Source organism: Kitasatospora sp. NPDC051164 (genome assembly GCF_044455625.1).
Classification (GTDB): domain Bacteria; phylum Actinomycetota; class Actinomycetes; order Streptomycetales; family Streptomycetaceae; genus Kitasatospora.
Map to the genome: position 1 here is coordinate 1 of NZ_JBITFB010000023.1, position 55,433 is coordinate 55,433.

Here is a 55,433-nt window from a genome sequence, read left to right on the forward strand (position 1 = left end):
GAAGGCCTCGCAGGGGCCGCCAGATGATCAGGTGTCCCTCACGTCAGACAGCTCGGAGTCCCACTCGGAATCCGACCGCCTTCACATCGGATTAGCAGATGATCACCCTCACCGTCCTCCACGGACCTACTCCCTCCGGCGGCGCCCGGTGAACCTTCGATACGTCGAGGCACCCGAGCCGGACGGCCGCCCGGCGGTGTTCCTCGCCGGGGCAACCGTTGGCTGCCCGGACTGGCAGAGCGAAGCGGTCGACCTGTTCGCGACCACGGGCTTCGACGGCACGGTGCTCAACCCCCGACCGTCGCGCAACCCGGCCACCGACCCCTACCGCGCGTGGCACCCATTCGGCTGGCAGGACCGCAACATCCGGCGCACCGACGTCGTCCTGTTCTGGAACCCGCTCGACCACGTGCGCGTGCACGACTGCTACGAGGCCGGCCTGTTCACCGCGCACGGCGGGACGGTGGTCGTCGGCTGCGACCCGGCCGACCCCGTCCAGCGCGCCAACCGCGTGCTACTCGCGAACCTCATGCCCTGGTTGCCGGTAGCCAACACGCTCGCCCACACCGTCGCCGCCGCCCTCGCCGCGCTCGCGACCCCCGCCCCCGCTCGCCGCTGACCACCACCGTCCCACCCACGTCAGGACCCCATGCGCACCCCCACCACCCCTTCCCGGATCGAGGACCACACGCTCCTCGGCAACACCGTGTCCGCCGCCCTGGTCCGCCCGGACGGCTCCATCAACTGGGCCTGCCTGCCCGGCTTCGACTCGCCGGCGGTGTTCGCCTCGCTGCTCGGCACCGCCGACCATGGCCTGTGGCGCGTCGGCCCGGCCGTCTACGACGGCGCACCGCCCCCGGCGGCCGACCGCCGCCACTACGTGGGCAACTCCCTGGTCCTGCGCCAGGAGTGGGACTGCCCCGCCGGTACGGTTGCGGTCACCGACTTCATGCCGGCGCCCACGGTCAGCGACCACGCGGAGCCCCGGATCATCCGGATCGTCGAAGGCATCAGCGGTGAGGTCCGCGTCGCCAGCGTCTTCCGGCCCCGTCCCGGCTACGGCACCACCAGACCGCACATCGAGCGGCTCTCCCGCGGAGCCCAGCGGCTGTGGGTGGTCGCCCACCCGGACTCGTACTGGCTCGATGGCCCCCAGCACACCGCGAACGGGCGGGGCGTGTGCCGGGCCGACTTCACCGTCCGCGCCGGCCAGAGCGTCGCACTTACCCTCACCTGGGTGCCCTCCCACCGCCCCGCCCCCATCCCACCCGACGCTTTCGCCGAGCTCGACGCCACCACCGAGTTCTGGGAGCAGTGGGCAGCCGGCTGCACCTATCCCGGCCCGGACCGCGAGGCCGCGGTACGCTCCGCCCTCACCCTCAAGGCACTCTGCCACCCGGGCGGCGGCGTCGTCGCCGCGCCCACCACGTCCCTGCCCGAGCGGCTCGGCGGCGAACGGAATTGGGACTACCGCTACGTCTGGCTGCGCGACAGCGCGCTGACCATCGCCGCTCTGCTGCGGCTCGGCTTCCTCGACGAGGCCCGGCAGTGGCGCAGATGGCTGGTCGACACCGTCAACCCCCAACGCCTCCAGCCGATCTACCGCGTCAACGGCGACGCCGAGCTCGACGAGGAGGTCCTGGACCACCTTCCCGGCTACGACGGCTCCCGGCCGGTGCGCATCGGCAACGGCGCTGCCGACCAGCTCCAGCTCGACGTCTACGGCGAACTCGCCGACACTCTGCTGCTCGCCGAGGACGCCGGCCTCCCCCCGTTCCCGCAGTGCGACGCCCTGCTCTTGGCGCTCGCCGAGCAGCTGGAGCAGCGCTGGCGGGAGCCTGACGAGGGCATCTGGGAAATCCGAGGCCCAGCACGGCATTTCACCCATTCCAAGGTGATGTGCTGGGTCGCCGTGGACCGGACCCTGCGGCTGCTGGAACGCCGGAGCGCCACCGACCCTGCCGTCCTCGTCCGTCTCGCCCGCCTGCGCGAGGAGATCCACACCGACGTCTGCACGCGCGGCTTCAACCCCGAGACGGGCACCTTCACCCAGTCCTACGGTGGCCGGGCCCTCGATGCCTCCCTGCTGCTCCTGTCCCTGATCGGCTTCCTGCCGTCGGACGACAAGCGCGTCATCCGCACCGTCGAAGCCGTCCAGCGCGATCTCACCGAGCACGGGCTGGTGCTGCGCTACTCAACCCGCGAGGAAGCCGGCGGCAACGTCGACGGGCTCGCCGGCCACGAGGGCGCCTTCCTGGCCTGCTCGTTCTGGCTGGCCGAGAGTCTCGCCGTCATCGGCCGCCACGCCGAAGCCCGCGCGCTGTTCGACCGGCTGCTCGCCCTGCGCAGCGATCTCGGGCTCCTCGCCGAGGAGTACGACCCCCTCGCCCGCCGCCAGCTCGGCAACTACCCGCAGGGGTTCTCCCACTGGAGCATGGCGGACGCGGCCGTCCGCCTCGCCGACTGCCCGCAGCCTCGGCTCACGGCACCGCCCGGGCCGCGTGCCGCCGCCGACCGGGCGCTTCCCGCCGCCGTGGTGGCGTAGTGGGCGGCAGCGAGGTGCGCAACACCGTCAGCCGGTCGAAGGTGCGAATCGCCGTCCAGGCCGCCAGCAGTACGGGAACCTCGGGGGCACCCGCGACACCGAGCGCCTCCAGAAGCGGATCACCGCCCTGGGAAGCGTAAACGCCCGCCTCCCGACGAGCATTACGCGACTGTCAGTACCCCGTGGCACACTGCCCTGTTCGAACCACAACGGCCGTACCGGTATGACGAGTTGAAGCTGTTCACCGGATCGTGTGGCATCTGCCGCGACACGCCGACGCGGCCCCGCCGGGCCGCCTACGGTGGGACACCTGCCAACGCACTCACGTACGACTAACGATCACCAGTTTGATCGCAGCATCGCCATGCCCTGAACCGGCGGCGCTCCGCGCTCCGGTTCCCTCCCGCCCCGGAAGGAGACGCCCCGTGCCGCACACGCTGGTTGTGGGAGTCCACCTGGTCCTGATCGAGAACGGCCGGGTACTGCTCGGACAGCGCACCAACACCACGTTCGCCGATCAGCACTGGCACGCTCCGGCCGGCCACCTCGAAGCGGAGGAGTCCGTCCTGGCCGGCATGGCCCGCGAGGCCGACGAGGAACTCGGCATTACCATCCGGGAGGAGGACCTCGACCTGGTTCACACCCTCCACCACCTCGACGCCGACGACGGTGCCGGACGCCTCCAGCTGTTCTTCGCCCCGCGCGCGTACACCGGCAAGATCACCAACCGCGAGCCGGACAAGTGCGCCGCGCTCCGCTTCTGGCCGCTGGACGGGCTTCCGGAGCCGATCGTCGGCTACACCGCCGACGCGCTCACGCACATCGCCGCCGGCCGCCCGCTGTCCGTCGTCGGATGGCCGGCGTGAGCACCGCGAGCCCCCCGGCGCTCCCGGCGGCCGGGACGCCCGTGGGAAGCGCGGAGACCCGCCTCGTGGTCGTCCGGGGCAACTCGGCATCCGGCAAGTCGTCGGTGGCGGCGGGCATCCGGGACCGGTTCGGGCGGGGCCTGGCCGTGGTCGCGCAGGATAACCTCCGCCGGATCGTGCTGCGCGAGCGGGACCGGCCCGGCGGCGCGAACATCGGCCTGATGGACACGGTGGCACGGTACGCGCTGGGCGCCGGCTACCACGTCGTCATCGAAGGCATCCTGTACGCCGATCACTACGGCGAGATGCTCCAGCGCCTGGTGGGCGACCACCGCGGCGTCACCCGCTGCTATTACCTCGACATCCCGATCGACGAGACGCTGGTCCGCCACGCTGCGAAGGCCGATCGCGACTACCTGGCTGCCGTCACCGAGCGGGAACTGCGCGACTGGTACCGCGCGCACGACGTTCTTCCCGGCGGAATCGAGACCGTCATCGGCAGCGACAGCACCCTCCAGGACACGGTCGACCGCATCATGCGCGAGACCACGCTCTCGGAGTTGCCCCCCCGCGACACCTAGAAGCACTCGCCCGACCCCCGCGTCCGCGCCATTGACCCCTCCCACTTCAACCAGGAGCACCCCTGATGCACGAGACGAGCAGGCTGTCGGTCTGCGTCATCGCCCACGACCTGAACACCGACCGGATCGCCACCGTCCACTACGCCCAGCGCAGTTGGACCCCGGGCCCCGCGTGGACGATCCCCGGCGGGAAGGTCGACCCCGGCGAGGAGATCTCCGTCGCTGCCGCCCGGGAGCTACGTGAGGAAGCCGGGCTCATCGCCCGGCCGTGCGACCTGCGCCTGGTGCACACCATCCAGGCCAAGGAGGGCTGGGACGGGCGCGGCGGGTTCGTGCTGTTCGTCTTCGCCACCAGCGAGTTCACGGGCAAGCTGGTCAACGTCGAGCCGGACAAGCACCTGGAGGTGCGCTGGCACCCCGCCGCCGCCGTCCTGCCCAGCCCGATGTTCCCGACCTCCAAGGCCGCGGTGGAGGCGTACCTGGCCGGCGGGCCCGCGTTCTCCACCCACGGATTCGACCCCGCCTCCGGCGGGCGGCAGCTCGTCGAGACGTGACCGGCGCCCGCTGGCACCGTGCCCGGCACGGTGCCAGCCGGCTCGTCCCCGCCCGGTCCGCACCGGTCGCCCCACGGCTACGCCGAACCCTGACGGCACTGGCGCCTGACCACCGCGATCCCCCTCTGCGAAAGGGAGTATGTGACCAGCGCACCCAAGACCTCGACGAACCCGGTGCCGGACAGCGAGCAGCTGTTGTTCGGCGGGCCGATGCGCTACGACTACGGCTGGGCCAAGCATGAGATGGCCAGCGGCAAGGTGACATTCTGGGCGGTGGCGCGGCAGATGCCGGGTTTCCTGCGCCTGGCCGGGCGGATGGCCTGGGACGCCGACCGTGCGGCGCTGGTGACCCTGGTCGGCGCCGAGCTGCTGCGCGGCCTGGCGGCGGCCATCGCGCTGATCGCCACCAACCACGCGCTGACCGCGCTGCTCGCTCCCGGCGAGGTCGCCGACGTGCTGCGGGCCGCGACGCCGGCGATCGTGGCGGTCGGGATGATCGCGGGCCTGTCCTCGGTGCTGTCCGCCGCCTCGGGCTGGGCCGGTGAGCGCCTCAAGCCGGCGGTCTTCCGCCGGGCCACGATCGAGTTCCTCGGCGTCGTCAGCCGCTCCGAGCTGGAGGCGATCGAGGACCCGGCGTTCCTCGCCGAGGTGGACAGCGCCCGCTGGGGCGCGATGTCGCTACAGAGCATCATCGGCCAGGCCACGTCCGTCCTCACCGCCACCTTCGGCCTCGTCTCCGCCGCCGGCGTCCTGTCCGTCCTCCACCCCGCCCTGCTGCCCATGCTGCTGCTGATCGCCGCCCCGCGAGGATGGGGCGCGGTACGCACCGCCCGCCGCCACTACGCCTCCACCAGGGCCTGGCTCCAGCACAACCGGGCCAGCACCCTGCTCGCGGACATGCTGATCCGCCCCTACTCCGCAGCCGAGCAGCGGGTGCACGCCTGCGGGCCGTTCATCCTCCACCACTACGAGCAGATGGCCCGCGCCGCCGAACAGGAACAGGCCCGCCTCGCCGGAGCGAAGGCCCGCACCGACCTGCTCTCCGCCGCCCTGGCCGGCGCCGCCACCCTCGGCGCGTTCGCCCTCCTCGGCTCGCTCGTCATGAACGGCACGATCCCGCTCGCCGCCGCCGGCACCGCCGTGGTCGCCATCCGCACCGGCTCCGCGAGCATCGGCGGCCTCGTCTCCCAGATCAACGGCCTGTACGAAGAGAGCCTGTTCGTCCGCGACCTCGACCAGCTACGACGCGAAGGCCACCGCCGGGCGATCCCCACGGGCGGCACACCGCTGCCCGAGCGCCCCGAGACGATCACCGTCGAGGACGTCTCCTTCACCTACGACGGCCGCGACACCCCCGCACTGGACAAGGTCACCCTCACGATCCCCCGGGGCAAGGTCATCGCCCTCGTGGGAGCCAACGGTTCGGGCAAGTCCACCCTGGCCAACATCCTCTGCGGGGTCTACCAGCCGCACCAGGGCCGCGTCCGGTGGGACGGCATCGACACCGCGACCGCCGACCGCGACCAGCTGTTCAGCAGCGTCGCCCTGCTCGCGCAGAACTTCCAACGCTGGTCCTTCACCCTGCGCGCCAACCTGCTCCTCGGCCGCCCCGAAGTCGCCTGCGACCAGCGGCAGCTGGAGACCGCCGCCGACTACGCCGACCTCCACCCGGTGATCGAGGAGCTGCCCCGCGGCTGGGACACCCTCGTCGCCAAGGGCTTCGAGGGCGGAGTCGGCCTCTCGGGCGGCCAGTGGCAGAAGGTCGCCCTCGCCCGCACCCACCTGCGCCTGACCACGCCCGACGCCCACGGCCGGCTTCCCGCCCTCGTCGTGGTCGACGAGCCGACGTCCGCGATGGACCCGGAAACCGAGGTCGAGGCATTCGAGCAGATCCGCCAGCTCACCGCCCTCGGCGTCACCGTCATCCTCATCACCCACCGCCTCGGCGCCACCGCCAAGGCCGACCGCATCTTCGTCCTCGACCACGGCCGCCTCGTGGAACAGGGGAGCCACTCCGATCTGATGGCCCAGGAACCGACCACGCGCTACCGCGAGTCGTATCTCCTCCAGGCCGCCCAGTACGACCTCGGCGACCGCCTGCCCCACCAGACCACCGCCAGCGCCTGACCCGCTCTTTCGGTAGTCCCCGGTCCAAGCCGATCCGACCAGTAGGGAGAAGCCAGTGAGTGCACCGAACCCATCCGGGACGCCACAACCGTCCGCCGCCACCTCGTGGGACGACCTGTTGGCCCGCGGCACCGAGCACATCCAGCGCGCCTTCCACGAACTCACCGCCGCCACCAGCGACTACGCCGGGCACAGCCCCGACCTGATCTGGGGCAACCTGCAGACCCCCGAGTACGCGCAGGAGGTCCTGCGTATGGTTGCCCAACTGCACCAGCTCCCGGACGACTCGCACGCCGGCGCGGCCGAACGCAACGCCCGCGCCCGCTACCTCGGACAGGACGGCCGCACCTACCACGTGCTGCTCGGGGAGCAGGCCCTGCTGACCGGCATCGGCGGACCGGAGGTGATGCGCGCCCAGCTGGAGCACCTGCTGGCCACCATCGACACGCCGGGCCTGCGGCTGGGGATCGTCCCGGCTCGAGCCCGGTTGCACGTCTACCCCGGCGATGGTTTCGGCATCCACGACGGCACCCGGGTGGAGGTGGAGGGCTACCGCGGGTGCGAGACCATCACCGACCCCAAGCGCGTCGGCCTCTTCCACCGGGCGTTCCGGCTCCTCCAGGAGTCCGCCGTCTACGGGCCCGGCGCCCGCGCCCTGATCACCGAGGCCCTGCACAGCTGGTAATCCCCACCTGGCCTCGACCGTCGAGGACCCGAGCTGCCAGCCCGCTGGCCCAACCGTGCCGCAGCACTGACATTCGCCCGAACCTGTCCAGATCAGAACCGGAGTTCTTCATGCAGACCAATCCCGGCGCCGTCCCTCGTACGGCCCTGGTGGGCGGCTCCACCGTCCGAATCGGTGAACTCGCCGGGCCCGGCCGCCCCAGCGAGGACCGGGTGCTCACCACCGACCGTGCCGTGATCGTCCTGGACGGCGTCTCCACCGTCACCGCCGACCATCCCCGCGGCGGCTGGTACGCCGACACCCTGGGCTCGGCCATCGCCGAACTCCTCACCCGGGAAGCCGACATGGACCTGCGCCAGGTGCTCGCCACCGCGATCGGCACCGTGGCCGACAATCATGCGCTCGTCCCCGGCTCGGCCCCGGCCTCCACCGTGGCGATCGTGCGACGGCGGGCGGAGCAGATCGAGGCGGCCGTCCTCGGCGACAGCCCCGTCATCGCCATCGGCCGCGACGGCTCGGTGCACCCGGTACGCGATGACCGGCTCGCCGTGCTCGTGGACGCTCAACCGCAGGCCCGCGAGTACCGTGAGCTTCTGCGCGCCGGCCACGGCTTCGGCGAGCGCCACCGCCACATCCTCCAGGAGCTGCGCGGCTTCCAGGGCGGCGTGGTCAACCGCCCCGGTGGGTACTGGATCGCCGAGGCCGTGCCCGAGGCGGGCCTCAACGCGGTCACCGCGTCGTGGCCGGCCGACGACCTGGCCGAGATCGTGATCGCCACGGACGGCATCTCCGCCGGCGTCGAGGAGTACGAGCTGTACTCGTGGCAGGAGCTCGCCCGGGCGTGCCGGGAGGACGGGCCGCACGCGGTCGCCGGCGCCATCGACCTTGCCGAGCGCGAGGACCCCTCCGGGCAGCTCTGGCCCCGCTACAAGGCTGGCGACGATAAGGCGCTCGTCTGGTGGCCGCTGCACCGCACCACCGGCGGTGGCCGGTAACGTCAGAGTGCCAGAAGCCAACCCTCGGAGCACGAAGATGAGTTGGACGACCGACCCGGTACGCGAGGCGGCCTGGGCTGCCTGTGTGGAGATGCGAGCCCGCCCGCCGATCGCCACCGCCCGCGTCGGCGGCGCCGACCGAATCGGCCGCGACGCGGCGGTGCTCGCCGAGCGCCTGGACGCCGTGCTCGCCGTCGGCCCCGCGCACCGGCTCGCCCGCACGGTGACGCAGGCGCTGGAGCAGCTCGCCCCGGTGCGCGCCCTGGCCGAGCAGTTCGAGCAGTGGTGTCGGCAGCTGCCCACCACGCACGCAGTCGGGCGGATCGCCGATCAATGGCCGGCGAACGCCGAACTCGCCGCCGCCTTCCGTGCCTGCACGCCCGCCCTGCTCGCGGCCTACCAGGCGCTGGACGCGGCGGCCCGCACCGCACCCGCGACCGGGTGGACCACGCTCAGCACCCAGACCCTCCACCACGGGCCGCGCCTGACGCTGCACCGCGACCAGATCCTGCGCCCGGACGGCCAACCCGACATCTACGAGCACATCGACGTACGCGACGGCGTGCGCGTCGTCGCGCTCAACGACAGCCACGAGGTCGCGCTCGTCGAAGACGCCTTCTACCTCCACGGCCGCCTCGTCCACCTGCCCGGCGGCGGCATCGAGCACGGCGAGGCCGTCGAAACCGCCGCCGGGCGCGAGCTGGAGGAGGAGACCGGCTGGCGCGCCACCGCGTTTCGGGTCATCGCCCAGATCCACCCGCTGCCCAGCTCCACCCGCGCCCGCACCCACCTCGTCCTCGCCACCGGCCTCGAACCCGGCGAACTGCGCCGCGACCCGACCGAGGCCGGGATGACCACCCACTGGGCGCCCCTGGAGCAAGCGCTCGCCATGGTCGAGCACGGCGTGATCCGCGAAGCTGGCAGCGTCGCCGCGCTCCTGCACGCCGCCCGCCTCCTCGACCACGAGCAAAACCCACAGCCGCGCACCGCCTGAGCCGCGCAGCCCGCCCATCACCCACCAACCGAGGCGACTTCCCCCCGGCCACCGACGCTCACCCTCTACCCGGCTGACTCGCCCGGCTCCGGCCTCGGCCCCGCGCCGTCGCAGGCGCTGCTACCCGTCTTCCACCCTCAAGGAGGCTCACCGTGATCCGCATCGCGAACCTCAACGCCTACAAGCTGCATCCGGACGACATCGACACGCCCGGATGGCAGGCCCGGGTCACCGCGATCCGCGAGGTCGCCCCGGACATCCTGTGCCTGCAGGAAATCCTCGTCGACGAGGACGCGCCCGAGGACGCCGACGAGGACGGCATCGTCGACGAAGCGAAGCGGCTTCGCCGCTGGGACTCACAAGCCGCTGGCGTCATCACGCGTCTGGCCCAGGACTGCGGCCTCACCGCCACCACGATCCGATCTGGCGGCAGCACCGGCCTGGTCGCGATGGCCCGAAACGCCCACCGCCCCTGGTACACGGCCATCTTGTGGAACACCGCGACGGTCACCCCGGTGCCCGGCGGGTTCCGTCCGTACGGGTCGCCCGACTACTGGCACGGCTGCACCACCATTCAGCTCGATGTCGGCGCGCAGGACCCGCTGCTCGTCGTCAGCTACCACGGCGACCCGTTCCGGCCGGACTTCCGGGCCAACGAGGCGCGGCGGCTCAAGGGCGCCTTCCGCCGTACCGGCGGTGCCAAGCCGGGCGTCGTCCTGGGCGACTTCAACTCGATCTCCGCGGCCACCATCACTGTCGACGGAGAAGAACAGCCCTACGACGAAGAGCCCTACAGCAACCAGGACCACGACGACCTCGAATATCAGTGCGTCCCCGAGACGATCGGCGACACCAACCTCGCCGACCGCCGGGCCACCGCCATGCTGCTGCGCAACGGATTCATGGTCGACGCCGCCGCGCACCTCGGCGCGCCATGGCAGCCGACGGTAGGTCACTGGGCCGACGGCCAGGGCGACCCGGACCCGTGGGGACCACGCCGGATCGACCTCACCCTCGCGACCCGCCCTGTGGCTCCGTCGCTGGTCGGCTACCGCACCCACCGAAGCCCGGCCGCCGAGGCTGCCTCCGATCACCTGCTGATCGTGGTCGACATAGACCCGTCCGAGATCCACCACGAGGCCAAGGGGGCATAGCTGTGCGCAAGTTCATGTCGCTCAGCAGGCACCGGACGAGGACTGGATCAAGCCGCACGTCCTGTGGCTGCCGCAGGACCAGCCGCAGGTCTGCGCCTACTTCGCCAGGTTGCGGGAGATCACTTCCCAGTACCCGGAAGTGATCTCCTCGATCGCCGAGGACGACCTCCACATGACCATCCAGAAGATCAACCCGCAGGCCGGCAACGGCTCGCGCGTCGACAGCGGGACGCTCAAGGCCGCCGCGGTCGCCATCCAGCGTGAACTGGACGCTCTGGAACCGTTCACCATCGAGATCGGCCCGGCGCGGGCGTCAGGCTCCGCCGGGATCTGGGCAGCCGCCCAATCACGCTACCCGCCCGCTGGACGCCCTCGTGCGCGAACTCGTGGCCACGCGCCGCAGCACCGCGCTGCTCGCCCATAACGGAATCTGGCTCTTCCCCGGCCGGCACGCCGGCCAGCCGCTGAGCGATTCCAGGCTCATCACGCGGGTACGCGCCATCGGGGTCAAGCCGAGGCAGAGCCGCAACACCGCGCTGTTCACCCTCGCCGCCGAGATCCCGTCCGCGATCCTCGCCAAGATGCTCGGCCTTCACATCGCGGTGGCCATCCAGTGGCAACGAGCAAGCGCCGGCGACTGGATGGCATACGCCGCCGACGTAGCCGGCCAGGCGGCCACAGATGGTCAGGCGGAGGCCCCGAAGACGAGTTCGACCGGGTCGTCGTCCCAGGTGTAGATGCCCTGCTGCGGGTCCTGACGCTGGGAGACCAGATGCACCCGGTCAATGGTGATCTCGACCCGCTCGGGGCGAAGCCCGCGCAGCTCGCGGTTGAGCTTCCGGTCGGTCGCGGGATCGCTGTCCGCCCGCGCGTAGCAGAGACTGGTATGCGCCCAGAACCGGGACTCCGGGGCGCGCAGGCTGATGCCCGCCACCGAGGAGGCCGCAGCGCGGACCCGCTTGTTCAGCTCAGCCATGCCGTCCTCGGGGTAGACGGCGACGGTGATCGCCGTGACCCCGGGCCAGGTGGGGCCGAGCTGGACCGTGAACGGCTGCATGGTCCTCAGCTCCTGCCGCGCGGCGTCCTCGAGCTGCTCCATCTGATCGGACGTCACGTGGTGGTGGATGCCTTGCACGGTGGAGTGGAGCCACGGCTCCGGGATGACACCCAAGTGCGGGTAACAGGCTAGGAGTTCGGCGTGGGCGCGGACGTACTCGTGGTACTCGGGGTGCTGGTCGAACAGGATCAGGAAGTGCGGGTACGGCCCTCCGTTCTTCCAGGTCCTGCTGGGGTTGAAGAAGTTCTCCACGGGTGTACTCCTGACTTCGCGAGTGTGTGAGGCGCTGTCTCTCGCCGTCGCTCGGCCGTAGCGCCGCTCGGCCGCTCGGCCGCTCGATGGTCCTTCAGCCGGCGCGGAAGCAGCGGACGTCCACGGCGCGCATGCCGGCGGCGTGCGCCGCTTGCATGCCTTCGGAAGAGTCTTCGTAGACCAGGCAGCGAGCGGGTTCGACGCCGAGGCGGTTCGCTGCCAGGAGGAACAGGCCCGGGTCGGGCTTTCCCCGCGGGGCGTCCTCGCCGGTAACGATGTCCTCGAACAGGGGCCGAAGGCCTGTGGCATCGAGGCCGGCGTGGACGGCTCGGCGGGCGCCGCCCGAGGCGATGGCCAGGGGAATTCGGCCGTGCAGGGACTCGGCGATCCGGACCACCGCCGCGTAGGTCCGCAAGCCCGCGATCTCGCCGAGGATGATCTCCAGGCAGAGGGCGACGACCTCGTCGGCTGGCACCGCGGTACCGGCGGCTGTGGCGAGTTCGTTGATCAGCTCCGCGCCGGACGTGCCTATGCGGGCCTTGTAGAACGACTCGTCCATGGTGAGATCCCAGTGGGAGCAGGCAGCTGACAGGCCCCGGAAGTTGAGCGGGTGACTGTCGACGAGTGTTCCGTCCCAGTCGAAGAGCACGGCTTCGTAGCGGTGCAGGTCTTCGGGCGGGTTCCCGTGGTCGCAGGTTCCCGGTGAGGGACAGTCGCTGTCCGGCGACGCAGTGGTGGGAGGTGCCTCGCGCGCGATGCCTCCGGTCGGCTGATGACGGTCGGTTGGTGTGCTGGTGCGTTCGCGGCGGGGATGTGCCTGCATGTGGGCCTCACTGTCGCTTTGTCAGGTGGCGTTGGTGGTCAGGTCGCGCATGTGGCGCTGGGCGGCGCCAGGATCGGGTGGGGTCGCGGTGACCGCGGACATGAGGCGACCGAGCAGATGAACGGACCGGTAGGCGGCCAGGTTCTCCTCGGAGTGCGGGATGCCGTGGTCGGCGAGGATGCGGCTCAGGTGGGCGGAACGGATGCCGAGGGCGTGGGCGGTTCGTGCGTAGTCGAGGCCGGGATCGCCGTAGATCGCGAGCTCCCAGTCGAGGCCTGCGGTGCCGGTGGTCCTGAGCAGGAAGTTGCCGGGTTCGGGATCGTTGTGCAGGAGGTGAGGTGCGGCAGGTTCGGGCAGGGGCGAGTGCGCGAGCGCCTCGGCGGCATCGGCGGCGTCGTGGAGTCCGTGGTGGGCGAGCGCGTCCTGGTAGGAGACCAGGCGCGCGCGAAGGTACTCTCCCCAACTCGCGGCGGAGGGGTCGTTGAGTCGGCCGAAGCCGGGACCGGTGATCTGGTGGACAGCCTGTAGGTAGGTGATGACGTGCCGGGCCGCCTCCTCGCCGACTCCCGCTGCCGATCCGTGCAGACGGCGCAGGACCAGGAGGCGGCGGCCTCGGATGCGGCCGGCCCCGAGAACGGTCGGGGCCGGTATCCGTGCCTCGGCGAGCCGTTGCAGCGCGGCCTTCTCCGTGTGTGCGCGCCAGGGTTCGCGGTAGATCTTGATCACCGCGCCGGGCAGTTGGAGAAGCCGGTTGGTCGGCGGGATCGCGGCGCCGCTCATGTCCGCGGCGTCCGGTCGTCGAGGGTCGCGCGCACAGCAGCGGTGACGGCGGCGTACGGGGTGCGGGTGCCGAAGCGCAGGCTCAGGGTGGGCCGGCCGGCCAGCGTGTCGAGGACGCGGGCTCCGTGGCCGACCAGGCGATCGGCGCTGCTGGTGCGAATGCCGAGCCAGTCCTGGACGTAGACGTCGTCGTCCGGCGACATGCACTGGGCTGCCAGCAGTTCCCGCGCCGGCCCGGATCGCGCCGGCTGGAGGTGGAGTTCCTCGGTGTCCTGGACGATCTGCGGGAAGACGATGAGGTCCACGGCCGCGTCCGGCGTCAGCGGGGTGCCGGTGCGCTCGTGCCACTCGGCGGGAAGGATGTGCAGCTTGCTGGCACCGTGGAAGGCCTGCCAGTCGGTGTCGGTCGCGGGCTTGGGCCGGGTGAGGTTCCACTGCCGGGCGTTCTCGAAGCCGAGGGCTTGCAGGGTGCCGCCGTTGAGCCGGATGGGGCCGGGCATCGCGACGGCCCGGGGCGCGGCGTCCGCCTCTGTGGTGACCATGGTGCGGTCGTTGGAGAGGAACGCGCCACCCTGGGCGGCGGACAGGGCGAGGGCGAGGCTGGACTTGCCGGCGCCGGAGTCGCCGACGATGAGGATGCCGCGGCCGTCGAGGGTGGCGGCCGAGGCGTGCAGGCACACCCAGCCGTCGTCTTCGGCCCGGCGGTAGCCGATCTCCCGCAGGTGCCGGGCGGCGTTCATCGTCGCGTCGGTGTCGTCGCACGTGATGACGGTGTAGCCGTCCGGGTGGCGGACGACGATCTGCGGTGCGATGTCGGCGTCCGGGTCGGTCAGCAGTGTCGGACCGGCGGGCAGTTGGTGCCAGGCCGCGGGGGCGTGGACGTGCATCAGCACGGGGCTCGGGGCGCCGGTGGCGCGGTGGCGGACGCGCTCGGCGAGTGCGGCAACCTGGGCGTGTGGCAGGGCGAGGCAGCGCATCGTCGCGGCCGGGTCGGCGGTGGTGGCGGGGTTGGGGTTCCACAGCGGGCTGGCCGGGGTGAACAGGCGGCGTACGTAGGCGGTCGCCGCGCTGGTCGATGCCAGAACGTTGACGCTCAAGGCCCCGAGCTGGACGGTGGCCTTCTCGCCGCACCACGGGTCGAGGGCGGTGCCCTGGACGGTGCCGTCGAGGAGCGCGTCGAGCGCGGGTATGGCCTGGTCAGTGGCGGGCATCGGCGTCTCCGGCTGCGAGGAAGTGCTCGATCTTGCTCTGGCCGTTGAGGGTGTGCGGGATGTGGTGGTCCGTCAATACGGCGGCGACGGTGTCGGCTGCGTCGGCCACGGCCCGCTGGATCCGGGCGGCGGAGGCCGTGGCGGTATCGGCGGTGAAGCAGGCCCCGTATTCGATCTCGACCTGCTGGAGGGTGCCGGGACAGGGGGCGAGGGTGGTGGTGTCCACGGTGACGGTGGCCCAGTGGCCATCCGGGTCGGCCGGTGTGGGGATGTCCCAGGTGGTGCGGTGGAGCCGGCCCGCGTGGACCGGCCGCGGGTGACCGAGAGCATCGGTGACCAGCGTTAGGGCCTGGTCACGGGTGGCGGCGGGTCGGACGCTCTTGTGGAGCCGGCCATCCTTGAGGACCTTGGCTTTGGCCCACCAGGTTCCATCGGGGCGAGGGGTCAGTGCGGCGTACTCGCGTCGCCTGCCGCCGGGCGGCAGGTAGATGTCCGAGCGCAGGATCCGCCGGTGGACGGTGGGGCCGAAGACCGGCACCCCGGTGGCGGGCAGGTGGTCGCGCAGGAGTCGGGCGACGGCGAGCGGGTTGACCCGGCTGGTGAGGGTGATCTTCACCTCCGCCTCCGGACCTTCGGCAGAGCGCTGGCCGGGGCGTGGGACGGGGAAATTGACCAGCGCGTTCTGCTGGACGACCTCCGCAGCCCACGAGGCGAGTTCGGCGGGATCGACGGCTGGCGGCGTGGTGCGGTCGAAGCGTGCCAGGACGGCGGCGTCCGGGCGCCACTGCACCGTGGCGAAGAAGGTGGCCTCGCCCGTCGCGTGGTCGAGGTGGCAGGCCCACAGCGGAACGCGGACCGATCCTTGCGCGGCGTTCGGCTGCGGGCTGCCGTCGGGCCGGTGCCATGCGAGGCCGCGCAGTGTGTGTTCGGCGAGGACGAGGGCCGGGCCGGGCGTCGGGTCGGCGAGCTGGGTGAACGCGACGTCCCGGTCGGTGGGAATGTCGGTGGTGGCTGCGACGAGGAGCACGGTGATTCCTTCCGCGCGGCTATGGCCGGGTGAGGGTGGCGCGCCACACGGAGCGCTGCCCGGGATCACCCGGGCGGAGGTACTGCACGGCCGGCCCACGCAGGGACAGGCCCGCAGCGTGGATCAGGGCGAGCAGGTCAGCGGGGTCGAGGAGCGTCATGTGCTGGCCGTTGGGCAGGGCGTACACGTCGTCGCCGAGCGCGCTCAGGCACGGGTCGAGGTGGGTGGCGGTGAAGGTGTTCAGCGAGAGCGTGCCGCCGGACGCGAGCACCCGGTGCAGCTCGACCAGAGCGTCGGCGAGGTCTTGGCGGTGGTGGAGGTTGTGCAGGACGCCGTGGCACAGGACGAGGTGCGCCTGCCGGTCGGCCAGCGGCATGCTGGTGACGTTCGCTTCGGCGAAGGTGATCCGGGGCCCGCTGTGCCGGCGGCGGGCCTGTTCCAGCATGCCGGGGTGCAAGTCGACGGCCAGGACCCGGTATCCGGCGGCGGTGAGAAAGGGCAGGTTGCGGCCGGCTCCGCAGCCCGCGTCCAGCGCCACTGCGCCCTTCGGGATCGGGTCTGCGAGAAGGTCGGCCAGGTAGGCGGGCGGGGTGAGGGCGGTGAACGCGGCGACGGTGGCTTCGTCGTTCCAGTAGGCGCCGGTGCGGGCCGGGCGTTCGCGCATCACCGCGCCCCCTGGCTGCTGAGGGCGTAGCCGGTGTTGTGGGGGCGGCAGCGCAGTGTGTTCAGGTCGGCGTCGGCGAACGCCTGCTCGCACGCCCCGGGGGTGCGGGTGAGGGCGGCGAAGGTGGGGCCGACCGAGGACAGTGTGAGGACGTCGGCGAGGCGGTCGGTGAAGATGTGCTCGACCTTCGCTCCGGTGGCCAGCAGGTCCGGGTGGGAGAACGCGCAGTTGGCGAGGCTTCCCATGCGGAAGCGGTAGTCGAACAGCAGGCTGCCCAGCGGTCGCAGGTCGCCGTCGGCGAGGGCGGGCCAGGCTTCGTGCAGGAGCCGGTAGGCGATCTCGGGGCCGTGGGTGCGGCCGGTCGCGGTGAAGGCGTCGAAGTGGAGGGCTTCGGCGGCGAGGCTCGCTCGCGCGTCCCAGATCACCGGGTCGTTCGGCATGCCGAGCACGATGTGGATGTCCTCGGGCAGGCCTGCTTGCAGGAGCGGTACGTGGGCTCCAGCGATGACCTGGACCGCGCCGGGTATGAGCCCGGCGGTCGCGGAGCCTCCCAGGCATTGGACCGGCAGGAGGTGGTGGTCTTCTCCGTCGATCTCCTCGCCGTGGTTGAGGGCCAGGAACTTGACGAGCCCTCGGGCCGGTACCGGGCGGCCGTAGAGCTCGTTGACGGCGGTGGCCACGGCCGCGATCTGGCCGCTGCTGGATCCCAGGCCCAGGTGGGCGGGCAGGTCGGGGGCAGTGACCCGTACGCGCAGGCGTTCGCGGATGCCCAGCGCCGAGCGCATCAGCAGGGCGGCGTGCCGGGCCAGGACCGGGTGGTCGCAGTCCGGGGCTGTCTGCACGGCGGGGCCGTCCTCGACGATGTCGATCTCGACGTCGCGCACGAGGTCGCAGGCGAAGAGGAGTTCGCCGGCGAGGTAGGCGCCCTGGCTGGGGACGATCTTGCTGGAGTCCAGGGCCATGGCGTTGATCCGGCTCGGGTAGGCCAGTCGCACCCGGGCGGTGACGGGCTCGGGCGGCGCGGTCAGGTCGTGGGCGAGTGCGGAGCGTTGAGCGCCGAGGGGAAACGGCGGGAAGTCGGTGTCGATGGTGGAGGAGGTGCTCACACGGGGCTCCCGGGTTCGAGGAGGGCGCGGGCGCTTTCGGTGACGGCCAGCAGCTGGTCGAGCGCGTCGGCCGTGTAGCCGCCGCTGCCGAGCGCGCCGTCGTCGCGAACGGCCATGTTGGCTCGGGCGAGTTGGCGATGCGGGAGGCGGAACCGCAGCAGGTCGCCGATCAATAGGGCGGCGGCGGGCCGCAGGTGCGGGTGCCGTTGGGCGAGGCGGGCGAGTCCCGGCGCGTGGCGCGCCGATTCGATGTGGGCACGGTGGTGCGGGGGCAGGTAGAGGGTGTTGTCGTCGAGGTACTGCTCGTACCAGGTGGCGAGTTCGCCGGTGGCCGCCTGGCTCAGCAGCATGACGTCGAGGACGAGCAGGGGCATCTGCGCGCCGCCGGGCGCGTAGTAGGTGTGCCCGGCGATGTTCAGCGGCGGGTAGTACGGCCGCAGTTGGCCGGTGAAGTACTGCGGCGTCAGGTTGCGTTTGACGGTCAGAAGGTGGGCGGCGAATGCCTGGAGACGCTGGTGGACGAGGTCAGCGAGGGTGTCGGCCGCGTCCTGGTCGCCGGCCTCCTCGGCCAGGTGGGAGCCGTGGAGGATCGCGGTGTCGAGAGCTTGGCTGGCGGCGGTGACCTCGTCGATGAACAGGTGCTCGCCGGGGGTGTCGGTGAAGGAGCGCCGCCGGGGCCCGCGGGGGTTGCGGGTGGCATAAGAGTAGACACTCTCGCGGGGGACCTCGTCGGCGACGGCGCCGAGATGGAGCAGGGCCGCCTCGACGGCGCGCGGCGGTACGGGTCGGCCGGTGTGGCGGGCGAGGGAGGCGGTGAGCATGCCCAGGTCCCGCAACGCCGCCCGGGCGGGGGCGGCGTCGCGGATCCGGGCGGCGTGCTGGGAGAGCCGCATCGCTCGGGTGCGGAGCCAGGTGGTGTCTGCCGCGATGTTGGCCTGGGGCAGGGCTCGCATCACCGGGTCGGCGCCGAGCGGGTCGAGCGCGGCTATGGATGAGTCGAGGTCGCGGGTGAGCGTCATGGGTTCTCCCAGCGGCCCGGGGCGAGTTGCCTCGGGCAGGTCAGTCGGCGGGCTGGTCGTCGCGGTAGGACCACACGCGGCCGGCGGCGGAGCCGTCGAGGTAGTCCAACAGCGGTTCGATCTCGGGGCGGGACGCGGTGGAGGAGACCAGGACCTTCCTGGCTTCGTCCAGGGGCAGCAGGACGGCGCCGGTGACCTTGCCGTCCGGGTCGTGGACGGCGATCTCCCCGTCCCAGTCGGTGCAGTCGAAGGTCAGGACCACCGTGGAGGGGTAGCGGGTGGTCGTGGTGTTGACGAGGTAGGCCAGCGGGCCGACCGTAGCCAGGCGCAGGCCGGTCTCTTCGAGGACCTCGCGGATGAGGGCCTCGCCGAGGAGTTCACCGCGCTCGACTCCGCCGCCGGGGATGGACCACATCTCCTGGCCGTCGCGCTGTTCCTGGACGAGGACGATCTGGTCGCCGCGTCGCAGCAGGGCTGCGACGACCTGGACGCCGGGGCCGGCGACCGGTGCGGGGGCCGGGGTGGTGGTGGGTTCGGTTGCGGTCATTGCTCACTCCAGTTCGTCGCGCAGGGCAGCTCGGCACCCGGGGATCTGGGCGGGGTCGCGGCCGTGCCAGTACAGGAAGTACGAGAGGTGGATGACCAGGCGGTGGAAGGCGAGGCGCTGCTCGAACCTCGGGTCCGCCGGCTGTCCGCGCTGCTGCCAGTAGGCGTCCAGCAGCAGGCGGCGATCCTCGGGTGAGGTCAGGCACCAGCGGTCGATCTTGACGAAGTCGCTGGCGTCTTCCGCCGTGGTGGCGTGGTCGAAGTCGAGCAGGGCGATCTGGCCGCCGGGTCGGATGAGGATGTTATCGGGGTGAATGTCCTGATGGGTATTCACCATCGGGTGGTCACCGAGCTGTTCGGCCAGCGCGGTGCCGCGCCGGCGGGCGGCCTCTGCCAGGCCGTCGGGTATCAGCGCGTGCTGGTCGAGGCGGGTGAGGAGGTCGGAGAGTTGGCGGGTGCGGGAGGCCGGGGTCGCGGCGGCGCCGGGGACGGGCTCGGTGTGCAGGAGGGCGATCTGGTGGCCGATGGCGGGCCACATGTTCGGGTCGACGGCGTCGGCCTGGCGGGCTTCGGCGAATGTGCGGCCGTCGATCCATTCCTGGAGCAGGTAGGGGCCGAGGTCCCGGTCGTGGCCGACGTCGAGGACGCGTGGGACGGTGACGCCGCGCGCTGCGGCGTCGGTCATGGCGTCGGCCATACGCCGAAGGTGCGGTTCGCCCTCGCGGTGGTTGAGCTTGAGGAGGTAGGAACGGCCGGAGCCGTCCAGGCGCCAGCAGGTGTTGAAGCGGCCCTGGGGCAGCGGCCGGGCGCTGAGGGTTCTGGTGCCGGGGATGAGGCGGCTGGCGGCGGCGTGGTCGAGGATGGGTGTGGTCATCGGCGGGCTCCCGCGATGGCGAGGTCGGCGGGCAGCCCGTCGCGGGTGAACACCTCGTGGACGCTCTCGGCGAAGTCGACGACCTGCTCGATGCTGAGCCGGGCCGGGTCCTGGACGTTCAAGCGGGGCAGCGCGTCGCGCAGACGGCGGCCGAGGTTCCAGGGGGCGGCCAGTTCGAGGGCGTCGGTCCGCGGATCCGTCAGCGGGGTGAGAGCCAGGTGCAGGCCGGTGTCGGTGAGGCGGCCGTCGACGGTGCACAGTCCGGCGGTGGCGGAGCGGGCCGCCAGCACGGTGCCGACGGGGGTGGGGGCGAGGAGTTCGGGCAGGTAGGCGGCGCCCGTCCAGGTCCGGCCGGCCTCGATGTCCACTTCGGTGTCGAAGAAGCGGTTGGGGAAGCGGCGGAACTGTTCGCGGCGCAGGTGCGGGCGGCGCGGCAGCAGCACGTCGGCGTTGTGTTGAGCGGTGACCACCGTGGGCGGTGCGGCGCCGTCGATGAGGCGGACGGTGATCTCGGCGGAGGTGTCGATGGAGAAGGAGTAGTCGTCGCTGCGGGGGCGGCGGAACCCTGCCGCGTGCTTGCCGATCTTAGCGGTGGTCGCGTCGGGGAAGACCTGCAGTTCGTCAGCGCCGTGCTCGCCGAGGGCCTTGTACTCGGCGGAGCGGAACGTCCCGTCGGGCTCGAAGTTCAGCAGGACGCGCAGGGAGTCGGGCAGCAGGATCGTGGCGTGGATCGCGCCGACCAGGGACAGCTGCTGCTGGTGGCGGTCGAGGACTTCCAGGAAGTAGTGGTCGGTGCGGACTCCGAAGAGCTCGTTGGTGAACGGGTCCTTCAGGTCGGGGGCGTAGACCTGCAGGGGGCCGCCGGCCCGTGCCTGCCCGAATGGGGCGTCCTGGATCTGCTCGTCGGTGGCCCTACGTTGGGTGAAGGTGTGGAAGGAGTATCCGGGGACGTCGGGGTCGCGCCGGTCTTCGGGGTGGACGACGAAGTGGCGGAAGCAGTCGGTGTGGGTGCGGGTGTCGGCGACCACCTCGGAGGTGATGCTCCGGCCGGTTCGGTCAGCGGGACCCGTCGTGCGGGCCGCCGCGGTGGCGTCGGCCAGGTGTCCGGCGAACGCGGTGATCTGCTGGTCCGTCAGGGAGGCGGAGGCGTAGAAGTGGTAGAAGAGGCGCCGTTCGCCGTCCTTGCCGGGGTCGGGCAGGGTGAGGGGGACGAGCCGGTAGCACTCGCACAGTTCGGGCGGCAGCTGCCCGCCCGGGTGGCTGAAGGCGGCCGAGACGACGGGAGCGTTCGGGGCGGGCAGCAGCTGGGCGTCGGGGTCGGCGGCGCGGATCGCGGCGGCGAGCTGGTCGCGGCGCTCCAGGCAGCGGGCGGCGATGGTGGTGTAGCCGGTGCGGCCCAGGGTGTGCAGGGTGGCCCACAGGGCTGCCGCGGTGGCGCCGGGGCGTGAGCCGAGGACGGTCTCGTCCGGGATGCGGGTGTGGGGGTCGATGCGGGTGACGTGTTCGAGCAGGCCCTTGCGGACGAGCAGGGCGCCGCAGGCGTATGGCATGAGGCCGGCCTTGTGCGGGTCGACGGCCATGGAGTGCACGCCGGGGTTGCGGAAGTCGAAGGGCAGTCCGGGGTCGGTGAAGGGGAAGACGAAGCCTCCGTGGGCGGCGTCGACGTGCAGGAAGAAGCGGACCTGGTCGGGGTGCTGGAAGGCGAGATCGCGAAGGTGGGCGGCGATGGCGTCAACGGGGTCGGCGAAGCCGCTGTTGTAGTACCCGGCGGTGGCCACCACGATGATGCCGGTGATGCCTTCGGCGATGGCGTCGGCGGCGGCCTGGCGGACCTGGTCGAGGGTCAGGGTCCAGGTGGGTCCGGCGGGCAGGCGCACGAGCTCCAGGTCGAGGATCTCGGCGGCCTTGGCGACTGAGGCGTGGCACAGGTCGGAGGTGACCACGCGCACCCGGTGGCCCGCACTCCGCAGCAGGTTGCGGGCGATGCGCAGGGCGGCGAGGGTGGCCTCGCTCGCGCCGCTGGTCAGGTGACCGTCCAGGGCTCCGGCCCGGTAGAGGCCGGCCAGGGCGGCCAGGGCTTCCTTCTCCAGGCGGCGGGTGCCGGTCTTGCCCTCGCCGAAGCGGGTGTGGATGCCGACGTTGTTGGTGTTGAGCGCCGACCAGTCGCCGAGCGTGCGCACGGCCTGCGGGTGCGGGGCGGCCATGGCGAAGCCGAGCCGGGTCTGCTGGGGGTCGTCCCAGGCCGGTATCTCGGCGCGGGCCTGCGCGAGGTGCTGGTCGATGGACTCGGGGGTCCAGCCGGTTTCGGGGAAGTCGCTGGGCACGGTCCAGCCGGTGTCGAGATCACCCATGGAAGGGGTGCTCCTCACAGCTCAGTGGGCGATCTCGCCCAGGTGTTCGGTCTTGGTGAAGCGCAGGTCGCGGCCGGTGAGTTGGGCGGCGCTCGCGCGCAGGGCCAGCAGCCACGGGCCGAGCGCGCTGACCGCGGGCTGCAGCAGGCTGGTGGCGATGGCCGGGGCGGGGGCGGGCTGCTGCCAGGCGGTGTCGGTCTTGCCGGGTGAGCGGAAGTCCTCCAGGAGCCGGCCGCGCAGCCGGTAGGCGACGGCCGGCTCGATGATCCCGGCGAGCACGGCGGCGACGGCCAGTGGTCGGTGGGCACGCTTGGCCGCCAGGTGGGTCGCGGCGGCCGTAATGACGACCGGCCCGAGCGCCCAGGCGGCGCCGTCGGCCAGGGCTCGGGCTGCCAGCAGCCGCTGTTCGGTGCGCGAGAGGCGGGTGGGCCGGGCGGCGGCGAAGCGGTAGTCGTGGCGGGTGGCGGCGTTGGCGAAGGCCACGCTGCTGAACGCGCGGGCCATGCTCGCCACGCTCTGGTACGGCTCGACGATGTTGACCGAGGGCAGCACCGCGATCGGCTCGCCGGCCATGCTCAGGCGGTGGCCGACCGCGAGGTCGTCGTGCGGCTCCTGGAAGAACCCGATGTCCTCGATCTTGTCGCGGCGCACGATCAGCCCGGAGCCGACGCCGTAGACCATCGGCCGCGCGAGGGTGGCGGCCAGGCCGCGGCCCCGTCCGGGCGCGCACCAGCGGGCCACCTTGATCCGGCGGTACTCGATGCCGATGGTGCGGCGGAAGGCCGCCAGGTCCTGGCCGGACATCACCGGCGAGCGCCGTCCGCCGGAGCCGGCGGGGAAAGCGGGGAGCATCGGCTGCTGGATCATCGAGGGCCGGCCGGTCGCGGCCTGGGTGAAGTGGGAGCGCAGGCGGGCGTCGGGGACGGCGTCGGCGTCGAAGACCGCGATGTAGTCGTCCCCGGTCGGCGGGAACAGCTTGTCCAGCGCGGCGACGGCGTGGTTGAGCTGGGAGGCCCGCCGTCCCTGGCCCGGGTAGGACACGACGTGGAACGCCTGGCGGCCCAGCAGGTCGTTGTGGGTCTTCGCCAGGTCCCGGCACAGTTCCTCGGTGGTCTGCTGCCCGTCGGGGGTCTCGGCCGCTTCCCGCTCGGCGGTGACGACCACGATCCGCAGCTGCGGCCACTCGGCGGCCAGATCGGCGAAGTGCGCGAGCGAGCGGGGCATCACCGCCTGCTCGCGCAGCGCGGGGACGATGACCGTCAGGGCGGGCGCCTGGCCGGTCGGCTCGTGCTCGGCGCGGGCGGCCTCGGCCCGCATCGAGCGCCAGGACAGGGCCATGGACGCGGTGACGTACACGGACCGGGCGGTGTAGGCGGCGACGAGCAGTCGGCTGGCACGGATCACGATGTCTCCTGTTCTGCGATGCCCAGTTCGCGCAGGCACCGGTCGGCGTCCTCGAAGTAGCGGGGGCGTGCCTGCGGGCGGCGGGTCAGGATGCGGGCCCGGGCGGTGAGCGGAGCCCAGCCCTGCCCGCGCAGGATGGCGTAGGCGGCTGCCGGAGAGCGGTTGACCCCGGCCGCGCAGTGGCAGTACAGCCGGGCCCCGTCCTCGCGCAGGGCAAGCTCGGCGAAGGCCAGGCAGGCGGTGTACCAGTCGATGCCGCGTGAGGCGCCGTCGTCCTCGGTGGGCGCGGAGTGCCACACCAGGTCGGGGCAGATGGCGGCCGGTGGCGGCGTCGCGCGCGGGGTTCGGCAGTCCAGCACGTGCGTGACACCCATGGCGAGGAGCTCACTGACGGCCGCGGGGCTGTCCGGTGCGGCGCCGAGCAGGAGGCACCCAGTCACGGTGTGGGCGTCCAAAATGAGTTCACCGGGCATGGCCGGCCCCCACGGTGGTGCGGGCGGGTGCGGTGTAGATCCGCTCGGGCGTTCCGTTGACGATCCGTCGAGCGATGTCCTGGCCCATGGTGACGGCGTGGTCCATGTTGCCGATCTCGTAGCGCCAGGTGCCGAACCGGCCGCGGGAGTGGATCCGGTGGTCCTCGAGCCACGGTTGGATGAGCGCGAGCGCCGCGTCCCTGCCGACGGTCGGTACGGGGTAGGCGTACGGGATCAGTTCCACGTGCCCGCTGACGCGCTCCGCAGACTCCGGGACGAGGCCGCAGCGGCGAAGGGCCGCGTCGCACTCCTCGACCAGGTCCGCCCGGTTCAGCAGGCTGCCCGCGGGCAGGGACGTCTCCGTCATCCAGGCCGAGTACCGGCCGGGGTCGGCACCGGGGACGTTGGCCGGCGCGTACGCGGAGAAGTTCGTCGCGCGGTAGAACGGCGCATCGCTGCCCGGGAAGTACAGCCACGAACGCCGGTCGGTCGTCGGGGAGCGGTAGCCGAGGCCGACCATCGCCACCGTGGTGTGCCGCAGGGCGCTGGCCGCTTGCCGTACGTCGTCGGGTGCGCCGGCGGTCATCGCGACCAGCCTGTCGAGCGCTCCGGTGGTGACCAGCCGTCCGTAGGAGATGAGGGCGCCGTCGGCCGTCAGGAGGGTGCGGGAGGCCGCGTCTATGTGGACCACCGCCCTGCCGGTGCGGACTTCGCCGTGCAGCCGGTCGGCGAGCCGGCGCCAGATCGCGCCGGTCCCGCCCGAGGCCGGGAACGCGAACTGCGCGTTCGGGCCCCACGGTTGGATGCGGGACGGGCCCGCGTCCAGTGCGCGCCGCAGCGCATCCGTGTCGCAGGGGGCGATCCGCTCGGCGATCCACGAGGCGGACATCTCGGCCAGGTCGGTGGCCCAGATCTTGCGGTTGTAGGGGCCGAAGAACTCCTCCACCAGGCCGGGCCCGTACGTCCCCTCCAGCCACGAGGCGAAGTCCGCCTCCGCCGGGGCCCGGCCCCGGGCCTGAGCGGCGGCGAGGTCATCCAGGCACTCTCGGGCACGGGCTTGGGGCAGGTGGTGCAGATGCTGCTGGAACGGGTAGGGCACCCAGCTCTTGCCATGCCGGACGAACGAGGAGCGGTCGTGGTGCAGCAGCTCCTGCGGCGCGAACAGCTCGGCCATCAGCTCGTCGAAGCTCCGCAGCTTCGAGAACACGACGTGACCGCCCAGGTCCCAGGTGAAGCCTGCCTTGTCGACCACGGAGGAGCCGAGCCCTCCGACCGCGGGCGCGGCCTCCAGCAGCAGCCAGTCGCGGTGGCCCATCCGTTGGAGCTCGTATGCGCACGCCAAGCCGCAGGGACCAGCGCCGAGGATCACCACCGGTGGTGCGGAATGTTCTCGAGCTCTGCTGTTGCTCACGACACCCTCCCCAACCGCGGACTCGGCGGGACCGGCCTGTGCCGTCCACCCGCAGGATCAGCGGATCGCGATACGTCAATGACACTGTGTGATGGTCTTGGTGCGGGCTGAGCGCCCTGGTCTCGGCCATACAGCCGGGCCGCTGGACCGTGCCGGCTTGGGGTGTGCTCGGCGCCGGGAGCACTGCCGCGCCGTTATGGCATTGGACTCAGGTGCGCGGCAGTCGCAGCCGGTACACCTGGCGCGAGCCGCCCTCGATGGGCTGCCCGGTCGGCTCGAAGCCGAGTTCCTCGTAGAAGTGGCGGGCGCTGGAGCCGGGGTGGTCCGGCCCGAAGGTGGTCACGTCGACGGTGCACGGGGGTGAGGCGAAGGCCCGTAGGGCGGAGTTCACCAGGAGCCGCCCGATGCCGCGTCCTCTGGACTTTCCTTCGACGGCCAGCCAGGTGATCTCGTAGTGCAGGTGACGGGCGGAGAACAACAGACCGCCGGCGAGCGCCGGTCCCGCATGTCCTTCTGCCGCGCGCACGCACAGGGCGGTGCCGCGTTCGATGTTGCGCACCAGCGCGGCCTGGAACCCCGGGTCGTCGACCAGCGGGCCGAACAGGTCCTCAACTTCGGCGGCGAGCGCCAGCCAGGACGGGATGTCGGCACGAACGGCGGTCACGATCTGCATTTGCGCGGCTCCTGGTCGACGAAGGGGCGGTGATCGAGGTCGTGTTCCGAGCTGGGCTTCGGGCAGGGACGGTCAGCTCGCGGAGGCGCTCGTTGTGGGGTTGTCGGCACCCGGCTCATCGAGCCGGAACCAGACCTGTTTGCCGTGCGGCAGGGGCTTCACGTCCAGTTCGGCGGCGACGTCGGCCAGCAGGAAAAGCCCCCATCCACCGGTCTGGCCGTCCGACGGCTCCCGCACCGTCGGCAGACTGTCCGCGTAGTCGGTGACTCCCACGAAGACCCCGTCCGGCGTCTCGCGCATCAGCAGCTCGCAGTCTCCCGGGGCGTGCTTGAGGACGTTGGTCAGCAGCTCGGTCACGCCCAGGACCGCGAGGTCGCTCAGCTCGCTCTTGCGCCACAGACGCAGATGAGCGCGGACGATCTCGCGCACAGGGCCCATCGCTTCAGGGCGAACCTCGGGCAGCACCGTCCGGTACTGCGGGATTGAGCGGACCGCCATGGCAGGCATCGGCCCCTCCGATCGGCAGGGTGAAGCACAGCGAACGAGGTAGCGCTCCGTACGTGCCGGAGCACCCTCCGCATGTCGAGCTTCCGATGATGGACCCCCGCGACACCGCTGGGCAATACCATCGGACAGGAAAATCTTTCCTGTCCGGCATCTGGCGTATGCCAGAACTGGCCTGAGCGCTACGCTTTCTGACGATAAAGGAGGTGGTCATGTCGGTCGATCCGACACCGCGTCGCCGACGCCTGGGCTCCGAGTTGAGGCGTCTGCGCGAGGGGCTGGGCTGGACCCAGGACGAGGCGGCCACCCGCCTCGGATATCGGGCTCTATCAACGGTCAGCAAAATCGAGAAGGGCACCCAAGGGGTGACCGTTCAACAGCTACCCCACTTCTTCGAGGTGTTCGGCGTCACCGACGAGGCCATGCGTCAGGAACTGCGGGACCTGGTGCGCAAGGCCGGCGAAGCCGACTGGTGGCAGCAGTACGAAGGCATCGTCGACGACCCGCTGGGCGACTACCTCTCCCAGATCGAGACCGCCAGCGGCCTGTTCACCTTCAATCCCCTTGCGGTCCACGGCCTCCTGCAGACCCCCGACTACGCGCGGGCCGTCATCGAGGGAAGCCGGGCATGGAAGACCACCAAGGACATCGACGGCTTCGTGGCCGTGCGCCAGGAGCACCAGAAGGTCATGCTCGAGCGCACGCCTGCGCTGAAGATATGGGCCGTCCTCACCGAAGGCCTGCTCCGCCAGGAGGTCGGCGACCGCGGCATCATGCGCGCCCAGGTCGCACACCTCGCCGACTTGGCACGCACCAACCCGAACATCACCATCCAGGTCCTGCCCTACACGGCGGGCGCACACGCGGGCATGGACGGCCCGTTCATGCTCATGTCCTTTCCCGCCGGGCGCGACATCGTGTGCATTGAGTCGATGCGTACGTCCTTGCACCTCAACCGGCCGGAGACGGTCGAGATCTACCGTACGACCAGTGACCTCCTGAAGTCTGACGCCCTCTCGCCGAAGGCGTCACTGCCCTTCCTCACCACGCTCGCCAAGGAAATGTCATGAACAAGAACGACCTCGACCCGGCCTGGGTCGAGAGCCAGCTCGCCAACGCCCAGTGGCAGAGCGCCAGCAGTGGTGGGACCACGTGCGTCGAGGTGGCCTTCATCGACCATGGCTTCGTCGCCCTGCGCGACTCCAAGAACCCCCACAAGCCCCCGCACCTCTTCGACGACGCGGAATATGACGCCTTCATCGCCGGGATCATGCGTGGTGAACTGCGGCGCCATTGATCCACATCCAGGTTCCTCGGCCTGGCGCGCCGACCAGATGCGGTCCCGCGCCAAGCCGATGGGCTCCGTCGCGAGCGGGAGGCTGAACGCTGCCGCCAGGCCAAGTACCCGGCCCGCCGGCGCGCCCTGTCCGAGGACTCGAAGTCAGGGCCGACGGGCATGGCTGCCCAGGCCTGCGGCGACGAGAAGACGTCCCACAGTGGCATCCAGTGTGCTTGTGTGGTCGATGATCTCCTCGGCCACGTCGGGGAGGAGGTCTTTAGGTCGGAACCACTCGCGCATCTCCTTCTCGCCGAACTCGGCGCGTTCGCTGCGGTTCTGGTGCCTGTGCACGGTCTCGGGAAAGGGGATGTCGAGGTAGAAGAATGAGCTGCTGCCGCGGTGGTCGCCGGCCAGGTCTCGAAGCATGGGGCCGTAGTGGTCGGCGTACAGGATTCCCTCGATGATCACGTGGTAACCGTGATTCAGGGAGTAGCGGGCGACGGCGTCAATGAGACCGATGTTGGGGGCACCGAGGAGATCGTGGTCATCGAGGATAGCGCACCGGATGTTGTCCTGCCCGACAATGGCGATGCCCCGCCCGTATCTGGCTCGCAGCTCCTTTGCCACCGTGGACTTGCCCGACGCGCAGTTCCCACGAAGTACAAGCAGGCGCGTCTTGTCAGATCCCACCAACACCGAGCCAGGGTACCCGGCAATCGGTTCCATCCCGTGGAGCGGACGCCCAGACCAGGCGATCGTGGCGCACCACGTCGGTGTCCTCGATACCCCTCCGGACCTCCTCGCCGCCGTGATACGCGGCGTTCGGACAGTCAGCCGGGCTTTGACCACTGCTCTGGGCGACGTCCTGAACGCCAGCGGCCCCGATTCTGACCAGTCGTCGTCCCGCACCTGCACCTGCTCGTCCCGCAGCGCCGCACAGGCGACGGGATGAACACCCGGCCCACCGCACCCCAAGCGGTGAGACAGGCCGAAGACCCGGTCCAGTGTCCGTGTGGATCGTGGAGCCGGGTATCCTCCTGGCATCAGCGCGCGCTGGTGGAGGTGCTGGTTGGGGTGCACGTCTTGGGGGTGGTGTCGTGGTGTCCGGCAAGCCAGAGGCCGCCGAGGAGACCTGCGATCGCCAGGACCTTGTGCCGGTTCTGCTTCCACCATGACGGTGATCCAGCCGCCATGAACCGCAGTTGCGTGTACTCCGGGTGCTCGCTGGGCGGCGTGTCCTTAAACAATCCCATCTCGGGTGAACCTCCTTTCCCTATTGGGAGGTTCATGACCATACGCATTGCTCAGCCTTGATCGCTGGCATTTAATCGGGCGGGGCGAGGCCCGCTGACTCGTTGATCTGAACGGGGTTGCTGCGGACGGCCGCCCGCCCGGCGGCGCCATCGCCGTGATCAGTGACAGATGGCGTCCCGCCAAGTGGTGTGCCAGCGATCTCGGAGTAGGCCCTGGTCAGCAGCCTGGATGCCGCCGTGCGGGCACCCGAACGGAGGCCTGCTCCGCGCCGCCACCTGTGCGGATGGTGACGGCAGGCCACTCTGCGGCCTCTGGCCCACGCACTCACTCGGACAGAACGTCAGCACACGGAGATTCCACCACCAGGCGGGACACGACCCAGTGACACCGCTCGCGACGCGTAGACCCGCCGAATGTCGGCGAGTTCGAGCGAACGTCGGACGCCAAGGCGGAAGCAGCGGCAGACTGCCAAGGATGGTCGGCAGAGGCTTATTCCGAGAGTTCCAATACCCGACTCCACCGTTAATGCAGGACACCGACACCCCGGAGCTGGCCGCCCGCTCCGACCGGCTCGCGTCCGACCTCGGCCGCGCATACGGCCGGGCATCCGCACCAGCGCCACCATATCCAGCGTGTGGCTGGCGTGGGAGCGCCAAGTCCCCGACCGAAACACCTACACGTTCGAGCGCGTCCACCAGCTGCGCCTCGGCCAGTCCCACCAGCCGCAACCGCCCGCACCGCACGGCGCCAACGCCGGCATCTACGCGACGGAGAAGTGATCGTGGAGAAGTTCGTTCCCAAGTTCCAGGGCTCGCCGTGGCCGGACGGCGCCCGAGTACTGCACGTGTACGCGGTTCCGGACCTGCAGGCCAACCTTCCCTTGGCCCGGCTGGTCGGCGAGTGCCGCGAGGCGATGCTGCCCTTCCCGATCACCCCGATCGGCGACGGCACGCTGCACTGCACGCTGGAGATGGTGGCTGACACCACCGCCGACAAGATCACGGCCGACGAGCGCGACGTTCTTCTCGGCGCCCTGCGCAAGCACCTCGATGGCACCAATCCGTTGGAGATCACGGCCGGGTCCCCGGTGGCCAATCGGGTCGGGGCGTACCTGGACCTGTCGCCGGACGACGGCCTGCTCGATCTGCGGGAACGCGTCCGCGCGGCCATCCGTGAGGTCCGCGGGCCGGGCTCACTGCTCCACGACGGCGGCCGGCCCCACATCTCGCTCGGCTACGCCTGGTCCACCGAGTCCTCCGACGAACTGCAGACCGCGCTGCGGCGGATCTCGCCCAGCCACGCCCCCGTCCGCGTCACCGCCGTACAACTCCTCGACGTCCAGTTCAAGCAGTACCCCCGGCCGAACGGGAAGACGGCGTGGGAGCTGTCGTGGGAGCCGGTGGCCGAACTGCCGCTCCACAACGCAGCGTGAACGTCTCCGGTGCCCCGCGCGCTTCGCGGGGCACCGGTAACGTACCTGGAGCCGACCGCCGACACGGAGGGAGTCCGTGGAGACCGTGAGCACGGACAGCAGCAGTGAGGCCCGCAAGCGGGCCTGGGACGCCTGCGTGGAGCTGACCACCCGCCCGCCGCTGGCACCCCGGACGCCAGTAGCCGATACCCCTGGCCAGGTCACGCACGACGCGACCGTCATCAGCCGGGCCCTGGCCGCCATCCCCGCAGACGGGCTTCCCGCCGGCGTCGCCGCAGTGGTCGCTCAGGCCCGCGACGGCCTTGGCCCCGTGCTGGAACTCGGCGCCGAACTGGAGCGCTGGCGCGCGCAGCAGGGACCTGCCGCGGTGGGCGAGGGTGAGAGGCAGTGGCCGTTGTACGCCGAACTCGTCACCGCCTTCGACGAGACGCACCCCGCCTTGGAGAGGGCCTGGTTGGCGCTGGATGCCTTCGCCCGCGCCAGCTCTACCGGTCCAGCGCCCAGGGGTTGGGCGACCCTGGGCAGCCGGGTGATCCACCAGGGCCCGTTCCTTACCGTACGCCGCGACGACGTCCGTCGGCCTGACGGGCAGGAGGGCTTCTACGAGTACATCGAGGTGGCCGACACGGTACGGGTCGTGGCGCTGAACGCGGCCGGCGAAGTCGCTCTGCTGGAGGACCACTTCTATCTGCAACCCACTCATCCGGTCCTTCACCTTCCCGGCGGCGCCGTCGAGAAGGGCGAAGGCGTGCTGGTCGCGGCCAGGCGCGAGCTCGAGCAGGAGACCGGGTGGCGGGCCGGGCAGCTGGAGGTACTCGGCCGCCTCGACCCGCTGCCGGGCGCGGCCCGCACCACCACCCACCTGCTGCTCGCCACCGACCTCACCCAAGGACGGATCGACCGGGAGCCCACAGAAGCAGGGATGACGATGCGCTGGACGCCCGCCGCGGAGGCCGTTCGGCTGGCCCGCACCGGCGGGATCCGGGAAGCGGGGAGTCTCGCGGCCATCATGCTCGCCCAGCCCCGGCTGCCCTCGGCACAGCTACCGTGATCGGGACACCGCACCACGGGTTGCCCGAGCCGGGCTGGCAGCAGCGGACCGTGAAGACGCTCAGGGAGATCGCCGCGCGCGATCCACGCATCCGCGACCTGCGGGTCCACGGATCGGCCGGCGCGGACGGCAGCGACGTGGATCTGTGGTCCGACCTCGACCTAGTCCTGACCACGGACCACCACCCCGCCCAGGTGGCCGAGGAGTTCGCCGGCTTGGCGCTGTCCCGGCTCGGGCCGCTCTTCACCGCCAGCCGCGAGGCCACCGCCAACGGCTACGGACTGCGCCTGGTGCTCGTCGACCTGCGCCGCATCGACGTCACCGTCCTCACCAACGGCAACACCCGTGATCCGGGTGCGGCTGCCCCGGCGGCGGATCCGCTGGCGGAGCTGGTCGAAGCGTTCCGCTTCGACGGGGTCCTGGCCGCCGTCAAGGCCGCGCGAGGTGACGTCCTGATCGGCTCCCACCTCGCTCTCCAGCTCGCACGTCACCTACTCGTCGCAGCGATGATCTTGCGTGACCGCCAGAGCGGGACGACCCACCACCGCCGCGGCGGCACCGTCTGGGACGCCTGGGCGGAGCGCCTGGCTGAGGCCCCCGTCCCGTACACCCGCGCGGGAATCACCGCAGCCATCCGCTTCTACAGCAAGCAGCTGGACCGCCTCCTCGCCGGGCAAGCATCGCACCTCGCGGGCGGCGACCAGCCCTTGCACGCCCTGCTGGATGCCGTCGACGCTCACGACCCGGCCCGCCCCGAAGGTCCGGTGTGATAGGCACGGGCAGCGTGGTCCCGCGGCCATCCTGGCTATCAAGCCACAACGGCTCAGTCTCCGATTTACCGTCAGCTTCCCTCGCGCCACAGCGAACAACCTCGAAACACGGTGGCGTTACCCGATCGAGCGAAAGGTAGGACGGCGTGACCTGGAAGTTCACCACGAGCCACATCGGCCACGACGGGGCCGGCAACCTGACGTTGGAGATCTGCCATCGCCGCGCCGACTACGGCAACCGGTTCGGCGGGGTGTTCTGGCTCCGCACCCCGCCGCTGCCGGACGGTACACCCGAGCTGGACGTCTGCTGCCCTGCGTGCATGGCGGATCGCGGCCTGACCGTCTCCGGGGTCTGGGGCGGCCCCGCCCGGCTGACCTGCGTGTGCGCTCACTCCTGGACGCCCCGGCTGCCCGGCCTCTCACCCGAGGCCGTTCTGCGAAAGCTCGTGCGCCTGGCCCGCACATCGGATCCCGGTCCCGGGATGCCGTTGTGGCGGATGCGGGCCGACCACGACGCCAAGCCCCCGACGCCGCTCCAGCAGGCCGTCCACTCGTACGTCGTCGACGCCTCTCGCGCCCTCAATCGTCGGGAGTGGCAGTTCAGCGACCGTGAGTGTTCCGCGGCCTCCGACCTGCTGACGCGGGCCGGCTGCCGGGTGTACTGGAGCCCCGAGGAGCTTGAGGCCCTGGCGAAGCAGAAGCGCACCGACGAGGACCAGCTCAAGTGGGTCCATGAGAACCTCCAGGCGCTGGAGCACGCCGAGGCGCCTCGCGGCCGTCTCAGGCAGTTCCTGTCGGACTGCGCCGCCGCGCTGCGGCCGGCCGCCCTTCTGACCGTGGACGACCTGGAGCCCGGGAAGACGTGGTCCGGCATGCCGCCGGTGCTTGAGGACGCCCGCGGGGCGCTCGGCAGCGTCCACGTCGTCCTGACCGCGGGCGCCACCGGCGACGTCGATTACTAACGCCGACCGCAATCTGCCGCACCGCCCCTTGCCCTGCGAAGTGTTCGGTCGGTCCTCGGCGGCCCTTCGCCTAGGATCGACGCATGGTCAGCAACGGTGGGCAAGGGTGGGAGGAAGCCCGGGCCAAGGCCCGCGAGTTCCGGTGTTTTGATCGCAATGTCCGGGATGTCCTCGCTCTGATCTACTACCTGATCGCGGCTCAGGACGGCAGCGCCCTGGACCGGGTCTCCTTGCGGTCTGTCCGCTACCGCCTCGCCGATCCGCGGCGCCTGCACCGAGACCTATCCGGGCTGCTGCCCGGTCCAGCACGTGAGGCGAGCGGGACCAGGCCGGTCGAGACCGGCTTGGCCGATCTTGCGCAGGCACGGCTACTCGAGCACGGCCAGGACTACGGCCCGTTCACCGGCCCGCCCCCCGTGGAGGGAACGATCTTGAAGCTCTGGCACGCGCTGAACGCCGAGCACGGAGTGCCGCTGGAGGACACCCTGCCGTCCGACATGGTCACCGAGGACGTGTACGGCAGGTATCGGTCGAGCGGGATGACCGTCTTCGAGCACGCCGTACGCGAGCTGACCGGCCAAGTCGACCAGCTTCTCCTGCCGGCCAGCGGAGCGTTGAGCCTACAGGCCCACGTCCGGATCACCGGAGGCGTCCACGCCGGACAGACCGGCCGTCTCCGCGCAGTCACCTGGGGCACCGACGACGAGCAGCGCACCTGCACCGACGCCCCAACGGTCTTCCGGGTCGACTTCGACGACCGCCATGAAAGTGCCGACATCGCCCCCGCCGACGTGGAGAAGCTGCCCGAGTGGGACCACCGATTCGTCGTCGTCCACGCGGGCGAGCCGCTGCCTACCGAGTGGGCTGCCTCCGTGTTACTGGCCGCCGCCGGTCCGTCGCCCGCCTGGCACGACGAAGCTGTGGAGCGCCTTCGGCGATGGCAGGGCGGTGGACGCATAGTCGTCCTCCTCGGCTGGCCGCAGCACGGCCAGGCGCTCAGCGCCGAGGAGGAGCGGTGGGTTGACTCGGCCGCCGACTGGGCCGACGAGATCATCGCTCTCGAACCCGACGACCGTTCCTCCCCGGCTCGGCTCACGCCCGACCGGCCAGTCGACGCCCTCCACCACTCTGCGCGCCTGACCCTCGCAGCCGCCCCCGGACGCACGCCAGCCCCCGAAAACGCGCCCTCCTGGGCCCAGACCCACCGCGTCGGCGTTGCGCCCACAACCGCCGAGGCGGTCGAGGCCGCGCTGCGCCGGATCGGCGGAGGACACCGACGAGCTGCTGGGCATCGTCAAGTGCCACTTCTCGTCGCCCGCTCCGCGGCGTTCATCGGCTGGTCCGTGGAACAGCTGACGTCCGGCACGGTGCTGGAGGAAGCCCAGGTGGAGTGGGTGTGCCGCGAGGAAGGTGCCGGTGAGCCGATCTCCTGGTGGATCCTGCGCGCCCGTCTCTGGCACCAGGACCGTTCTCGCAGCGAGGAGACCGTGCTCGCGCACCCGGGTCTGCTGAGCGTGGTCGTCTACCACCCGCGGAAGCCGTGGACGGACACCGAAGTCGTCCTCGTCCCCAGCCCCGCCGCCGCACGGGGAAAAACGCGCGAGTTCCTGCGCCTTCCCACCGTCATCAACAACGTGCGCGCTGGCGGAGGCAACACCGACCGCGCCTGGTCGTTCCTCGTGGAAGGGCTCAGCCTGTTCCTCGACTCCGATCGCCTGCGCGGAAGCGCGTTCCGCAACGACAGCCACCTCACCTCCGCCCGCCGCAGCGTCGTCCGCGTCGCGTTGACCGACAGGGAGTTCGACGACCTCCAGGATCGACTGGAGCTGAGCCCAGTCGGCGCGCCGGAGGTGCACCGGTTGGCTGACCTCATGGCGAACCCGGTCTGCGACTGGGCCACCCTGGGCGCCATCACCACCGCCGTGCAGCCCAACCCGCCAACCGCATCCCTTGACGCGTGGGCCGCCCGCCAGAGGATGCTGCAGTGGCGCGAGGCCGTTCGCCGGGCCACCACCCTCGCCGCTCCCCACCACGAGGGATCGGACGTTGCCGCGGTCCGGGACGTCATCGCGATGACCCTCTATGCCCTCCACCTACGCGAACGACAGCCGGTTGCCGAAGTGTCGTGGTGGACCGTGCTGTTCCACCTCCAGGACGACCAGCACGTCATCGACCTGGTGGAGCAAACGCTCCAGGACACCGGCCACGACGTGATCCCACGACTCAGCTTCAGGTCGCCCGACCAGAGGAGAGCCGACCCCATCGCCCGGCGGTGGGACCGGCTGAACCGCCCCCAGGACCCGCCTGCGGCCGGACCTCACGACGGCCCCGCTCGCAGACCCGATTCCGTGCCCGACGCACGGGACAGCCACCGCAGCGGCCGACCCGACCCGATCATCAGGGCGTGCGTCCCTCGCGCCGCAGCCGCCGTCCACGCAGTCCTGGAGGACGGTTTCACCGAGCGTCAGCGCATCCGCGTCACGGCCGGCCCGTACGAGGGTCGCGCCGGCTTCATCCAGCGCCCCGTCTGGAGGCTGGACCGCGAGACCTTGCAGATCGCGGTGCCCCCCGCCGCATACGTCGTCGACCTCGACGACCTCGACGACGCGGCAGAGATCAACACCGGCCAGCTCGCTAGCCACACGGACGGACGCAGCCGGCCCGGCGCCCCGCCTGCCACGCCGAACGGCCCGGCCGCCGATCCGACGGCGCGATAGGGTCAGGCTTCGGCGTTGGCCCCAACCTGGCCCGCCGGACGCCGTTCTCCGAGGTCGTCAGCTCCCAGCAGCTCGGCCGGACATCACGGCGCCACCAAAGGCTACGGGAGGGAACTCGGTGAACGATCTAATGAGCCAGCTGCCCCGTCCGCTGGTTGAGCGGATGGGCCGGATGAGCGGCATGGCGCTGCGCGGCGTCATCGCCCTGGTCGACGAGGAGCCGGACACCTTCGCCGCGCTGGTGGACCGGATCGGCACCTGGGACGACGATCCGGGGCGCACGCCGTATCCAATGCCGCGCTACAAGTTCGCGGTCACCGAGGCGCTGCGCGTCGTCAACAACGGCTTCACGGCTATCGAAGAACACGGCCCCCTCCTCAACGAGGCGGTGGTGGAGGCCGCTCGGCCGCTGATCGAGTCGTTCGCGCCCGCGGAGTTCCGCGACGCCGCCCTGCAGAAGCTGGCGACCTTCCCTCCCGGCAGGGAGCCGCTGGACCTCTCCGGCGGCGATGAAGTCGGGCCGGTGGATTACGTCATCGCCGCGGCAGCGGCGGCGTGGATTGCCGGCGGCGCGGGCGGGCGAGTGGCGATGCAGCAGAACCTGCGGCTGGCCCTGTTGAAGGAGGTCCGCCGCGCAGAGAGCGTGGCCACCGGCGCGCCGGAGCGCGAGCAGGTCAACGACGTCAGCGACGCTGACGCGCTTGCTCTGCTCGCCACCTTGTACGACGAGGACTATGTCCGGCTGATCCCTGGCCCCCGTGACCGCGGCCCCTGGGAGTGGGACATGCTGGCCGTCCTCAAAACCCACCTGCTGGAGACCCCCACCGACGCCACCACCCCCGAACAAGCCCAAGCGCTCAAGGCCAAGCTCGTGACCATCCTGCAGGCCGCCGTGGCCACGGTCGAAAAGCCGAAGGCACCCATGGTGCGCCCGGTCGGCAAGCGGGTCCAGCCCAAGCGTCAGCCGAAGAAGAAGCGCAACGGCAAGTAGTCGGCGAGCTCAGGGCTAGCCGGATGCCAGCATCAGGTCTTCTGCCCGACCCGGCGGGGCTCGTCTCATTGACCCCCGGGCGGACAGCGGAAATTCCGTTGCCCGCTCGGGCCGGCTAACGATTCCATGGCCACATGGAGACGACAACTCCCTTGGCTGTCAGCAGCTTTCACCGTGACGGCTACTGCGTTGTGCCCGATGTCCTCACCGCCGAGCAGGTGAGCCACTGGCGTTCGGCGCTCGCGCGGCACGTTGCGGCCCAGCCGCCCGAGCTCGGCCGAACCGGCCCGTACTTCCTGTGGCCGACCCTCGCCGACCACGCCGACCTGCGCGCCCTCTACGAGGAAAGCGGCATCGGCGACGCCGTCCGCGCGTTTCTGCGCTCCGACCTCACCTTGCCGGCCCCGGAGGTCGCACAGCTGGCGCTCACCCTGCCGCCACACCTGCACCACCCCGGTGCCCCTCACATCGACGGCCTCACCCCCACCGAGGACGACGGTCGCCCCGGCACGTTCACCGTCCTGGCCGGCCTCCTCCTCACTGACCAGCGCCAGCGCGACCGCGGCAACCTCTGGGTCTGGCCAGGCACACACCTGAGCACGGCAGCGTGGCTGCGCCACCACGGCGCGGACGCACTGCGCGACGCCACGCCCTACCCGCCCGTGGACCTGCCCACCCCGCTCCAGGTGACCGGCACGGCCGGAAGCCTGGTCCTCGTCCACTACCTCCTCGCGCACAACATCGGCGGCCATTTCGGCACCGCCGACGACGAGCGCCGCGAGACCGTGTACTTCCGGCTGCGCACCATCGGCCACCGCGAACGCTGGCGCGAGGTTGTGACGGACCCGCTGTTGGAGTTCGCGCTGCCGGATCAGACGTGAAGCTCCGTCACGGGCGGCGGGCGATGATCGCCTCCGTGCGGATCGTCTGCTCAAAGGCGCCTGCCGGGTCGAAGGCCAGCAGAGCATCGCGGACGTCGTTCACGAACGCCTTCGCGTCCGGGCCGAGTTGGCGCGGGCTGCTGTAGCTGTAGGAGAGCTGTAGGCCGGCCACCTCGTCCGCGGTTCGGACGATCGTCTGGCCCCAGTGCGCGGTCTCGATCCGGGAGAACGGGGAACGGGCCAGCACGTCCTGGTGGCGCTCGGCCGGGTGGGCGTAGGTGCCGCGCCCGGCTCGGCGCTCCGGGCCGAGGTACCGGACCCGGACTTCCCTGATCGTGTCCGACCAGGGCGGCGGGGCGATGTCGCCCGGAGTGCCGCCGGAGGCCAGCACGATCGCGCCTCCGTCGTCGATGAGGGCATCCAGGTCCTGGGCGACGGCGGCGCGGTCCATCCAGTGGAAGGCGGCTCCTATGGTCACCAGCCGGAGCGGCGGCAGGTCCATGCCGGCCAGTTGTGCCGCCTCGCCCAGGCGCCATTCGATGTTGGTCACGCTGTCTGCGGCGGCGAGTGCTCGGGCCTCGGCGAGCATGCCCGGTTGCGGATCGACGGCGATCACCGAGTTCACCATGCGAGCCAGCGGGATGGCTACCGCTCCAGTCCCGGTACCCAGGTCCAGTGCCCACCCGGTGCCGTCGAGGCCGAGGCGCTCGGCGACATGGGTAAACATCCGCCCGTCGTAGCCCGGCCGGTAGGCCGCGTAGTACGGCGCGGTGCCGTCGAACAGCTCGGCCGGCTCATTACTCGTATCCGCCACGCAGCCATCCTGCCACCGCCGCCCAGGCCGCATCGGTCGAGCTCCGCCCCTTGGAAGGGAGCGGCGGCCGAAGCGCCTCCTCCTGGCATCTACGCCGCGTTCCGCGGGGTACGCGGGCGCAGGAAGTGGAGGAGGTCTGCGGTGATCACGCGGTAGCTGCCGCCGACCTCTACGACGGTGACCGGGTAGCGGCCCTCCTTGACCATGCGGTATCCGACCGTCCGGCCGAGCGAGAGCAGCTCGTTGGCCATCGATAGCGGAATCGCCGGCGGGAGGGCAGCGAGAGCTTCCGGCGAGTACTTTCCCGGCCGGGCAGTTCGGACTGCATTCACGGCAACTTCCCTCCCAAGCGATGTTCTCTGTGCGAGAAACATCTATCACATCTGCCCTAGACGAAGAAGACGGCTCATGTATTCTTCTCTTGTGACAGAATCCAAGGAGCAGTGGCCGGCTGCGCTCACGGCGCGGATCGCCCAAACAGTCAAGACGCACCGAGTTCAGCGCGGTATGACGACCGGCGACCTCTCGGCAGCGTGCGCGGCACGAGGCGTACCGATCGCCGCGAACACCATCACCAAGATCGAGAAGGGTCAGCGGGACTCGCTCAAGGTGGAGGAGGCCCTCGTTCTCGCCCACGCCCTCGATCTGCCACTCGTGGCGCTGCTCATCCCGTTGGAGAGCCAGACCAACGTCGACCTCCTACCCGAGGTGCCCGTGTCCGTCTGGGAGGCAGCGGCATGGGTCACTGGCGAGGACTACTTCGGCGAAGCGCCGCCGGCAGGGTCGGCACGAGCTGTACTCGCAGTCTTCCGCGAACACGACGTCGATGTCCGCACCGCGCTGATCTCCACCCGCGAAGCCCACAGCCGCCGCCTCCAAGCACGCCAGGTCCTCGGATCGGCCCGCTACGAGCAGTTGGCCCGGCAGGCGGATGAACTCGACCGCATGGCCCACGAGGACTGCACACGGCTCAAGGCCGTCCGGGAGCAGATGCGAGCCGACGGGCTCCAGCCGCCACCGCTGCTGGCCGCTCTGGAGTTCGTCGACGCCCCCAGCAATCCGGCGCTGGACTGAATCCAACTCCCTGTTCGGGACGCGATGCTGATCGCCACCGCGCCCCCTGGACTCCCCGCTCTCCGTCACACCTGACGGTCTCCGAGACGGCTTTCGCCTGCCAGCTTCCGCCCGTCCCGGAGACCCAGCCACCCCTTGGCCATCGACCAGAGAGGGCTTGCCCCATCATGCCGTATGCCCGGACACGGGCCGCACGCAGTGCGCTTCCCCCTTCCCTCCCGTCCGCCCAAGGCTGCGTTTGCTCGGCCCCGGACACTCCCGCACTCCTGCACACCGCCGACGAGGCCGCCGCGATACTCAAGGTCAGCCCCGGAACTCTGCGTCGCTGGCGACGCGAGGGCACGGGGCCGACCTACGTCAGGGTCGGAGGCCGGATCGGCTATCGGCACCAGGACCTCGCCGACTACCTGGCCAGCTGCCTCGTGGTTCCGAAGGTGGCGGCCTGATGACGGCGCCCGAGCGTATTGACGCCCCGGTCGGCGTGAAGCTCCGCACCGACATCGAGTACCGGGTCGGCAACCCCAACCCCTACCGTGCCAGGGTTCGCTGGACCGACCCGACCGACAGTCGCAAGCGCCTTTCGCGCTCCACCATGTTCCCGACCGAGGACGCCGCGCAGGACTGGCTGGACCGCATCATGAAGGCGGCTGGCCGAGGCGTGAGCGTCGATCTCGCCACCGCCTCGCTCGGGGAGTACGGCGACTCCGTGATGGACCTGGCGATGCGCGGTCTCGAACTCAAGACCCACGCCCCTTACATGGCAGGCTGGCGCCTCCGCGTCAAACCCACCGTTGGTCACCTTGAGGTCGTCGGCATCACTGCTGGCATCGCCGACCGCGCCCTCAACTCTTGGATCGCCGACGGCGCGGGCGTCTCCACCCTCAAGAACACCATCGCGGTGTGGGTCAGGGTCATGGAGCAGGCCATCCGCGACGGCATCATCGAGATCAACCCCGCCCGCCTGAACGGCTGGCAGAAGCTGATCAAGACCGCCGAAGACGAGGAACACGACCCCCGAGGTCTCGCGCTGCGCGACTGGGACACCCTCGACCGCCTCGCCGACGCCCTGGTGGCCGCTTCGTACAACCAGTACGACGGCTGGGGCGACGTCGTACGCTTCGCTGGCGGCACCGGCGCCCGCATCGGCGAGGTCTCCGGCGTTCGGGCGGGCGACATCGACACCGACAAGTGGATTTGGCGGGTCTGCCGACAGACCACCACCGCCCCCGGCGGGCTGATCGACAAGGGCACCAAGGGCAAGCGTTCCCGCCTCGTTCCGATCATCCCCGAGCTGCGGCCCAACATCGCCTGGCGGATCTCCCGGGTGGGCAACCGCTCCGACGCCAGGCTGTTCACCGGCCCTCTTGGCGGCCGGATCACCACCGCGGTGTTGCGCGACGCCACCCATTGGGATGACGTCGTCGTCCGGCTTGGCTACGAGTACCTGCGCCGTCACGACCTCCGCCACACCGCTCTGACCTGGTTCGCCGACGCCGGCGTCCCGCCCCATGTCCTCATGCGAATCGCCGGACACGGCCAACTGACCACGACTCAGAGGTATCTCCACCCCGACCTGCGCTCCATCGAGCGCGCCGGCGCCCAGCTCACCGCCTATATCAACGCCTCACGCGGCTTGCCTGGCCCCAAGGTTGAGGTCGAGCAGATCCGGGAACTCGCTCTGACCTCCTGACCGTCCAGCCTCACGCGCCCGGACGTTGCCACCACCATGAAAGGCCACGGGTGTGGTGCCGTCGACCTGGTCGACGGCACCACACCCGTCCAGATTGCCGCGGGCTCCGCCGGAGGCTACGGCACTTCCAGCAGGCCCTCGGTGATCTGTTCCCAGCTCGGACGACCCTCGTCGATGCGGCGCACCACGGTGAGCAGTCTGCCGTCCAGGTGGGCGTCCAGATTCTGTTCCGCCCGCTCGTCGCGACCACGACGGGTCAGGTGCTCCGGCAGGCGGCTGGCCAGGACGCCGAGCAGAACTTCATGGGTTGCCGGGCCCAACCCGTCTGCTGGCACCCACCGCCCGCGCACCGCGACGTCTGCGATGCGGCCCTCGACGTCGGAACTTGTCTCGAAGCGACGGGATAGCGCGGCGTCCAGGTGTTCCTCCGCGCTCTGGACCCTCTCGTTCAATGGTGGGTCGTCGTAACCTATGGTCAGGCTTTTCAAGAGCGGCTCGCTGTCATCGGCGATGAGCGGACCCGCTGGTGCTTCCCGCCTGACGTCTCTGCGGCGTTCCGCGCGGATCTCCCAGACCGCATGGCCGGGTTCCTCGATCCATCCGAGCGTGATATCGCTCTCCACTTGGTCGTTCCCTGCGGGCAGGAAGATGTCCACGCTCACGCCGGCCGGGCCGATCCACACCCAGCTCATAAAGTAGGCGTGGTCGGTGTGCTTGGCCGACCAGTCGGCGAGCTGGAGCAGCCTGCGTCGCTGCTGAGGCGTTTCCTTGGCCGGGAAGAGCGCCTTGGTTCTGACACGGCGGCCCCGGGCCTCACCCGCGAGCGGCCCGCAGCACATCTGGAATAGCAAGTCCGGACGGACGCCTCCACCGCCGAAGCGCTTGACCAGATGACCGGGCAGTACGTCGAAGCTGTCCAGGCCATCGCCCGACTTCCACATGAACAGGGCCACCATGCCGGTGACCGTCGCCCGCGGGGTGTTCGCCGCCTGGCGGGCGATGCGGCGCGAGCGGCCCGACGTCGTCTTCAGCAAGGGCAGCTACGTGTCGGTGCCGGTCGGGGTCGCCGCTTGGCTCACCCGCATCCCCCTCGCCATCCACGAGTCCGACCACACCCTCGGCCTGGCGAACCGGATCCTCGCCCGCTTCGCCACCACAGTCTTCCTCGCCGAGGACACCCCCGGTCTGCCCCGGTGGCTCCAGCGCAAGGCGGTGGTCACCGGACTTCCCCTGCGCGACGACCTCGCCGACGGCCGGCCCGAGAACCTGCGCGCCCGGCTCGGCATCCCCACCGGACCGCCGGTCCTGCTCGTCTTCTGCGGCAGCAGCGGCTCACGCCGCGTCAACGAGGCCGTCCGTCGCCAACTCGGAGCGCTTACCGCGCACTTCTCTGTCGTCCACATCTGCGGTCGCGGCAACGTCGCCCCCGCCCTGGCCTCCACGCCCGGCTACTGGCAGCTGGAGTACCTGCACGACGACATGGTCGACGCCCTCTGGCTCGCCGACCTCGTCATCGGCCGCGCCGGCGCCACCACACTCGCCGAGCTGGGGGCCCTGTCCAAGCCTGCCGTCCTCGTCCCGCTACCGGCCTCCGTCAGCCGCGGCGACCAGCTCGACAACGCGAAGGCGTTCGCCCAGCACGCCACCTGCATCGTCGTCGCCGACGAGGAGATGGCCGACGGAAAGCCCCTCCTACACGCCTGCGAGCAGCTGCTGCCCGCGCTGGGAGGCACCCGACGCCGTCCCGAGCCCGAGGCCGTACGCCGGTCCGCGAGGGAGATCGCCACGAGGACGATCGCCCTCGCCCACCCGCGCGGCCGACACGCCCGCTGAGCCGCCCGAGTCTCAGGCCAGGCCCTCCGGGAGGTTGCCGCGGAACAGCACGTGCCAGTGCATGTGCTTCGACTCCTGGTACGCGCCCTCGTTCGTCACGACGCACACCGCGCCGTACTCCTCGCGTACCCGCGCCGCGACCTTCCGGACCACCCGGAGAACGTCAGCGAGGTCCTCCTCGGTGCCGTCGCCGAGGTCAACCAACGACGGGATGTGCTTCCTCGGGACGACCACGATGTGCACCGGATAGGACGGCCGGGTGTGCTCGAACGCGAGCACCGTGTCGGTCTCCTCCACCACCTTCACCGGCGTACGGCCGTTCAATGCCTCGTTGCAGTAGAAGTCTGAAACCGTCGCCGGGGCCTCTGTAGTCGTCACGGTGCACCTGTCCTTGGTTCTGCGGCGAACACAGGCAGGAAGTGCCGGCGGCACCGCAGTCAATGAAGTAGACCAACCAGCGATCCAGAGTACAGCCATGGACTGATGGTCACTCACATTCACCAATTGGCAGGACAATCAGAAGAGTCCGATCAAGGGCTGCGACCGCTGCTGCTGTTGCTCAGGCGTTGGCCAGCCACAAGCCCTTGTACTGGATTCTGGGGTGCCGGTGGACTCTCGTGGTGGTGCCGGCCGGGTGGTAGCCGCAGGACCGCAGCAGGTCCTCCGTTGTAGCCCGGTCTCGTTCCTCGTTGTAGACGCCGACAATCAATCGGCCGCCCGGGGCGACGACATGGTCCAACAGATGGGCCACGTACGCTCCCCGCAGGTCCGCCGGCACGTAGTCCACACCGGTGCGAACGGCGTCGAAGCGGTGTGGAGACTTCCAGCCCATCGCGTTGGCGGTCCAGATTCGATGCGCCCACTTTGCGCAACGCGTTCGGGCGAGGTCGGCGAGGGCGGTGGAGATCTCAACTCCGTAGGGCTCAATGGTGATCCCGGCTCCGGCCGCCCAGTCGGTCAGGCTCTCCATCAGGTGGCCGTTGGCGCATCCGATGTCGAGGAACGTCCCACCGTCGGGCGGGAGCAGGTCGACGAGCAGGCTGCGGGCTTCCCGCCAGCGGGTTTCGTCACCGCTGTGGCCGGACTGGGCTCGCGGGTTGTCTCCGTGGAGGTAGGCCGGTTCGATGACGCCCAGGACGGCGGCGTGCCACTCGGCGGCCGTGATCTCGCCCGCCTGGTAGGCATCGTCGATGGGTGCGAGATCGCTCCAGCCTCGCTCCTTCGCGCTCGCGATGTCCTCGGCGTCGTGGCCGGCCGGGCGGCGCGTGGTGGGGTCCATGTGTACTCCTTCCCAATTCGCTGGCATTGCTGCCTTGCAAGCAGAGTGACGTTCAGTCCCCTTGAAGAGCGAAGATCAGCCGCGCAGCCTTCCGGCGCGCCAGCCCCACTCGCGGGTCGTTCAGGCCGGCTTGTGGTCCGACGATCTTCGCCAGCACGAACAACTGCATCACAATCCCGTCGCGGCTCTCAAGGTCTGCCCAACTTCCGCCGTGACTGCGGCGTCTACCTCACCGACTCTGCCATCTCCCAGGTCGTCGCCAGCGGCCCCGAACAGGCTGCCACCACGGGCGAGGCGGCGCTCGCCGTCGCTGGCACCACCGGTTCCGCCAGGATCTTCACCGAACTGGCCACCCTCGACGGCCTGCTGCAACGATGCCATGGTGCGTCACCGAGGTCGACCGGTTCCGCGATGAACTCGACAGCCGTCTCCTCCATTGAAGTCTGATCACCGAATGCGCCCAGCACTACCGAGAGAACGGACCACGATGGCCACCCGTCCCTTCGTCCTGCTTAGCGTCGCCGCCTCCGTCGACGGGCATATCGACGACACCACGCCCGACCGTCTCCTGCTGTCGAACCCGGCTGACTTCGACCGCGTCGACCAGGTCCGGGCCAACTCCGACGCCATCCTCATCGGCGGCAACACCCTGCGCAGCGACAATCCCCGGCTGCTCGTGAACAGCGAGCAGCGCCGCGCCGCCCGCGTCGCCGCCGGCAAGCCCGAGTACCCGCTCAAGGTGACGATCAGCGCCAGCGGGGACCTGAGCCGCGACCTCAAGTTCTGGCACTTCGGTGGCGAGAAGGTCGTCTACACCACCGACTCCGCCGCTGCCAAGCTCCGCGATGAACTCGACGGCCTGGCCGATGTCGTCAGCACCGGTGAGACCGTCGACTTCGGAGCGCTGCTCGACGACCTCGCTACCCGCGGCGTCGAACGCCTCATGGTCGAGGGCGGCGGCCAGGTTCACACCCAGTTCCTCTCCCAGGGCCTAGCCGACGAGATCCAGCTCGCCGTCGCGCCACTCGTCGTCGGCGATGCTGCCGCACCCCGCTTCCTCCATCCCGCGAACTACCCCGGTGGAAGCACCCGCCGAATGCGCCTGCTCGGCACGGAGGCGGTCGGCGATGTGGTCCTCCTGCGCTACGCCCCCAAGGAGGAGTCGGCCTGAGCAGGCGGGGCCGGTGGTCAGCAGCGGCATTTGCTGACCACCGGCCCGCCGGCGCCGATCGCCTTGGCGCTCGCTCAGTCACCGCGCGCAGTTCAGCTGCGTTCTGCTCGGCGCTTGGCGAGAGCCGGAATCGCAGCGATCTTCTCCTCGGGGAGGTCCTCCCACCGGATCCGGGCGGCAGTGCGCGGCCCGGGGCATGCGATCACCTCTTCAGGTGTCACGATCAGGTCGACTTTGACGTCGTGAGCCTGCGTCGGTACCGCGTTCACCACCTGGAGGCGGTGAACGGTGGTGACGATCACCGTCCTCTCAGTGATCAGCCCGGCTTCGGTCAGGAGGGCCGCCTCGATGTCCGAGTATCCGGCGCCTTTGCCGATCCGGGCTCCGGTCGGGTCGACAGCCACGCTCCCCAGAACCACAAGGTCGACCGGTGCCAGCTCGTCGACGTCCGCGGCGCTGGTGAGAGTCGGCACCTTCCTGCGGTTCGCGGCCACCGCTGGGGGAACACTGAGGCGCGCCGGGTCCAGGACATAGAACGGCGCCTCTGCCGCCAGCCGGGGAACGGCCATGTAAACCACCTTCCCCTGCTCCAAGGCGAGGGCACGGACAGGCTCCTGCGCGGTGTCCGGCACCACTTTGACGATCTTGGCTGAGCGCCAGGTCGGCAGGTCGGCGAGGCGACGGGCCGCCGCCTCGGCGCCGTGAAAGGCCGGGATCCTGCCGTGCGCTGTGTCGTCCTCGACCGCCGACGCGGCGTCCAGTGCCGTCCAAACGCGCTCGCGCAGTTCGGCCTTGCCTTGCTCCCGGCTCAACGTCACGGGTGCATCGTCTCCTTCGGTCAGGGCGCCGCCATCAAGGACAACAGCCGGTCCTGGAGGTCCAGGACCGGGACCTCCCGTCGCCAGGGTTTCAGCTCCCGGGCAGCGGCGAACTCCAGGTTCATTCCCTGTCGCCCCGAGTCTGTTCGAGTTCATCGACGGCTTGATCCAGAACTTCGAGAGCGCCGTCGACCTGCCTCCCCGCACGATCGTCCGTGACTTCTGGCAGCGACCCAGGCTCCTGGCGACGGCCTCCGGCTCGTCGTATGCGCGGCGGAGCTGGCCGCGGAGTACTCATCGTCACGCCTGTTGAAGCGAGCTGATCAGTTGCTCGGCTTCGGCCCACGCTGGTGCCACCCGCGGATCGTCCGGGTGGGCATGCGGTCCCGCGATCTTCGCCAGGACGAAGAGGCGCATCACCATGCCGTCCCGACTCTCAAGGTCTGCCATGCGCTCACGGCGAACTCGGTCCGCGAGCGCCGGGACGGCCAAGGACGCGGCGAGCAGTGACGCCGAGTCGAGGCCACGCGGTGCCATCCCCCAGTCCTCCCAGTCGAACAAGCAGAACTCGGGGCCGGTGACGTTCGCCCAGTTGAGATCCGCGTGGGCCGGACACCAGCGGTCCACTCGGGTGTTCACTACTTCCGCGAACGCGGCTCGAATGGTGTCGTCGACCAACTCCTGAGTGATCCGTTCGGTGTCCGGAGTCGCTATCCGCGTAGTGCGGCAATCGGCCAGTGCGGCCAGCGAGGCGTTCAGCAAGCTCCACCACACGTCAGACAGCTCCGGGTCGGCGACCGCGACCGCCGGCCCGACCGGACTACCCGGCAAGAGCGAGGTCTCATCCGCCTGCCAGACCGCCTCACCTTCCAGGTCCTGCCACGATGCCGCCCTGATCCAGCGTGGCATCGCAACCCAGGCCACCCTCGCTGCGGCCCGGGGCCCGTCCAGTCCTTGTTCCTGGGCGCGCGCCCAGGGACGGCGTTCCACCCGGACCCAGGTCGAACGGTCTGTGCGGGCTCCGATCGTGCGACGCTTCCGCACCAGTGTGGCCCGATTCAGGCTGGTGCCAAGCCGTTGTTCCACTTGATGCAGAACGTCCTCGATGGGTTGCTTCCGCAGGTCCATGTCTACCTAGGCTGATGCCGACGCCCGGCCCACCCGAGAACACCAGTCAGCTCCTGGGCTTGGTCCGCGAGGAGTGGTGCCAGTTCCGGGTAGTACCCGCGGTCTACTGCCTGGAGCATCTCTGCGAGAGCGATCAGCTGACCGACACGTCCGGCGGGCGTTTCCAAGATCTCGGCGAACTCCCTCCGAACGCGGTTGGCGACCGCCGGTACGAGGAGGCTGCTTACCCACAGGACAGCGGGGTCGTAGCCGACCGGCACCAGGCCCCAGCGTTCCCAGTCGAGGATCTTGAGCGGCCGGACGGTCAGGTTGGCCCACTGGAGGTCACCGTGCCCGGTGGTCCGCTCGATTTCGGCTGGGGCCAGGATGCCGAGGTACTTCGGGAAGACCTCGTCGACCCACGCCTGGCGGAGAGTGATCTTCGTGCCCGGTGCTTCCGTAATTCCGGCCAGGGCGTTCCGCAGCCCGGTCCACCAGTCATCGTCCAGGCCGGGGTCATCACGGAGGTCCGGGGTCGAGGAGACCGCAGGACCTACCAGGTCGAAGATGTCGGCCTGGTAGAACCAGCCGGCCTCCGTCCAGTCCAGGGTGTCGTGGAGTCGGGGACGTGGGACGGTTGCGGGGACGAGCTGTTCAGCGCCGAGGGCGCCCTGGCCGGTCGGCCGGGGCGCCCTGCGGCGGCTGCTCCTGGAGACGCGGAGCCAGACGTCCTCGGCCCGGCGGCCGACAGTGACTCCGGAGGTGCCGAAGACCTGCGGTCCGGTGCAGACCAGGCCGAGGAACCCGGCGGCCTTCTGGTGCGCTGCCGTCAGGTCATGCCGGGTGTCGTCATCCGGCTGAAAGGACATCGAGCACCGTCCTGAGTTGTTCATCGGAGATCGGCTCAGCGAGAGCGTCCCGGGCATCCTCCCAGTGCTGGAGGGTGCTGGTCGAGGTGAGGACGACGTCCAGAGCGGGGCAGGCCCCGATGAGCTGGAACGCGGCGGCCTGCGGGGTCGATCCCGGCTGGATGAGGTTCACCAGTTCGGGTGTCATCAGGCCCGGCAGTTCGCCGCCGTGCAGGGGCGCGGACGCGAACGTCACGATCCCGGCCCCCCGCGCTTCAACGAGCGGTCCGGCTCCGTCGAGTGCCTGGGCGATCGGCTCCGCCATGACGAGACTGACCGGCAGCTGTACGCCAGCAAGGTGGGTGGTCTCCGACCCGGCTGCTTCGCCGGCCAGCGCGATCAGTTCGGAGATGGTGAACGCCTGACTGGTGAAGCCGGCCCACGTGGCGACGCCGTAGCCCCCGATGCGACCGGCCTGCGCAAGCTCCTCCAGCACGGCAAACGCAGCACGGAGATTGTGCTGCACTTGCTGCCGGTCGTGGTCGGACCGTTCGGGGTTGTGGACGAACACGATGTCGGCGCGACCAAGGACGGCGAGCGACTCCTCGGTCTGCGCGCGGACGTCCTCGGGGGCGATGCTGTGGCGGCCGTCCGGGTAGAAGCCGGTCTTCGTCGTCACCTTGGCAGCCGGGTGATCGGCGAGCACCGGGGCCAGGTCGTGGTGTGCCCGGCCGTGGGCGTAGTTGGGGGCGGTGTCGATCCACTTCGCCCCGGCCGTGAGGGCGGTGCGCGCCGCTTCTCCGACGGCGCGCACCCGGTAGGTCCCCAGGCCGAGATCCGGGCTCACCGGCCGACCCCGACGACGGCGAGGGCCTGGCCCTCAATGAGTACGGTCAGGACGCTGGCCACGTCCTTGACCTCCAAGTCGGCGACGTCGGCGAGGGCCCCGATGCTGACCGTGTCTCCGGTCAGCAGTACTTGCAGGACGGGCGCGGCCCGCTCGGAGAAGTCCCACGCGGTTCCGGCAGCGGACAGGGTGACGGTCCCGGCGGCAGGGTTACTGGCGAGATCGGCGCGCGGTGCGGTGATCCGCACCGTGATCTCCCTGTCCGCGGGGAGGGACTCCACGTAGGGCAGGGACGGGGCAGGTCGGCCGAAGTGGGTGGTCCCGGAGGACCAGGCCCAGCGGTCGATCAGGTCGGGGTCTGACAGCGCGGTGAGCACCGCGGTCCGCAGCTCGGCCAGGTAGGCGGCCTTCTCGTCCGCTGCGGCGTGGAGCGGGACGTCCTTCCGCACGGTGGGGCTCTCGTGCAGCTCGTCGACCAGCCAGCCGAGGAGCGTGGCGCCGGTCTGGGCCACGAGTCCGAACGTGAGGTGCAGCGACTCGCTGCCCTGGTCGGCGGTGACGCTGTGCCACCAGCCCCGCGGCAGGTACAGGACGTCTCCCGGGTGGAGGACGAAGTCCGCGACCGGCTCGCCCTCCGGTTCCTCCGGGGAGTCCACGTCGCGGAAGGTCGGGGCTTGCCGGGTCGGCTCCCACAGCCGCCAGCGCTTCGCCCCGTACTGCTGAACCACAACAACCGCGTGGTCGTCCCAGTGCCGGCCGAAACCCTCCTGCTCGGTCCAGGAAGCGTAAAGGTTGGTCTGCACCGGCGTGCCGATGAAACGCTCCAGCGCTTCGGCTGCGGCGCGAATCGGCGGGTGGATCTCGTCGATCGCGTCCACCACGAGCGAGGCGCCCTCGGCGAGCCTGGCGTGGAGCTGGGCCGGGTGCAGCCGACTCCAGGTCACCCCTCGCCGGTTGGTGGCGGGGGTCGAGTAGCGGCCGACGGGGACGGCTTGACCGTCCTGCGAGAGCCGCAGCCGGGGCGGCTCGATTCGGTGGGTGGCGAGGATGGTGTTGAGGTCGTCCCAGGACAAGAGGGGAGCGGTGTCCGCCCCCTCGGCGGGGATCACGGCGTAGGAGCGGTGGAGCGCCTGGGCGAGGAACTGGTCCCCACCCAGGCGCACCGCCCACGAGGCGGTCTCAGGCATCGTGGGCTTCCTGCTCAGGTGTCGTTCTGGTCGGACTTGCCGCCGGTGTTGTCGGACGGCACGTCGGCCCGGGAACGCGCGGCCCGGATGCCACGGACGGCGACCAGCAGGCCGCCCTCCTCCTCGGGCTGGACCGCGGATGCGGTGCTCTCCATCGGATCTCCTCTCCCCTTGGCGCTGCTCGGTCCCCCGGGAAGAAGCCGGAAGACATTGCAGCGGGTGAGCGGCCAAGTCTTCCGAGTAGCGGCCGACAGGGCCATGGCGTCTGCCTGTCATCTGGCGAGCAGATTCGCACACAGGTGTCATCGGGGTGTCATCTTCGCCACGATCACGGCCCCGAGCTGCGGCGACTTGGCCGGGGCGCTGCGACGGGGTGGCCAGCGGGCACCGGTTCTGGGCAGGATGCCGGGCATGGACATCTTGGTGGTCGGTGGAGGCTGGTTTCTGGGCAAGGCCGTGGTCGAGGAGGCACTGGGGCGCGGCTGGAGTGTGACGACGTTCAACCGGGGGCGGTCGGGAGTTGTTCTGCCCGGCGTACGGCAGGTGCTGGGAGACCGGACGTCGGTTGAGGACTTGGCCAGGCTGGCTGCGCAGGGTCCGTGGGACGCGGTGATCGACACGTCGGCTGGCGAGCAGCCGCCGAAGGTGGTGCTCGCGGGAGCGAGGGCGTTGGAGAGCGCCGCCGACCGCTATGTCTACGTCTCGACGGTGTCGGTGTACGCGGGGTGGCCGGACCACCCGCTCTCGGTGGGTGACGCACTACTGGACGGGCCTGCCGACGCCGAGAGCGACTACGGCAGGAACCCGGAGGGCTGGCTGGGGCCCAATCTGCACTACGGGCGGCAGAAGGCCGGCGGCGAGCGGGCGGTGGTCGAGACGTTTGGGGCCGAGCGGTCCTGGACACTTCGCCCCGGTGTCATCCTGGGCCCAGGCGAGTACGTCGGCCGACTCCCGTGGTGGCTTCGGCGGGCCGAACGCGGCGGCCAGATCCTGGCACCGGGCACCCCAGGCAGGGGAATCCAGCCGGTCGATGTCCGCGATGTCGCGACGTTCGCTGTCGATCTTGCTGAGCGACCTGGTGGGGGCACCCACAACGTGACCGCTCCGATCGGCCGGGACACAATGGGCAGCTTCCTCCAGGCGTGCGTGGAGGTGACGGGCGGCCGAGGTGAACTGCGGTGGGTGCCAGACGGGGTGCTGCTGGACCACGACGTGCAGCAGTGGACGGAGCTGCCGTTGTGGCGAACCAACGAGGGGGTCTGGCTGGTCGAGTCCTCACCGGCGTACGCGGCCGGGTTCAACTGCCGTCCTCTGGAGGAGACAGTCCAGGACACCTGGGCCTGGCTGCAGGCCGGCAACACGCCGGTCCCGCACCCGCGTGCATCTGCGCACGGAATCGATGCTGAGCGGGAACTGGCGATCTTGGCTGCTGCCGCTGCGCCGCGCTAATCGGGCTGGAATGGGTAGGGCGGACCGATATGGTGTCGGTCCGCCCCACCGGCAGCCCGGGCGCCCTACTCGATGGCTAGCCGTGCGACGCCGCCTCCAAGCTGCCTCGGGGCCGCGACTCGCGTGTACTCCTCCAGCGCTTCCTTGAGCACGATGGCGTCCGGCGAAGTCCTGACAGGCTCTGTGGTGAGCAACCGGCCGACATGCAGAACTCGCTCGACCAGACCCGTGGGCCGACGGTCAGGCGCGAGGGTAGCGATGGGCTTCAACACCTCGGCAGCTTCGTCCAGTTCGCCGCCAAGGATCAGCGCAGCAGCGAGGTCCACCCGCGCCTCCGCCTCGAATCGAGGCATCCGACGCGCTTCGGGCAGGGCGGCCTGTAGCTCCAGCACGCGCCGGGCGTGCTCCTGGGCACCGGCACCGTCACGAAGGAGGAGGAACGTCGTGCCGTGCGAACGGGCGATCCGCTCGGGCCCGTGCAGGAACTCACCGGCCACCTCGTCATGGAGGTCATCGACCTCGACGGGATCGAGGTCGAGCGTACGCTCGACGGCAGCTGACGCCCGCTGCCGGTCTCCGAGGTGGCCGTAGGCCCTGGCCTCGATGGCGGCGATACGGGTTCGACCGGCTGTACCGACACCGGGGAAAGACTGTGCCTGCCGGATGAAGCGGATCGCCTCACTGGGCCGGCCCTCCCAGTAGGCAACCACCGCGAGCGTTCCGGCCACGAACGCGGCCAAGGGGGTGAACCGAGTGACCTCGGCGTACATACTCGCGGACCGAGCCAGGCGGGTGGCTTCGCCCAGGCAGCCGAGGTCGAAGGCGGTCATGGCGAGCAACGCCGCCGTCTGACCGATCGCGATCAGCAGCTGCTGCTTCTGCTCGGGAATGTGGGTGCGGTCCAGGAGCACTTCGGCGTCCGTCCGAAGCTGCCGGGCTTCGCGGAGCACGTCGAACGGTGGACGGCTGTTGTAGGTGCGGGCGAGTCGGCGGACGTCTTCCTGGATCTGCTCTATGGACAGCTCCGAGAGGAAGGCGGACGCCACGGAAGCGGCGTGGTCGGATGCTTCGCGTGCGGTCATCGCGAGTTCTCTTTCAAGGTCTTGCTGGGATAGTGCGGTCGGGTCTCCCTCGCGCGGCGGGGCGAGGAGTTCGGCGATCGGCCTGTTGTCGAACAGGTACTGGATCGTCTGCACGTACACCCCTGTTGGCCGACTGACAGTCCCCGCGACCCAGCGCCGGAACGTCTTCTCGGACATGTCCAGGTTGCGAAACCGCGGGTCCTTGAGGTTGCGCGCCAACTCGTTCCCGGCACCCCTGAATTCCCTTTGGAAGTCAGAGAATTCCCATCCCGCCTTCTCGATCAGGGCACCCAGTAGCGTCTTGTTTGCCATTTCGCAGCCTCCGCCCCCGTGGTCTCAACCTGGCCCGACCGCGACCTGCGCGGGGAGAGCCTGGCTCTAGCAATACCCGACAGGGGGCCTCTCCACAGCGCGATCTGACGAGATGACGCCTCGATGACGTGTTGCTGACATCGCTATCCGACAGATGACACCCGGCTGTCGTGGCGCTGTTCTGGCCAGAACGAGACAGTGGGTCGCCGATCACTGAACCGCAGTTAGCGCGGCGATCCGGTCAACTCCCGTCTGTCTGCTCGACCGAAGGTGCATCCGGCCATCTGCTGGCCGTCCTGACCACGTCTTCGGTTCACCGGTCGACTGGGGACGGCACGCGACAGACCACGAAGGGGGAACAGGTCATGCCATCAGCGCCCACGGCTGCCGATCAGCTCGTGCAACACCCCGCCGGTCACGACGGTGAACTGCGTTCGGCGGTAGAGGAGTTGAGACAGGGGCAGTGGTGGTCAACACGCACTCTTCTGGCCCGCTCTTGGGGTGACCCCGGCTTGTGGGCGTCGCGAACCCAGGTCCTCGGCGCGGTGGCCGGCCACAACGACGTCCTGCGCCACTGGGGCGCCGAGGAACCCGCCGCGTTCGGCCTGACGACGCTGCTCACCCGCGTTGCCGTCGACCAGGCGCTGCTGGTCGGCCAACGGCAGCCGGACTCACGGGACGCCGTGGCGCTCGAAGGCGGTGCTCGGCAGTGGTGCTGGCTGGCCGCTTCGGTGCTCGGGGGCGATCCCGTGCCGTGGCTCGGGCTGCTCACCCTCGCGCAGCTGGACCTCGGACAGGCGCGGCTCGAACACAAGGTTCCGGCTCCCGACCAGATGCTCCCGCCCGGTCCGTGGGGGCTGTTCGACCAGGCCCGCCGGACCGACCCGTGGAACAGGGAGGCGTTCCACCGCATACTCCGCTTCTGGCTGACCCGTCATGAGGTTGGCCCGGCGGCCGAGTTCCTGGCCACCTACCTGCCCAGCGCACCGGGCGGTTCCGCCCTCCACGCTCTGCCGCTGTACCTGTACGTCGACCGCTACCGCCGCGCCGAGCGCAAGGAAGCGGTCCAGTTGCAGTGGACCGACGACGAGACGGTCCGCGACACGGTACTGCGTGCCTTCGGGCACTGGCAGGCCGCGCTCGGGCGGGGCAGCCGGTGGCCGGTGGCAGACGAAAGCCACCTCGCCCACGCGCTCTGGGCGAGTCGCCAACGCCCGGAGGCCGCCGAGGTCTTCTCCGCGATGGCCCCGTTCATCTCCGCGCAGCCCTGGCAGAGCCTGGCGGACCGACCGGGTGACCTGCTGCGCCAGGCGATGGCCCAGTCCTACGCCGTCGCCGGCTGACCACCACCGACCAGTCTTCCGCCCGGCGCCGCACCGGGCCCGATATCCGACTTTCCCTGGAGGTTTCATCATGTCCTGGCCCCAGCGCGCCGCGTCCGGCCCCGAGGACCAGCATCTTCGGTCACTCGGCTACGAGCCCGAACTCGTCCGCCGGATGGGCGGCTTCGGCAACTTCGCCGTGTCGTTCTCGGTCATCTCAGTGCTCAGCGGCTGCATGACCCTGTTCGGGCTCGGGCTGGTGACCGGCGGCCCGGCCGTGATGATGTGGGGCTGGGTCGCCGTCGGCCTGGCCGTGCTGCTGGTCGGCGCGGCACTCGCCGAGGTCACCAGCGCCTACCCGACCTCCGGTGGCCTCTACTACATGGCCCAGCGGCTCGGCGGTCCACGGTGGGGCTGGACGACCGGCTGGCTGAACCTCCTCGGATTGCTGGGCGGGATCGCCGGCATCGACTACGGCGCCGCCAGCTTCATCGCCGCCTTCGCCGGATTGCAGTGGGGGGTCGCCCCGACGCCGAGCCTGATCCTGACGATCTTCGCGGGCGTCCTGCTGCTGCACGCCCTGCTGA

At 70.5% G+C, this 55,433-nt stretch carries 60 protein-coding genes (1 of these 60 running past the window's edge); 30 read left to right on the forward strand and 30 right to left on the reverse strand.

All coding sequences use genetic code 11. From position 1 onward, the window contains the following. Positions 1 to 148: 148 nt before the first annotated feature. The 12 genes from ACIBEC_RS30375 (at position 149) to ACIBEC_RS30430 (ending at position 11,238) form a co-directional block, all read left to right on the forward strand. The gene (locus ACIBEC_RS30375) at positions 149 to 619 is read left to right on the forward strand and encodes a nucleoside 2-deoxyribosyltransferase domain-containing protein (protein WP_360507801.1); all 471 of its coding nucleotides are present in this window, start codon (positions 149 to 151) and stop codon (positions 617 to 619) included. 30 nt (positions 620 to 649) lie between these two features. Beyond that, positions 650 to 2,545: a glycoside hydrolase family 15 protein gene (locus ACIBEC_RS30380; RefSeq protein ID WP_360507799.1), complete on the forward strand. Its 1,896-nt coding sequence runs from the start codon at positions 650 to 652 to the stop codon at positions 2,543 to 2,545. A gap of 425 nt (positions 2,546 to 2,970) precedes the next feature. Continuing rightward, entirely contained in the window at positions 2,971 to 3,411 is a 441-nt protein-coding gene (locus ACIBEC_RS30385) for an NUDIX domain-containing protein (protein ID WP_360507796.1), read from the forward strand. Next, entirely contained in the window at positions 3,408 to 3,992 is a 585-nt protein-coding gene (locus ACIBEC_RS30390) for an AAA family ATPase (RefSeq protein ID WP_360507793.1), read from the forward strand. Before ACIBEC_RS30385 ends, ACIBEC_RS30390 begins: the two co-directional genes overlap by 4 nt. A 65-nt stretch (positions 3,993 to 4,057) precedes the next feature. After that, positions 4,058 to 4,546 (forward strand): NUDIX domain-containing protein, encoded by a 489-nt coding sequence (locus ACIBEC_RS30395; RefSeq protein WP_360507790.1) that lies wholly within the window; start codon positions 4,058 to 4,060, stop codon positions 4,544 to 4,546. A 141-nt stretch (positions 4,547 to 4,687) separates the two neighbouring features. Continuing rightward, positions 4,688 to 6,673 carry an ABC transporter ATP-binding protein gene (locus ACIBEC_RS30400; protein ID WP_360507787.1) on the forward strand — a complete coding sequence of 662 codons (1,986 nt, stop codon included), beginning with the start codon at positions 4,688 to 4,690 and terminating at the stop codon, positions 6,671 to 6,673. 55 nt (positions 6,674 to 6,728) lie between these two features. Beyond that, positions 6,729 to 7,358 carry a DUF5753 domain-containing protein gene (locus ACIBEC_RS30405; RefSeq protein WP_360507785.1) on the forward strand — a complete coding sequence of 210 codons (630 nt, stop codon included), beginning with the start codon at positions 6,729 to 6,731 and terminating at the stop codon, positions 7,356 to 7,358. Between the two features lie 110 nt (positions 7,359 to 7,468). Continuing rightward, positions 7,469 to 8,353 (forward strand): protein phosphatase 2C domain-containing protein, encoded by an 885-nt coding sequence (locus ACIBEC_RS30410; RefSeq protein ID WP_360507783.1) that lies wholly within the window; start codon positions 7,469 to 7,471, stop codon positions 8,351 to 8,353. 37 nt (positions 8,354 to 8,390) lie between these two features. Next, positions 8,391 to 9,347, forward strand: coding sequence for an NUDIX hydrolase (locus ACIBEC_RS30415; RefSeq protein WP_360507780.1), 957 nt, complete (start codon positions 8,391 to 8,393; stop codon positions 9,345 to 9,347). Positions 9,348 to 9,499: 152 nt separating this feature from the next. Beyond that, positions 9,500 to 10,501 (forward strand): endonuclease/exonuclease/phosphatase family protein, encoded by a 1,002-nt coding sequence (locus tag ACIBEC_RS30420; RefSeq protein WP_360507777.1) that lies wholly within the window; start codon positions 9,500 to 9,502, stop codon positions 10,499 to 10,501. Positions 10,502 to 10,610: 109 nt separating this feature from the next. Further along, entirely contained in the window at positions 10,611 to 10,925 is a 315-nt protein-coding gene (locus ACIBEC_RS30425; protein WP_360507774.1) for a hypothetical protein, read from the forward strand. Next, on the forward strand, positions 10,876 to 11,238 hold the full coding sequence (locus tag ACIBEC_RS30430; RefSeq protein ID WP_360507771.1) for a hypothetical protein: 363 nt from the start codon (positions 10,876 to 10,878) through the stop codon (positions 11,236 to 11,238). The genes ACIBEC_RS30425 and ACIBEC_RS30430 overlap by 50 nt, the downstream gene beginning before the upstream one ends. Here ACIBEC_RS30430 and ACIBEC_RS30435 read toward each other — a convergent pair. The 16 genes from ACIBEC_RS30435 to ACIBEC_RS30510 all read right to left on the reverse strand — a co-directional run bounded on the left by ACIBEC_RS30435 (position 11,187) and on the right by ACIBEC_RS30510 (position 26,670). Next, a complete protein-coding gene (locus tag ACIBEC_RS30435) occupies positions 11,187 to 11,810 on the reverse strand; it encodes a hypothetical protein (protein ID WP_360507768.1) in 624 nt (207 codons plus the stop codon). The two genes, ACIBEC_RS30430 and ACIBEC_RS30435, sit on opposite strands and share 52 nt — an antisense overlap. A gap of 94 nt (positions 11,811 to 11,904) precedes the next feature. Then, positions 11,905 to 12,633 carry an HAD family phosphatase gene (locus ACIBEC_RS30440; RefSeq protein ID WP_360507765.1) on the reverse strand — a complete coding sequence of 243 codons (729 nt, stop codon included), beginning with the start codon at positions 12,631 to 12,633 and terminating at the stop codon, positions 11,905 to 11,907. 21 nt (positions 12,634 to 12,654) lie between these two features. After that, positions 12,655 to 13,413 (reverse strand): phosphotransferase, encoded by a 759-nt coding sequence (locus tag ACIBEC_RS30445; protein WP_360507762.1) that lies wholly within the window; start codon positions 13,411 to 13,413, stop codon positions 12,655 to 12,657. Next, entirely contained in the window at positions 13,410 to 14,624 is a 1,215-nt protein-coding gene (locus ACIBEC_RS30450; protein ID WP_360507760.1) for a hypothetical protein, read from the reverse strand. Before ACIBEC_RS30450 ends, ACIBEC_RS30445 begins: the two co-directional genes overlap by 4 nt. Next, entirely contained in the window at positions 14,611 to 15,651 is a 1,041-nt protein-coding gene (locus ACIBEC_RS30455) for a hypothetical protein (RefSeq protein WP_360507757.1), read from the reverse strand. The genes ACIBEC_RS30450 and ACIBEC_RS30455 overlap by 14 nt, the downstream gene beginning before the upstream one ends. Positions 15,652 to 15,670: 19 nt before the next feature. After that, a complete protein-coding gene (locus ACIBEC_RS30460) occupies positions 15,671 to 16,315 on the reverse strand; it encodes a class I SAM-dependent methyltransferase (RefSeq protein ID WP_360507754.1) in 645 nt (214 codons plus the stop codon). After that, the gene (locus ACIBEC_RS30465; RefSeq protein ID WP_360507752.1) at positions 16,315 to 17,421 is read right to left on the reverse strand and encodes a hypothetical protein; all 1,107 of its coding nucleotides are present in this window, start codon (positions 17,419 to 17,421) and stop codon (positions 16,315 to 16,317) included. Before ACIBEC_RS30465 ends, ACIBEC_RS30460 begins: the two co-directional genes overlap by 1 nt. Further along, positions 17,418 to 18,440 (reverse strand): monodechloroaminopyrrolnitrin synthase PrnB family protein, encoded by a 1,023-nt coding sequence (locus ACIBEC_RS30470; protein WP_360507749.1) that lies wholly within the window; start codon positions 18,438 to 18,440, stop codon positions 17,418 to 17,420. Before ACIBEC_RS30470 ends, ACIBEC_RS30465 begins: the two co-directional genes overlap by 4 nt. A 40-nt stretch (positions 18,441 to 18,480) precedes the next feature. Further along, positions 18,481 to 18,987: an NUDIX hydrolase gene (locus ACIBEC_RS30475; protein ID WP_360507747.1), complete on the reverse strand. Its 507-nt coding sequence runs from the start codon at positions 18,985 to 18,987 to the stop codon at positions 18,481 to 18,483. Between the two features lie 3 nt (positions 18,988 to 18,990). Next, positions 18,991 to 19,860 (reverse strand): aminoglycoside phosphotransferase family protein, encoded by an 870-nt coding sequence (locus tag ACIBEC_RS30480; RefSeq protein ID WP_360507744.1) that lies wholly within the window; start codon positions 19,858 to 19,860, stop codon positions 18,991 to 18,993. Beyond that, positions 19,857 to 22,211: a pyridoxal-dependent decarboxylase gene (locus tag ACIBEC_RS30485; RefSeq protein WP_360507741.1), complete on the reverse strand. Its 2,355-nt coding sequence runs from the start codon at positions 22,209 to 22,211 to the stop codon at positions 19,857 to 19,859. The genes ACIBEC_RS30480 and ACIBEC_RS30485 overlap by 4 nt, the downstream gene beginning before the upstream one ends. 21 nt (positions 22,212 to 22,232) lie before the next feature. Beyond that, on the reverse strand, positions 22,233 to 23,615 hold the full coding sequence (locus tag ACIBEC_RS30490; protein WP_360507738.1) for a hypothetical protein: 1,383 nt from the start codon (positions 23,613 to 23,615) through the stop codon (positions 22,233 to 22,235). Continuing rightward, complete coding sequence (locus ACIBEC_RS30495; RefSeq protein ID WP_360507736.1) at positions 23,612 to 24,055, reverse strand: hypothetical protein; 444 nt, start codon at positions 24,053 to 24,055, stop codon at positions 23,612 to 23,614. Before ACIBEC_RS30495 ends, ACIBEC_RS30490 begins: the two co-directional genes overlap by 4 nt. A gap of 22 nt (positions 24,056 to 24,077) precedes the next feature. After that, positions 24,078 to 25,499, reverse strand: coding sequence for a protoporphyrinogen/coproporphyrinogen oxidase (locus tag ACIBEC_RS30500; RefSeq protein WP_396289349.1), 1,422 nt, complete (start codon positions 25,497 to 25,499; stop codon positions 24,078 to 24,080). 208 nt (positions 25,500 to 25,707) lie between these two features. After that, positions 25,708 to 26,172, reverse strand: coding sequence for a GNAT family N-acetyltransferase (locus tag ACIBEC_RS30505; protein ID WP_360507733.1), 465 nt, complete (start codon positions 26,170 to 26,172; stop codon positions 25,708 to 25,710). A 72-nt stretch (positions 26,173 to 26,244) separates the two neighbouring features. After that, positions 26,245 to 26,670 (reverse strand): ATP-binding protein, encoded by a 426-nt coding sequence (locus ACIBEC_RS30510; RefSeq protein ID WP_360507730.1) that lies wholly within the window; start codon positions 26,668 to 26,670, stop codon positions 26,245 to 26,247. Between the two features lie 218 nt (positions 26,671 to 26,888). Here ACIBEC_RS30510 and ACIBEC_RS30515 point away from each other — a divergent pair, with 218 nt between their 5' ends. Further along, positions 26,889 to 27,746 (forward strand): helix-turn-helix transcriptional regulator, encoded by an 858-nt coding sequence (locus ACIBEC_RS30515; RefSeq protein WP_360507727.1) that lies wholly within the window; start codon positions 26,889 to 26,891, stop codon positions 27,744 to 27,746. Next, entirely contained in the window at positions 27,743 to 27,973 is a 231-nt protein-coding gene (locus tag ACIBEC_RS30520; protein ID WP_360507724.1) for a DUF397 domain-containing protein, read from the forward strand. Before ACIBEC_RS30515 ends, ACIBEC_RS30520 begins: the two co-directional genes overlap by 4 nt. Before the next feature lie 144 nt (positions 27,974 to 28,117). On the opposite strand, the gene ACIBEC_RS30525 is transcribed toward ACIBEC_RS30520, so the two are convergent. After that, positions 28,118 to 28,864 carry a kinase gene (locus ACIBEC_RS30525; protein ID WP_360507721.1) on the reverse strand — a complete coding sequence of 249 codons (747 nt, stop codon included), beginning with the start codon at positions 28,862 to 28,864 and terminating at the stop codon, positions 28,118 to 28,120. Positions 28,865 to 28,998: 134 nt separating this feature from the next. Next, a complete protein-coding gene (locus tag ACIBEC_RS30530; RefSeq protein WP_360507718.1) occupies positions 28,999 to 29,208 on the reverse strand; it encodes a hypothetical protein in 210 nt (69 codons plus the stop codon). A gap of 633 nt (positions 29,209 to 29,841) precedes the next feature. On the opposite strand from ACIBEC_RS30530, the gene ACIBEC_RS30535 reads away from it, so the two are divergent. From ACIBEC_RS30535 to ACIBEC_RS30570, 8 genes are all read left to right on the forward strand, one after another. Continuing rightward, positions 29,842 to 29,988, forward strand: coding sequence for a hypothetical protein (locus ACIBEC_RS30535; protein WP_360507716.1), 147 nt, complete (start codon positions 29,842 to 29,844; stop codon positions 29,986 to 29,988). A gap of 2 nt (positions 29,989 to 29,990) precedes the next feature. Continuing rightward, on the forward strand, positions 29,991 to 30,641 hold the full coding sequence (locus ACIBEC_RS30540; RefSeq protein ID WP_360507714.1) for a 2'-5' RNA ligase family protein: 651 nt from the start codon (positions 29,991 to 29,993) through the stop codon (positions 30,639 to 30,641). 76 nt (positions 30,642 to 30,717) lie between these two features. Next, a complete protein-coding gene (locus tag ACIBEC_RS30545) occupies positions 30,718 to 31,692 on the forward strand; it encodes an NUDIX hydrolase (RefSeq protein WP_360507711.1) in 975 nt (324 codons plus the stop codon). A 50-nt stretch (positions 31,693 to 31,742) separates the two neighbouring features. Further along, the gene (locus ACIBEC_RS30550) at positions 31,743 to 32,462 is read left to right on the forward strand and encodes a hypothetical protein (protein WP_360507708.1); all 720 of its coding nucleotides are present in this window, start codon (positions 31,743 to 31,745) and stop codon (positions 32,460 to 32,462) included. A gap of 146 nt (positions 32,463 to 32,608) precedes the next feature. Beyond that, on the forward strand, positions 32,609 to 33,424 hold the full coding sequence (locus ACIBEC_RS30555; protein ID WP_360507705.1) for a hypothetical protein: 816 nt from the start codon (positions 32,609 to 32,611) through the stop codon (positions 33,422 to 33,424). Between the two features lie 83 nt (positions 33,425 to 33,507). Continuing rightward, on the forward strand, positions 33,508 to 36,141 hold the full coding sequence (locus ACIBEC_RS30560) for a hypothetical protein (RefSeq protein WP_360507702.1): 2,634 nt from the start codon (positions 33,508 to 33,510) through the stop codon (positions 36,139 to 36,141). Between the two features lie 118 nt (positions 36,142 to 36,259). Next, positions 36,260 to 37,132, forward strand: a complete 873-nt coding sequence (locus ACIBEC_RS30565; protein ID WP_360507699.1) for a hypothetical protein — start codon at positions 36,260 to 36,262, stop codon at positions 37,130 to 37,132. Positions 37,133 to 37,266: 134 nt separating this feature from the next. Continuing rightward, positions 37,267 to 38,013 carry a phytanoyl-CoA dioxygenase family protein gene (locus tag ACIBEC_RS30570; RefSeq protein ID WP_396289354.1) on the forward strand — a complete coding sequence of 249 codons (747 nt, stop codon included), beginning with the start codon at positions 37,267 to 37,269 and terminating at the stop codon, positions 38,011 to 38,013. Positions 38,014 to 38,020: 7 nt separating this feature from the next. Here the strand turns inward: ACIBEC_RS30570 and ACIBEC_RS30575 are convergent, their stop codons facing one another. Next, entirely contained in the window at positions 38,021 to 38,827 is an 807-nt protein-coding gene (locus tag ACIBEC_RS30575; protein WP_360507693.1) for a class I SAM-dependent methyltransferase, read from the reverse strand. Positions 38,828 to 38,916: 89 nt separating this feature from the next. Next, positions 38,917 to 39,078 carry a hypothetical protein gene (locus tag ACIBEC_RS30580; RefSeq protein ID WP_360330531.1) on the reverse strand — a complete coding sequence of 54 codons (162 nt, stop codon included), beginning with the start codon at positions 39,076 to 39,078 and terminating at the stop codon, positions 38,917 to 38,919. Between the two features lie 172 nt (positions 39,079 to 39,250). On the opposite strand from ACIBEC_RS30580, the gene ACIBEC_RS30585 reads away from it, so the two are divergent. The 3 genes from ACIBEC_RS30585 to xerC all read left to right on the forward strand — a co-directional run bounded on the left by ACIBEC_RS30585 (position 39,251) and on the right by xerC (position 41,591). Beyond that, complete coding sequence (locus tag ACIBEC_RS30585; RefSeq protein ID WP_360507690.1) at positions 39,251 to 39,901, forward strand: helix-turn-helix transcriptional regulator; 651 nt, start codon at positions 39,251 to 39,253, stop codon at positions 39,899 to 39,901. 167 nt (positions 39,902 to 40,068) lie between these two features. Then, on the forward strand, positions 40,069 to 40,347 hold the full coding sequence (locus ACIBEC_RS30590) for a helix-turn-helix domain-containing protein (RefSeq protein WP_360507687.1): 279 nt from the start codon (positions 40,069 to 40,071) through the stop codon (positions 40,345 to 40,347). Then, complete coding sequence (gene xerC / locus ACIBEC_RS30595; RefSeq protein ID WP_360507684.1) at positions 40,347 to 41,591, forward strand: site-specific integrase; 1,245 nt, start codon at positions 40,347 to 40,349, stop codon at positions 41,589 to 41,591. Before ACIBEC_RS30590 ends, xerC begins: the two co-directional genes overlap by 1 nt. A 116-nt stretch (positions 41,592 to 41,707) precedes the next feature. On the opposite strand, the gene ACIBEC_RS30600 is transcribed toward xerC, so the two are convergent. Beyond that, positions 41,708 to 42,547, reverse strand: coding sequence for a hypothetical protein (locus tag ACIBEC_RS30600; RefSeq protein ID WP_360500713.1), 840 nt, complete (start codon positions 42,545 to 42,547; stop codon positions 41,708 to 41,710). On the opposite strand from ACIBEC_RS30600, the gene ACIBEC_RS30605 reads away from it, so the two are divergent. Next, positions 42,531 to 43,424 (forward strand): glycosyltransferase, encoded by an 894-nt coding sequence (locus tag ACIBEC_RS30605; RefSeq protein WP_360500710.1) that lies wholly within the window; start codon positions 42,531 to 42,533, stop codon positions 43,422 to 43,424. The two genes, ACIBEC_RS30600 and ACIBEC_RS30605, sit on opposite strands and share 17 nt — an antisense overlap. Positions 43,425 to 43,436: 12 nt before the next feature. On the opposite strand, the gene ACIBEC_RS30610 is transcribed toward ACIBEC_RS30605, so the two are convergent. Together ACIBEC_RS30610 and ACIBEC_RS30615 are read right to left on the reverse strand one after the other, a co-directional pair. Continuing rightward, positions 43,437 to 43,802, reverse strand: coding sequence for an HIT domain-containing protein (locus ACIBEC_RS30610; protein WP_360500708.1), 366 nt, complete (start codon positions 43,800 to 43,802; stop codon positions 43,437 to 43,439). A gap of 181 nt (positions 43,803 to 43,983) precedes the next feature. Further along, entirely contained in the window at positions 43,984 to 44,703 is a 720-nt protein-coding gene (locus ACIBEC_RS30615) for a class I SAM-dependent methyltransferase (protein ID WP_360500707.1), read from the reverse strand. Between the two features lie 487 nt (positions 44,704 to 45,190). Here ACIBEC_RS30615 and ACIBEC_RS30620 point away from each other — a divergent pair, with 487 nt between their 5' ends. Further along, positions 45,191 to 45,874: a dihydrofolate reductase family protein gene (locus ACIBEC_RS30620; protein ID WP_360500705.1), complete on the forward strand. Its 684-nt coding sequence runs from the start codon at positions 45,191 to 45,193 to the stop codon at positions 45,872 to 45,874. A 92-nt stretch (positions 45,875 to 45,966) separates the two neighbouring features. On the opposite strand, the gene ACIBEC_RS30625 is transcribed toward ACIBEC_RS30620, so the two are convergent. The 6 genes from ACIBEC_RS30625 to ACIBEC_RS30650 form a co-directional block, all read right to left on the reverse strand. Next, the gene (locus ACIBEC_RS30625; RefSeq protein WP_360500703.1) at positions 45,967 to 46,692 is read right to left on the reverse strand and encodes a 5-formyltetrahydrofolate cyclo-ligase; all 726 of its coding nucleotides are present in this window, start codon (positions 46,690 to 46,692) and stop codon (positions 45,967 to 45,969) included. A gap of 300 nt (positions 46,693 to 46,992) precedes the next feature. Next, the gene (locus ACIBEC_RS30630; protein ID WP_360500700.1) at positions 46,993 to 47,820 is read right to left on the reverse strand and encodes a hypothetical protein; all 828 of its coding nucleotides are present in this window, start codon (positions 47,818 to 47,820) and stop codon (positions 46,993 to 46,995) included. Between the two features lie 2 nt (positions 47,821 to 47,822). Beyond that, entirely contained in the window at positions 47,823 to 48,668 is an 846-nt protein-coding gene (locus ACIBEC_RS30635; RefSeq protein WP_360500697.1) for a hypothetical protein, read from the reverse strand. Beyond that, positions 48,649 to 49,494, reverse strand: a complete 846-nt coding sequence (locus ACIBEC_RS30640; protein ID WP_396289362.1) for an aldo/keto reductase — start codon at positions 49,492 to 49,494, stop codon at positions 48,649 to 48,651. The genes ACIBEC_RS30635 and ACIBEC_RS30640 overlap by 20 nt, the downstream gene beginning before the upstream one ends. Continuing rightward, positions 49,491 to 50,681 carry a JmjC domain-containing protein gene (locus tag ACIBEC_RS30645; protein WP_360500694.1) on the reverse strand — a complete coding sequence of 397 codons (1,191 nt, stop codon included), beginning with the start codon at positions 50,679 to 50,681 and terminating at the stop codon, positions 49,491 to 49,493. Before ACIBEC_RS30645 ends, ACIBEC_RS30640 begins: the two co-directional genes overlap by 4 nt. A 14-nt stretch (positions 50,682 to 50,695) precedes the next feature. Further along, positions 50,696 to 50,836 (reverse strand): hypothetical protein, encoded by a 141-nt coding sequence (locus ACIBEC_RS30650; RefSeq protein WP_360500691.1) that lies wholly within the window; start codon positions 50,834 to 50,836, stop codon positions 50,696 to 50,698. 256 nt (positions 50,837 to 51,092) lie between these two features. Between ACIBEC_RS30650 and ACIBEC_RS30655 the strand changes: the two genes are divergently transcribed. Beyond that, entirely contained in the window at positions 51,093 to 52,130 is a 1,038-nt protein-coding gene (locus ACIBEC_RS30655) for an NAD-dependent epimerase/dehydratase family protein (RefSeq protein ID WP_360500688.1), read from the forward strand. A 65-nt stretch (positions 52,131 to 52,195) separates the two neighbouring features. Here ACIBEC_RS30655 and ACIBEC_RS30660 read toward each other — a convergent pair whose 3' ends face one another. Beyond that, positions 52,196 to 53,524 (reverse strand): DNA-binding protein, encoded by a 1,329-nt coding sequence (locus ACIBEC_RS30660; RefSeq protein ID WP_360500685.1) that lies wholly within the window; start codon positions 53,522 to 53,524, stop codon positions 52,196 to 52,198. A 512-nt stretch (positions 53,525 to 54,036) separates the two neighbouring features. Between ACIBEC_RS30660 and ACIBEC_RS30665 the strand changes: the two genes are divergently transcribed. Beyond that, positions 54,037 to 54,867 carry a hypothetical protein gene (locus ACIBEC_RS30665; RefSeq protein WP_360500683.1) on the forward strand — a complete coding sequence of 277 codons (831 nt, stop codon included), beginning with the start codon at positions 54,037 to 54,039 and terminating at the stop codon, positions 54,865 to 54,867. A gap of 70 nt (positions 54,868 to 54,937) precedes the next feature. Next, positions 54,938 to 55,433: the 5' portion of an amino acid permease gene (locus ACIBEC_RS30670; protein ID WP_360500682.1), read on the forward strand. 998 nt of this gene lie beyond the right edge of the window; 496 of the gene's 1,494 nt are visible here — the first part of the coding sequence; it begins with the start codon at positions 54,938 to 54,940; its stop codon lies beyond the right edge, outside the window.

What these genes read in the sequence shown, in the direction of transcription:
- ACIBEC_RS30380 (WP_360507799.1), top strand. Translation starts at nt 650, where the DNA reads ATGCGCACCCCCACCACCCCTTCCCGGATCGAGGACCACACGCTCCTC.
- ACIBEC_RS30395 (WP_360507790.1), top strand. Translation starts at nt 4,058, where the DNA reads ATGCACGAGACGAGCAGGCTGTCGGTCTGCGTCATCGCCCACGACCTG.
- ACIBEC_RS30560 (WP_360507702.1), top strand. Translation starts at nt 33,508, where the DNA reads ATGGTCAGCAACGGTGGGCAAGGGTGGGAGGAAGCCCGGGCCAAGGCC.
- ACIBEC_RS30475 (WP_360507747.1), bottom strand. Translation starts at nt 18,987, where the DNA reads ATGACCGCAACCGAACCCACCACCACCCCGGCCCCCGCACCGGTCGCC.
- ACIBEC_RS30440 (WP_360507765.1), bottom strand. Translation starts at nt 12,633, where the DNA reads ATGCAGGCACATCCCCGCCGCGAACGCACCAGCACACCAACCGACCGT.
- ACIBEC_RS30480 (WP_360507744.1), bottom strand. Translation starts at nt 19,860, where the DNA reads ATGACCACACCCATCCTCGACCACGCCGCCGCCAGCCGCCTCATCCCC.
- ACIBEC_RS30445 (WP_360507762.1), bottom strand. Translation starts at nt 13,413, where the DNA reads ATGAGCGGCGCCGCGATCCCGCCGACCAACCGGCTTCTCCAACTGCCC.
- ACIBEC_RS30460 (WP_360507754.1), bottom strand. Translation starts at nt 16,315, where the DNA reads ATGCGCGAACGCCCGGCCCGCACCGGCGCCTACTGGAACGACGAAGCC.
- ACIBEC_RS30515 (WP_360507727.1), top strand. Translation starts at nt 26,889, where the DNA reads ATGTCGGTCGATCCGACACCGCGTCGCCGACGCCTGGGCTCCGAGTTG.
- ACIBEC_RS30530 (WP_360507718.1), bottom strand. Translation starts at nt 29,208, where the DNA reads ATGGGATTGTTTAAGGACACGCCGCCCAGCGAGCACCCGGAGTACACG.
- ACIBEC_RS30655 (WP_360500688.1), top strand. Translation starts at nt 51,093, where the DNA reads ATGGACATCTTGGTGGTCGGTGGAGGCTGGTTTCTGGGCAAGGCCGTG.
- ACIBEC_RS30410 (WP_360507783.1), top strand. Translation starts at nt 7,469, where the DNA reads ATGCAGACCAATCCCGGCGCCGTCCCTCGTACGGCCCTGGTGGGCGGC.
- ACIBEC_RS30605 (WP_360500710.1), top strand. Translation starts at nt 42,531, where the DNA reads ATGAACAGGGCCACCATGCCGGTGACCGTCGCCCGCGGGGTGTTCGCC.
- ACIBEC_RS30470 (WP_360507749.1), bottom strand. Translation starts at nt 18,440, where the DNA reads ATGACGCTCACCCGCGACCTCGACTCATCCATAGCCGCGCTCGACCCG.
- ACIBEC_RS30660 (WP_360500685.1), bottom strand. Translation starts at nt 53,524, where the DNA reads ATGGCAAACAAGACGCTACTGGGTGCCCTGATCGAGAAGGCGGGATGG.
- ACIBEC_RS30510 (WP_360507730.1), bottom strand. Translation starts at nt 26,670, where the DNA reads ATGGCGGTCCGCTCAATCCCGCAGTACCGGACGGTGCTGCCCGAGGTT.
- ACIBEC_RS30485 (WP_360507741.1), bottom strand. Translation starts at nt 22,211, where the DNA reads ATGGGTGATCTCGACACCGGCTGGACCGTGCCCAGCGACTTCCCCGAA.
- ACIBEC_RS30505 (WP_360507733.1), bottom strand. Translation starts at nt 26,172, where the DNA reads ATGCAGATCGTGACCGCCGTTCGTGCCGACATCCCGTCCTGGCTGGCG.
- xerC (WP_360507684.1), top strand. Translation starts at nt 40,347, where the DNA reads ATGACGGCGCCCGAGCGTATTGACGCCCCGGTCGGCGTGAAGCTCCGC.
- ACIBEC_RS30580 (WP_360330531.1), bottom strand. Translation starts at nt 39,078, where the DNA reads ATGGCCAACGAGCTGCTCTCGCTCGGCCGGACGGTCGGATACCGCATG.
- ACIBEC_RS30520 (WP_360507724.1), top strand. Translation starts at nt 27,743, where the DNA reads ATGAACAAGAACGACCTCGACCCGGCCTGGGTCGAGAGCCAGCTCGCC.
- ACIBEC_RS30650 (WP_360500691.1), bottom strand. Translation starts at nt 50,836, where the DNA reads ATGGAGAGCACCGCATCCGCGGTCCAGCCCGAGGAGGAGGGCGGCCTG.
- ACIBEC_RS30630 (WP_360500700.1), bottom strand. Translation starts at nt 47,820, where the DNA reads ATGGACCTGCGGAAGCAACCCATCGAGGACGTTCTGCATCAAGTGGAA.
- ACIBEC_RS30590 (WP_360507687.1), top strand. Translation starts at nt 40,069, where the DNA reads ATGCCGTATGCCCGGACACGGGCCGCACGCAGTGCGCTTCCCCCTTCC.
- ACIBEC_RS30620 (WP_360500705.1), top strand. Translation starts at nt 45,191, where the DNA reads ATGGCCACCCGTCCCTTCGTCCTGCTTAGCGTCGCCGCCTCCGTCGAC.
- ACIBEC_RS30645 (WP_360500694.1), bottom strand. Translation starts at nt 50,681, where the DNA reads ATGCCTGAGACCGCCTCGTGGGCGGTGCGCCTGGGTGGGGACCAGTTC.
- ACIBEC_RS30635 (WP_360500697.1), bottom strand. Translation starts at nt 48,668, where the DNA reads ATGTCCTTTCAGCCGGATGACGACACCCGGCATGACCTGACGGCAGCG.
- ACIBEC_RS30450 (WP_360507760.1), bottom strand. Translation starts at nt 14,624, where the DNA reads ATGCCCGCCACTGACCAGGCCATACCCGCGCTCGACGCGCTCCTCGAC.
- ACIBEC_RS30615 (WP_360500707.1), bottom strand. Translation starts at nt 44,703, where the DNA reads ATGGACCCCACCACGCGCCGCCCGGCCGGCCACGACGCCGAGGACATC.
- ACIBEC_RS30415 (WP_360507780.1), top strand. Translation starts at nt 8,391, where the DNA reads ATGAGTTGGACGACCGACCCGGTACGCGAGGCGGCCTGGGCTGCCTGT.
- ACIBEC_RS30570 (WP_396289354.1), top strand. Translation starts at nt 37,267, where the DNA reads ATGGAGACGACAACTCCCTTGGCTGTCAGCAGCTTTCACCGTGACGGC.
- ACIBEC_RS30600 (WP_360500713.1), bottom strand. Translation starts at nt 42,547, where the DNA reads ATGGTGGCCCTGTTCATGTGGAAGTCGGGCGATGGCCTGGACAGCTTC.